The 45,816-nt window shown below is 41.9% G+C and carries 42 protein-coding genes; 10 read left to right on the plus strand and 32 right to left on the minus strand.

What is annotated here, in order from left to right:
• Positions 1-99 precede the first annotated feature (99 nt).
• The gene (locus A5875_RS08770; protein WP_088933236.1) at positions 100-1,299 is read left to right on the plus strand and encodes an enolase C-terminal domain-like protein; all 1,200 of its coding nucleotides are present in this window, start codon (positions 100-102) and stop codon (positions 1,297-1,299) included.
• 55 nt (positions 1,300-1,354) lie between these two features.
• Here the strand turns inward: A5875_RS08770 and A5875_RS08775 are convergent, their stop codons facing one another.
• The 7 genes from A5875_RS08775 to A5875_RS08800 all read right to left on the minus strand — a co-directional run bounded on the left by A5875_RS08775 (position 1,355) and on the right by A5875_RS08800 (position 6,766).
• Positions 1,355-1,900, minus strand: coding sequence for a helix-turn-helix domain-containing protein (locus A5875_RS08775; RefSeq protein ID WP_088933237.1), 546 nt, complete (start codon positions 1,898-1,900; stop codon positions 1,355-1,357).
• A gap of 107 nt (positions 1,901-2,007) precedes the next feature.
• Positions 2,008-2,715: a GntR family transcriptional regulator gene (locus A5875_RS08780; RefSeq protein WP_088933238.1), complete on the minus strand. Its 708-nt coding sequence runs from the start codon at positions 2,713-2,715 to the stop codon at positions 2,008-2,010.
• A 131-nt stretch (positions 2,716-2,846) separates the two neighbouring features.
• A complete protein-coding gene (locus tag A5875_RS08785) occupies positions 2,847-3,854 on the minus strand; it encodes a lipoate--protein ligase (RefSeq protein ID WP_088933239.1) in 1,008 nt (335 codons plus the stop codon).
• Between the two features lie 50 nt (positions 3,855-3,904).
• Positions 3,905-4,642 carry an MBL fold metallo-hydrolase gene (locus tag A5875_RS08790; protein ID WP_088933240.1) on the minus strand — a complete coding sequence of 246 codons (738 nt, stop codon included), beginning with the start codon at positions 4,640-4,642 and terminating at the stop codon, positions 3,905-3,907.
• Complete coding sequence (locus tag A5875_RS08795) at positions 4,639-5,412, minus strand: DUF975 family protein (RefSeq protein ID WP_088933241.1); 774 nt, start codon at positions 5,410-5,412, stop codon at positions 4,639-4,641. Before A5875_RS08795 ends, A5875_RS08790 begins: the two co-directional genes overlap by 4 nt.
• Positions 5,413-5,443: 31 nt before the next feature.
• Positions 5,444-5,614 carry a hypothetical protein gene (locus A5875_RS23620; RefSeq protein WP_171004897.1) on the minus strand — a complete coding sequence of 57 codons (171 nt, stop codon included), beginning with the start codon at positions 5,612-5,614 and terminating at the stop codon, positions 5,444-5,446.
• A 72-nt stretch (positions 5,615-5,686) separates the two neighbouring features.
• On the minus strand, positions 5,687-6,766 hold the full coding sequence (locus tag A5875_RS08800) for a M42 family metallopeptidase (RefSeq protein ID WP_088933242.1): 1,080 nt from the start codon (positions 6,764-6,766) through the stop codon (positions 5,687-5,689).
• A 143-nt stretch (positions 6,767-6,909) separates the two neighbouring features.
• Between A5875_RS08800 and A5875_RS08805 the strand changes: the two genes are divergently transcribed.
• Complete coding sequence (locus A5875_RS08805; RefSeq protein ID WP_088933243.1) at positions 6,910-7,320, plus strand: NUDIX domain-containing protein; 411 nt, start codon at positions 6,910-6,912, stop codon at positions 7,318-7,320.
• 58 nt (positions 7,321-7,378) lie between these two features.
• On the opposite strand, the gene A5875_RS08810 is transcribed toward A5875_RS08805, so the two are convergent.
• From A5875_RS08810 to A5875_RS08820, 3 genes are read right to left on the minus strand one after another with little or no spacing between them, the layout of a single operon-like run.
• Positions 7,379-8,551, minus strand: a complete 1,173-nt coding sequence (locus A5875_RS08810; protein WP_088933244.1) for an ABC transporter permease — start codon at positions 8,549-8,551, stop codon at positions 7,379-7,381.
• On the minus strand, positions 8,538-9,674 hold the full coding sequence (locus tag A5875_RS08815; protein WP_088933245.1) for an ABC transporter permease: 1,137 nt from the start codon (positions 9,672-9,674) through the stop codon (positions 8,538-8,540). The genes A5875_RS08810 and A5875_RS08815 overlap by 14 nt, the downstream gene beginning before the upstream one ends.
• 10 nt (positions 9,675-9,684) lie before the next feature.
• A complete protein-coding gene (locus A5875_RS08820; RefSeq protein ID WP_088933246.1) occupies positions 9,685-10,617 on the minus strand; it encodes an ABC transporter ATP-binding protein in 933 nt (310 codons plus the stop codon).
• Positions 10,618-11,116: 499 nt separating this feature from the next.
• On the opposite strand from A5875_RS08820, the gene A5875_RS08825 reads away from it, so the two are divergent.
• Positions 11,117-12,217 carry a sensor histidine kinase gene (locus tag A5875_RS08825; protein ID WP_088933247.1) on the plus strand — a complete coding sequence of 367 codons (1,101 nt, stop codon included), beginning with the start codon at positions 11,117-11,119 and terminating at the stop codon, positions 12,215-12,217.
• A gap of 62 nt (positions 12,218-12,279) precedes the next feature.
• Positions 12,280-12,912, plus strand: coding sequence for a response regulator transcription factor (locus A5875_RS08830; protein ID WP_088933248.1), 633 nt, complete (start codon positions 12,280-12,282; stop codon positions 12,910-12,912).
• 83 nt (positions 12,913-12,995) lie between these two features.
• On the opposite strand, the gene A5875_RS08835 is transcribed toward A5875_RS08830, so the two are convergent.
• The 8 genes from A5875_RS08835 to A5875_RS08870 all read right to left on the minus strand — a co-directional run bounded on the left by A5875_RS08835 (position 12,996) and on the right by A5875_RS08870 (position 21,933).
• Positions 12,996-13,895, minus strand: a complete 900-nt coding sequence (locus tag A5875_RS08835; RefSeq protein WP_254911863.1) for a hypothetical protein — start codon at positions 13,893-13,895, stop codon at positions 12,996-12,998.
• Between the two features lie 584 nt (positions 13,896-14,479).
• Complete coding sequence (gene dltD / locus A5875_RS08840; RefSeq protein WP_088933250.1) at positions 14,480-15,745, minus strand: D-alanyl-lipoteichoic acid biosynthesis protein DltD; 1,266 nt, start codon at positions 15,743-15,745, stop codon at positions 14,480-14,482.
• On the minus strand, positions 15,745-15,978 hold the full coding sequence (gene dltC / locus A5875_RS08845) for a D-alanine--poly(phosphoribitol) ligase subunit DltC (RefSeq protein WP_088933251.1): 234 nt from the start codon (positions 15,976-15,978) through the stop codon (positions 15,745-15,747). The genes dltD and dltC overlap by 1 nt, the downstream gene beginning before the upstream one ends.
• Before the next feature lie 33 nt (positions 15,979-16,011).
• Positions 16,012-17,232 carry a D-alanyl-lipoteichoic acid biosynthesis protein DltB gene (gene dltB / locus A5875_RS08850; RefSeq protein WP_088933252.1) on the minus strand — a complete coding sequence of 407 codons (1,221 nt, stop codon included), beginning with the start codon at positions 17,230-17,232 and terminating at the stop codon, positions 16,012-16,014.
• Positions 17,232-18,743, minus strand: coding sequence for a D-alanine--poly(phosphoribitol) ligase subunit DltA (dltA, locus tag A5875_RS08855; RefSeq protein WP_088933253.1), 1,512 nt, complete (start codon positions 18,741-18,743; stop codon positions 17,232-17,234). The genes dltB and dltA overlap by 1 nt, the downstream gene beginning before the upstream one ends.
• A 34-nt stretch (positions 18,744-18,777) precedes the next feature.
• Positions 18,778-18,927 carry a teichoic acid D-Ala incorporation-associated protein DltX gene (locus tag A5875_RS08860; RefSeq protein WP_088933254.1) on the minus strand — a complete coding sequence of 50 codons (150 nt, stop codon included), beginning with the start codon at positions 18,925-18,927 and terminating at the stop codon, positions 18,778-18,780.
• 236 nt (positions 18,928-19,163) lie between these two features.
• Entirely contained in the window at positions 19,164-21,176 is a 2,013-nt protein-coding gene (locus A5875_RS08865; RefSeq protein WP_088933255.1) for an FtsX-like permease family protein, read from the minus strand.
• Positions 21,166-21,933 carry an ABC transporter ATP-binding protein gene (locus A5875_RS08870; protein WP_088933256.1) on the minus strand — a complete coding sequence of 256 codons (768 nt, stop codon included), beginning with the start codon at positions 21,931-21,933 and terminating at the stop codon, positions 21,166-21,168. Before A5875_RS08870 ends, A5875_RS08865 begins: the two co-directional genes overlap by 11 nt.
• Positions 21,934-22,443: 510 nt before the next feature.
• Between A5875_RS08870 and nrdD the strand changes: the two genes are divergently transcribed.
• Positions 22,444-24,636: an anaerobic ribonucleoside-triphosphate reductase gene (gene nrdD / locus A5875_RS08875; RefSeq protein WP_088933257.1), complete on the plus strand. Its 2,193-nt coding sequence runs from the start codon at positions 22,444-22,446 to the stop codon at positions 24,634-24,636.
• Positions 24,637-24,720: 84 nt separating this feature from the next.
• Positions 24,721-25,323 carry an anaerobic ribonucleoside-triphosphate reductase activating protein gene (nrdG, locus tag A5875_RS08880; RefSeq protein ID WP_088933258.1) on the plus strand — a complete coding sequence of 201 codons (603 nt, stop codon included), beginning with the start codon at positions 24,721-24,723 and terminating at the stop codon, positions 25,321-25,323.
• Here nrdG and dinB read toward each other — a convergent pair.
• The 8 genes from dinB to A5875_RS08920 all read right to left on the minus strand — a co-directional run bounded on the left by dinB (position 25,315) and on the right by A5875_RS08920 (position 36,162).
• Positions 25,315-26,436 carry a DNA polymerase IV gene (gene dinB / locus A5875_RS08885; RefSeq protein ID WP_088933259.1) on the minus strand — a complete coding sequence of 374 codons (1,122 nt, stop codon included), beginning with the start codon at positions 26,434-26,436 and terminating at the stop codon, positions 25,315-25,317. The genes nrdG and dinB overlap by 9 nt on opposite strands.
• A gap of 392 nt (positions 26,437-26,828) precedes the next feature.
• Positions 26,829-27,359: a prevent-host-death protein gene (locus A5875_RS08890; RefSeq protein ID WP_067623449.1), complete on the minus strand. Its 531-nt coding sequence runs from the start codon at positions 27,357-27,359 to the stop codon at positions 26,829-26,831.
• A gap of 181 nt (positions 27,360-27,540) precedes the next feature.
• On the minus strand, positions 27,541-28,569 hold the full coding sequence (locus A5875_RS08895) for a winged helix-turn-helix domain-containing protein (protein WP_088933260.1): 1,029 nt from the start codon (positions 28,567-28,569) through the stop codon (positions 27,541-27,543).
• A gap of 114 nt (positions 28,570-28,683) precedes the next feature.
• A complete protein-coding gene (locus tag A5875_RS08900; RefSeq protein ID WP_088933261.1) occupies positions 28,684-30,783 on the minus strand; it encodes a heavy metal translocating P-type ATPase in 2,100 nt (699 codons plus the stop codon).
• A gap of 11 nt (positions 30,784-30,794) precedes the next feature.
• Positions 30,795-32,930 carry a heavy metal translocating P-type ATPase gene (locus tag A5875_RS08905; RefSeq protein WP_422851552.1) on the minus strand — a complete coding sequence of 712 codons (2,136 nt, stop codon included), beginning with the start codon at positions 32,928-32,930 and terminating at the stop codon, positions 30,795-30,797.
• Positions 32,931-32,969: 39 nt separating this feature from the next.
• Positions 32,970-33,179, minus strand: a complete 210-nt coding sequence (gene copZ, locus A5875_RS08910; RefSeq protein ID WP_088933263.1) for a copper chaperone CopZ — start codon at positions 33,177-33,179, stop codon at positions 32,970-32,972.
• Positions 33,180-33,208: 29 nt separating this feature from the next.
• Positions 33,209-33,649 (minus strand): CopY/TcrY family copper transport repressor, encoded by a 441-nt coding sequence (locus tag A5875_RS08915; RefSeq protein ID WP_088933264.1) that lies wholly within the window; start codon positions 33,647-33,649, stop codon positions 33,209-33,211.
• A gap of 455 nt (positions 33,650-34,104) precedes the next feature.
• Positions 34,105-36,162, minus strand: coding sequence for a heavy metal translocating P-type ATPase (locus A5875_RS08920; RefSeq protein ID WP_088933265.1), 2,058 nt, complete (start codon positions 36,160-36,162; stop codon positions 34,105-34,107).
• Between the two features lie 248 nt (positions 36,163-36,410).
• Between A5875_RS08920 and A5875_RS08925 the strand changes: the two genes are divergently transcribed.
• From A5875_RS08925 to A5875_RS08940, 4 genes are all read left to right on the plus strand, one after another.
• Positions 36,411-37,049 carry a TetR/AcrR family transcriptional regulator gene (locus A5875_RS08925; protein ID WP_088933266.1) on the plus strand — a complete coding sequence of 213 codons (639 nt, stop codon included), beginning with the start codon at positions 36,411-36,413 and terminating at the stop codon, positions 37,047-37,049.
• Positions 37,050-37,122: 73 nt separating this feature from the next.
• Positions 37,123-37,374, plus strand: a complete 252-nt coding sequence (locus A5875_RS08930; protein WP_088933267.1) for a hypothetical protein — start codon at positions 37,123-37,125, stop codon at positions 37,372-37,374.
• Positions 37,375-37,403: 29 nt separating this feature from the next.
• A complete protein-coding gene (locus tag A5875_RS08935; RefSeq protein ID WP_088933268.1) occupies positions 37,404-37,604 on the plus strand; it encodes a hypothetical protein in 201 nt (66 codons plus the stop codon).
• A 28-nt stretch (positions 37,605-37,632) separates the two neighbouring features.
• A complete protein-coding gene (locus A5875_RS08940) occupies positions 37,633-37,833 on the plus strand; it encodes a hypothetical protein (protein WP_088933269.1) in 201 nt (66 codons plus the stop codon).
• Positions 37,834-37,898: 65 nt separating this feature from the next.
• Here A5875_RS08940 and asnS read toward each other — a convergent pair whose 3' ends face one another.
• The 6 genes from asnS to A5875_RS08970 all read right to left on the minus strand — a co-directional run bounded on the left by asnS (position 37,899) and on the right by A5875_RS08970 (position 45,553).
• Complete coding sequence (gene asnS / locus A5875_RS08945; RefSeq protein WP_088933270.1) at positions 37,899-39,197, minus strand: asparagine--tRNA ligase; 1,299 nt, start codon at positions 39,195-39,197, stop codon at positions 37,899-37,901.
• A 39-nt stretch (positions 39,198-39,236) separates the two neighbouring features.
• Complete coding sequence (locus tag A5875_RS08950; protein ID WP_088933271.1) at positions 39,237-40,424, minus strand: pyridoxal phosphate-dependent aminotransferase; 1,188 nt, start codon at positions 40,422-40,424, stop codon at positions 39,237-39,239.
• 27 nt (positions 40,425-40,451) lie between these two features.
• Positions 40,452-40,955, minus strand: coding sequence for a cell wall elongation regulator TseB-like domain-containing protein (locus tag A5875_RS08955; RefSeq protein ID WP_088933272.1), 504 nt, complete (start codon positions 40,953-40,955; stop codon positions 40,452-40,454).
• 54 nt (positions 40,956-41,009) lie between these two features.
• On the minus strand, positions 41,010-43,763 hold the full coding sequence (locus tag A5875_RS08960; protein WP_088933273.1) for a helicase C-terminal domain-containing protein: 2,754 nt from the start codon (positions 43,761-43,763) through the stop codon (positions 41,010-41,012).
• A gap of 293 nt (positions 43,764-44,056) precedes the next feature.
• Entirely contained in the window at positions 44,057-44,257 is a 201-nt protein-coding gene (locus A5875_RS08965) for a cold-shock protein (RefSeq protein WP_010745638.1), read from the minus strand.
• A gap of 192 nt (positions 44,258-44,449) precedes the next feature.
• Complete coding sequence (locus tag A5875_RS08970; RefSeq protein WP_088933274.1) at positions 44,450-45,553, minus strand: baeRF6 domain-containing protein; 1,104 nt, start codon at positions 45,551-45,553, stop codon at positions 44,450-44,452.
• Positions 45,554-45,816: the final 263 nt, after the last annotated feature.

The following is a 45,816-nucleotide window of genomic DNA, read 5'->3' on the forward strand; positions in this document are numbered from 1 at the left end:
TTTAGCTCCTTTTTTTCAGACCAAATTGACAGCCCTATCATCTACGTGTTTCAATGGGTTTGCAAATGATTCATATTGACAGACATTGGAGTGAAAAAAATGACACCAACTATCATCACTGATATAAAAAGCTTCGCGATCAAACCCGATCGCCATAATTTATTAGTCGTAAAGGTCGAAACGGATAAAGGCGTCTCCGGCGTCGGCTGCGGAACCTTTCAATTCCGGCCTTTAGCGGTTCAAACAGTCGTTGAGGAATACTTGAAACCATTACTGATCGGCAGAGATGCGAATCAAATCGAAGACCTCTGGCAGGTGATGAATGTCAATTCTTATTGGCGCAACGGACCGATCACCAACAATGCGATCGCTGGTGTCGATATGGCGCTTTGGGACATCAAAGGAAAACTTGCCGATATGCCTTTGTATCAATTATTAGGCGGCAAGTCCCGCACAGCGATCCCAGCTTATACTCATGCTGTTGCAGATAACTTGGACGATCTGTATGTCGAAATCGATAAATTTTTAGCTGAAGGCTATCGTTATATCCGCTGTCAATTAGGCTTTTACGGCGGCAATCCAAGTAACTTGGCAACACCTGAAAATCCAATCAACGGCTCGTACTTCGACCAAGAAGATTATATGCAGACAACCTTGAAAATGTTCGCCAGCATCCAAGACAAATACGGCAGCCGTTTCCAAATGCTGCATGATGTCCATGAACGCCTGCATCCGAATCAGGCGATCAACTTCGCAAAAGCAGCGGAACCATACAATCTCTTCTTTTTAGAGGATATCCTGCCGCCGAATCAAAATGAATGGTTGGCTCAATTGCGCAGCCAGTCTACTACGCCGATCGCTACGGGGGAATTGTTCAATAATCCGATGGAATGGAAAGAAATCGTACGCAATCGACAAATCGACTATATGCGGGCACACGTCTCACAAATCGGCGGGATCACACCTGCCTTGAAATTGGCCCACTTCTGTGAAGCGATGGGGATTCGAATCGCTTGGCACACGCCATCGGATATCACGCCGATCGGTTTAGCAGTCAATACGCATTTGAACATTCATCTGCATAACGCCGCTATCCAAGAAAACATTGATGTTCCTGAAAACACGAAGAAGGTCTTTGGCAATATCCCTGCCCCAGAAAAGGGCTTCTTCTATCCGATCGAAGAAAGCGGGATCGGTGTAACCTTCAACGAAGAATTGGCCGCCGAATATCCTGTCGTCTATCGACCTCATGAATGGACACAAAGCCGAACACCTGACGGAACGATCGTCACACCATAATAGAGCTAAAAAAGGTAAAGTCTGATCAGACTTTACCTTTTTTATTCCCAGTTAATTAAGCATCTTCTTCAAAAACCATCTCAAAATCAAAAGTACCTTTCTTTTTGACTGCAATATCATAGCGTAATTCGTAATTAAATTCTCCTTTGGAAAGAGCAGTATAAATAGCTTCAATTTCTTTTTGCGCGTCCTCAAACGTTGCATACCACCCGAGGGCATTTTGTTTGTCTCCCCAAAAAGAATGCGAGTCTACTCCCGTTAGTTGAGCCGCGGGATGATACTCTTTTTTTCCGTATACTTTGTTGATTTGAAATTTATAATAAGAAGACATCTGACCGTCGATCTTACTGATGATGGCGATCCGATGATCCTTTTCCTTGAGCACTAGCTTTTGCGAGTCTTCCCGCTGACTATCTGCCAACAAATAATCATAAGACACTTGAAAAAAATCAGCGATAATAGCCAGCTTCTCAAAATCAGGTTCGGCTGTTCCATTTTCATATTTTGAGATCGACTGTCTGGAAACAGCTAATACCTCAGATAACGCCTCTTGGGAAATGCCTTTGCTTTTTCTCAGCTCTTTTAACTTTTCACTAAACATACTCCTTCACTCCTCTTGTCTATCATCGCCAAAGCCACCCTTTTTCACAAGAAAACATAAGTAGAATGTTGTCAACTTTTGGTTGCATCCTTGTTAAATAGGGATTTCTAGTCAATCCGCGACCGATGAATCTCACGATCAAAGGGGCGAATGTAGGTCACCGAATAATCGATCGCCACGATGCTGCTGTATTCAAAAACCTGACCATCTTCTAAGATAGCCCGATTTGTGATCTGCATTGCGGGTGTGCCGCGTTTGCACAAAAGCAGCTTCGACTGTTCCTTTGAAGTCGTGATTGGATCATAGCTGGTGATGTAGTGAGAGATACGAAAGCCTTTTTGTTCCACGTAGTTCTGGATCGAATGCTCCACAACCTCTTGGGACAAATCGGGAAACATCGAGACTGGCATTTTTGAGATCTCCAGCTGTTCGATTTTATAGTTAACGATTCGTATCCGCTCAAAGGTCCACACCTCATCGCCCTCGTTGATTTGAAAAATCTTTTGTTCATCTAAAGTAGCTGGGGCTTTGTTCAATTCGATCATCTTTGAGTCAATGCGATCGTAAGGCGTGCGGGTCAATGAGTTAAAGATCAACGGGTTCTTCACCCATTTTTCGTGGACAAAAATCCCTGAACCTTGGACAACCCGGACGATGCCGATCTCTTCCAAGTTCTTGACCGCCTGCTGGATCGTAAAACGCGAGACCCCGTAGATTTCCGCTAATTTTCGTTGATTCGGCAGTTTGCCGTTTTTAAATTCTTCCTGATAAATTTTACTTAATAAGTCTTGAACGATGAATTCACGCTTTTTCATGTCAGGCTCCTTTGTCAAACGATTTCTTCATTCTTATCTTAACAAAAGAAACGAGATTTTCCATCCACCTATCTCGTATTAAAGTTTGCTCGACAAAAAAGACCCTTCGAAAATCGAAAGGTCATTGACTATTAATAGATTAGCGTTAAGAAATCTTCTTTGGTGATATTTCCAAAATAATGGGTCAGATCGATTTGATCGATGCTTTCTTCTAAGGCCTTTTTCTCATAACGGGTACCGATCAATTGATTTTCAACATCCTTGATCTCGCCTAGTCCAAAGAAATCACCGAAGACTTTCGCTTTTTCAATCTCACCATTGGCAACATCTAAGCGAACTTCGATCGAGCCGATTGGGAAACGTTTTTGGCGTTCCAAGTTGAACTCTGGTGAACGGCCATAGTTCCAATCCCAATTCTTGTAGTATTCATCAGAAATTTGATTGATAGCTTTCCAGTCTTCCTCATTCAACTCATGAGTCTTAACCTGATCGACACTATCTACCCCAAAAATCTGCAATAGAATTGCTTGACGGAATTCTTCTGTCGTCATATTTTGTTTGTCCGCTGACAGATAATCTTTGATATTCGTCACGCGGGAACGAATCGACTTGATACCTTTTGATTCGATCTTATCCTTTTTCACCTTCAAGGCATTCACGACTTCATCGATATCGCTGTCAAACATCAACGTGCCGTGAGCAAACATCCGTCCATTGGTTGAGTACATCGCATTGCCAGAGAATTTCTTGTCATCAATCACCAGGTCATTACGCCCTTTTAACTGTGCGCCTTCGATCCCTAGTTTATGAAGGGCTTCAACGATCGGTTCGGTTAATTTTTTAAAATCTCTAAAGGAGTTGCCGTCATCCGGCATAATGAAGCTGAAGTTCAAATTTCCAAGATCATGATAAACGGCACCTCCGCCACTTAAACGTCGAACGACATGAATCCCTTTTTCGTCCACATATTCTTTATTGATCTCTTCAATCGTGTTTTGGTTACGACCGATAATGATCGATGGTTCATTGATGTAAAAAAGCAGGATTGGTTCGTCTAATGGCATATTCTTCAATAGATAAGTCTCGATGGCAAGGTTTACTCGTGGATCACGTTCATTGTCATTTGGTACGTATAGCATTTTTCCAACTCCTAACTCCGTTTAAGGAATAGATTATTTTTTCCCGCAGCTTAAATCTCAAAAAACTTATGGGGCTGCGCCAACTCTACGGGAATCCCTTCGCTGGCTGCGGCTGCCTGTTGACGTAGTTCTTCCAAATCACCCTGCTGCGGCAAATGAGTCAAAACTAATTTTTTGACCGCTGCATTTTTCGCAAAAGTACCGGCTTCACCAGCAGTGAAGTGGGCTTTATGACGTTCGTTGCCGTCAAATAAATACGTATCCGCTAAAAACAGATCCGCATCTTTGGCAAATTCATTGAAGGCTTCCAAATAGCCGGAATCACCAGTGAAAACAAAAACTGCACCAGTTTTTTCTTCAACAAAGCGCATCGCATAGCAAGGTACCGGATGAATCGTCTTCATAAACGTAACAAGAAACGGTCCAAGTTTCAATTCTTCTGCTTCAAAATAGGCATGACCTTCTGTAACGCCTTCCATCGTCAGATCATTGAAATGAAATTCATCCTCTGTGTGTCCATAAATTGGTAAGATTGGTTTAGGCGTTTGCGTTGGATAAAGCTGCCAGTAATATTGCAGCACCCCTAGATCGGCAATGTGGTCATGATGGTAATGAGTCAAAAGCACTGCATCCAAATCCAATGGATCAAGTTCCTTTTCCAGCTCTACCAATGTCGAGCTGCCGGCATCTAATAATAAATTAAAGCCGTCAGCCTGCAGCAAGTAGCTGGTGGTCCCTTGACCTTCATAAGGATACGCGCCTAAACAACCTAGGACGGTCAATTTCATGCTAATTCCCCCTGATCAATCTTTTCCTTCAAGGCTTGGTCATAAAAGGCTGCACTGGCTGTATTCACATACACGGCTACAAACAGTAAACCGACAAACAATGCAACGAATCCTAAAATATACCAACCGATAAAGGATAATTGTAATAGAATATATTTGCCCCAGCGATCCTTCAATAATGACCACGCACGCTTGATACAATCGCCGACGCTTAGATCCGGATAATCAAATTTCACCCAAACAGCAAATTTGAAGATGATACTGATGATCGTCGATACAAGCAAGAATGCTAAGGTCAAAATAGCATAAAGGCCAAGTACGCCGATATTTAACAAGGTAGACGCATTTTGAGCACTCGTTACCCCGCCAGATGAAATCAGTGAGATATACACACTGCTGCCGGCTTGTAGCAGCAACGGAATGAAGAAGATTGCTGCCAGTACATATTGCACGACTTGTGCAATGATATTGATTAACAGCAACGGGACATAATACCCTTGCTGAAAGACCACAAAAATTTGGCCTAATTCTGCTCTGCCGCCCCGAACCACATATAAACTGATGTAATATAGGGCATAGCTGAAGGCAAACACCACGAAGATACCCAATAGAAATGATATTCCTAACTGAAGATTTTCATTATTGGGCATCGATGAAATGGTGTTGATCATTCCTGTCAATAGTCCAACGACTACGATTAACCCGACGTTGATTCCCCACTGACCGTTTAAACGATCTTTCGCTCTTTGACGATATTCACTTAGACTCATAGAGACACTCCTTTTACGCGGGAAAACTTCCCTACGTTTCTTTTAATTCGGCTATTTCTTTGGTTAATTTCTGTATTTTTCGCTCGACTCGTTTGGCTTCAAGTGCAACTGGAACATTTGCATAATTGAGCCGTTCGAAGGTTTTCAATTCTTTCTTTAAAAGATCCAGCTCTGTACGTTTTGTATCTATTTTCGTATGCAAATCGCATTTCTCCTTCATACAAAGGCCTAAACAATCAGACATAAATTCAACAACGACTTCTGGCAAAACGATCTAGTAGTGTTTGATTTCTCCGACCGCATCATAATCTAAACGAGCAACAACTTCCGTGACTAATTTAACTGTATTGAAGTAATCATCTTCATGGATAACCGATGTATGGGAATGCAGATAACGAACCGGCACGGTAATAGCCAATGATGGCACACCATCACGGGTCAAGTGCATTTGACCAGCATCCGTTCCGCCGCCAGCAATGACCGTGTATTGGAATGGAATATCCAATTCCTCGGCGACATCGATCACGAAATCCAATAATTTTTTGTGAGGCACCATTGACGCGTCGTAGATCAGGATTTGCGGTCCTTTGCCAAGAACGGAATCTGCTTCCTTCGGTGTCATTCCCGGGGTATCCCCAGCCGTACCAGTATCCAGTGCAAATGCAATGTCAGGATTTACGATATGTGAGCTCGTCCGTGCTCCCCGCAGACCAACTTCTTCTTGGACGTCGCTGCCGGCAAATAATACATTGTGGTGTTCGCGTTTTGATAAGTTTTCTAAAACCCGCAATGCCACAGCTGTACCGATACGGTTATCCCAGGCTTTGGCTAATAAGAATTTTGATTCATTCATTCGTTGGTATTGAATATACGGCGTTACCATGTCGCCGGGACGGATGCCCCATTCTTTCGCTTCCTCTGCGCTGGTGGCACCGATATCGATAAACATATCTTTGATCTCAAAGGGTTTCTTGCGCGCTTCTGGTGTCAACACATGCGGTGGTTTTGAACCGATCACGCCATGGATAAGCTTGCCCTTGCGAGTCTTGATTTCCACTTGCTGAGCCAGCATAACTTGATTCCACCAGCCGCCGATCGTTTGAAATTCAAGGAAGCCTTTTTCCGTGATTTTTGTCACCATAAAGCCGACTTCGTCCAAATGACCAGAGATGAAGACTTTGGGTCCGCCGCCTCCACCGTGCTTTGCAATGACGCTGCCTAAACCGTCAAAGAAAATATCGTCAGCAAATTCCTTTGCGTAATCTTTGAAGACCTCTCTGACCTCGTCTTCATTACCCGCAATACCGCGAGCTGAAGTGAGATCAATCAATAATTGCTCTTCCTTTTTATCCACTCTTATTCCTCCTAAAAAAATCTGTTCTCCACTAAGAATGTCTCACCGTAAAAATAAGCAGACATCCCTTTTACCTACCAATCAGTATACCATTGTCAAAAAAATCTGCGAAGTATGTTGTATAATCACTAGGAGGTGATCAAATGGCGCGTTTATTAGCAATCGAATTAACCATGATGGTAATGATCGAAAATGAGCTGGGGGAAATCTTAGTGCAGGACCGTAAGAAGAAGGATTGGCCCGGCTGGACCTTTCCCGGCGGTCATGTAGAAAAGGATGAAGGCAGCTATGATGCCGCGGTTCGGGAAATCGAAGAAGAAACAGGTTTAGCACTGCAGCCCGTCTTACAAGGTACAGCCGAATGGAACAACCCGACCAAAGAAACTCGTGAACTGGCCTTGCTCTACACCGCAAAAGTCCATAAGCAAGCAGTACCCGACGATCTCTTTTGGGTCACAAAGGCTGAACTAAAAGCTCAGAAATTGGCAGGCACACTAAACGAGCTGCTGCCGATCTTTTTTGGTGAAAAGCAGCAGATATATTTCGAGGTATGAAAAAACCTGTAGACTAGGTCCAATTTAGGAATCTAGTCTACAGGTTTAAACGTATTTTTTATGCTCGTACTTTTTTCAATGACCACGTGCCTCTTTCCCGCATCGTGATCAAATGGATCACCCAAAATGCCGCCGCGAAGGCTAACAGCACACCTGAGTTGAATAGAAACTTATCTGTGAAGCTTTGATTGAAATCAACAGTTTTGCCGATCAGCTCATTATTCTGCGCAAACCAATAAGTTGGTGTGAAGGCCGCGATTTTATTCACCGCATTCGGTAAAAACTCACTTGGTACAAAGACCCCGCCGACAAAACAACTCCCCATAATGAAAATATTGTTGATGCCGGAGATCGCATCCTCGTTTTGCAGAATACTGGTAATCAGGATCGAGAAGCTGACGATTGCCGCAAAGAACGCTACCGTATTTAATACGAAATAGCCTAATATTTGGTCAAAACTGCCTTTGGTGATAAATAGGACAAACGCTAAGAAGATAATCCAGCAAAAGACTGCGAAAGCTAAATTGCCAGTCGAAATTTTGCGCGACAGCTTCCGCCGAGAAACTGGCGAACAGCTATTCCGCCGCTGAATTTCCTCGCGGTTGAAGGCTAAGTTCACGGCCGCATAACCGCTGAAGATCGATAAGAACATTCCGTAAGCCAGTAGATTATAAATCTGGCCAGTCACATTTTGTTTTTTCTTCTTATGATAACTCGTATCAAAATGAACCTTTCCAGCCTTGCCTAAGGTTGTCTTGGTTTTCTGCAACAATTCTTTTTGAGACAGATTCGGCAGTTGCTTTTGATACGTCAAATAAGTATTCAAATAGTTATTGATGGTCGTATCAACCAGCGATTGAGAAAACGTCGCAGGACGTGTTTTACTCGCCAGCTTCACAGCTTCGCTCTTAGATAATTTCGCCGAGAAATCTTTCGGGATTTCAAGAATATATTCCACTTCACCAAAATACAGTGCATCGTCCAAGCTTTTTTGCGAAGTATCTTTCAGCTTTACGATTGTATGCTGCTTTCCTAAATAATCGACAAAGTCTTTTTCAATGGCAGAGTCGTCTTCTGAAAGAACCGCGATCTTCGCTCCAGTCAATTCCTCTGCATCTTGCGTCAGCTGTCCGGCATAAAAGATCGTAATTACCACCATAATAATGATCCCCAAAAGAAGGCTGCCTTTATTCTTTTTTAGAATTTGCAGGATTGCTCTATAAGTGGTCATATTGCACCTTCCTTTCGAATGAATAATTTAATAGGATAAACAAAACGCCAAAACCAGCTAACCAGAGTAGATTGAGATAGAACGTCTTCAGCGATTGATAATAGAAAAGCTGGTACAAACTTTCACTGATCAAATTCACGATATTGATTCGGCCCAACAAAGGCACATGCACATCGATCCAATACTTGATTGATTGCGACCCCATCATTCCCGCTAAAAAACTCATGATCATGGAAATCGAGATCCCGATCGAGATTTTTTGCTGGAAATCCACCTTAGACAACGCATTACCGATCAGTGTTCCAAAGGAGATCGTGGTAAAGGCACCCAGAGCGCAGACGAGTAAAATATAATTCCAGTGATCGCCAAACTCGACTTGATAAACAAAGCGATAGAACATTAAGATAAAGGTTACTTGCACAAAGAACAGAACGAGACTCGCTAACATATTGGCAAATGACACCAGCAGTTTATTCCGCGGGATCAAACATAGCCGCATCCCTTCCGGTGATTGATTGGCCTGCTGATCGTTGGCATTGCGTAATCCCCACATAAAGCCATACATCACTGTCATCCCAACTAGGGTAAAGAAGTAGAAGGATTTTAAGTTGAAATTCCCCGTACCATTACCATCTTTGACATAATTTTTTTGCACCAGCGCCTGAGTGATCGCTTGGGGCTGGACTGCACCTGAAGCCATCAACGTTTCAACTTTATCCGTGTTTTGCAGGTATTGATTCAACAGCTCTTTTAACACCGTTTGCTGCGTGCCGCTTTTACTGACGAACAGCTCGATATTTTTCGCATCGATCTCAAAATAGCCAGAGATTTTGTCATCGGATAATTGCTTTTGTGCTTCTTTTTTCGTTAATTCTTTGCTTTTGAAAATCACTTCGTCATCATTTTTGATTTCCTTTAAAACTGCTTCAAACTGTTTTGATTTTTCCTGATCGGTAGAAACGATCCCGACGTTCGATGTTTCTAGTGCGGTAATTTCATCAAGATTGCCAAAGGCCAAATTGAACAGCAAGCCCAAAACAACGGGAAAAGCAAAGGTCCAAAAAAGCAGGCTGCGATTTCTTAACAGGACACGCAAACGATAAATAAATAAACGAACAAACATATTCTCACCCCTAATCCCTTAATTCTTTTCCGGTGATCTCCAAGAACACATCATTCAACGTTGCTTCTTGGGTATGGATATTGGCATACATGATCTTTTCTGCTTCAAAGTAGCTTAAGATCGGCAGCAAAGTTTTCTTCAAGTCCTTGGTCGTTATCTGCAAATAGCTTTCATCGTAGCTCACTTCCAAAATCGATGGAAAGGCACCGACTTCTGCGACTTGCTCTTTGGTCAATCCAGGTACTTCAATAATCAGTTTTTCATTTTCACGAACCATATTTTTTAATTGCTCTTTACTGCCTTCTGCAATTACTTGACCTTGGTCGATGATCACGATGTGGTTGCACAAAATTTCGACCTCTTCCATATAGTGAGTCGTGTATACAATCGTCGCACCTTGGCGATTCAATTCTTTGATGCTGTCTAAGATCTTGTTTCGACTTTGCGGGTCAACGGCGACTGTCGGCTCATCCAAGAAAATCAATTCCGGCTTGTGCACGATTCCACAGGCAATATTCAGACGACGCTTCAACCCGCCGCTTAATTGCTTAGGATAGAACTTGCGAAATTCTTCTAACCCAACCAATTGGATCACTTCTTCCACATATTGTTCCCGCTTCGCTTTTTCCTGAACATACAGACCGCAGAAATAATTGATATTATCCGTCACGTTCAATTCTTCAAATAATGCGATTTCCTGTGGTACGACACCGATTTTTTGTTTGATGCCATATTTTTCCGGCCCCATCTCTTCGCCAAAGATCTTGATTGATCCGCGATCATAGGTCAATAATGAAAGCACACAATTGATTGTTGTAGACTTCCCACTCCCGTTAGGTCCCAATAGTCCTAATATCTCACCCTTTTTAACTGATAGATTCAAATGATTCAATGCGGTGAAATCACCGTAACGTTTAACTAAATTTTCGATTTCGATCAACATTTGCAAAACCCCTTTTCCTTTTCTTCTTACATTTACTATAATGAAATCAGTACCTTTGTTGTAGTGAGTTTCCGCCAATCATAGAATGACAAATGTCATTTTATGCGTTTCATTTTGCATTTTAAGACAATTAGCGACATCGGGTGTGTACGAAAAATGAATACATTAATACGAATTAGGATGCCAGTCCAGCTTTTCGCAGTTTGCCATAGCTCAAAAGCAATTCACTGGATAAACACAAGCTTAGTAGAAAAATGTTTAGCTGGATGGTATACGTGATGAAAATCAAACTCATTTTTCGCTTTTTGAAAAATGATTACTTTATTATGAATTAGGATGCCAGTCCAGCTTTTCACAGTTTGTTATAGCTCAAAAGCAATTCACTGGATAAACACAAGCTTAGTAGAAAAATGTTTAGCTGGATGGTATACGTGATGAGAATCGGACTCATTTTTCGCTTTTTGAAAAATGAATACATAAATACGAATTAGGAGCCGCCATGAAAAATTTAAATAATTATTGGGTTGATTTTTTCTTTTTAGAATTGATTGGTATTTTGCTGCTGTTTCAACAGGGGTTCAAGCCGCAAATGGTGGTGTATTTGCTGGCAGCTATCCTGCTGGCCGGCCCAGCGTTGCTGCTGGAAAAATCTTTAGGACAAACCATGGGTGTTTTTCCATTATTGATTTTAAGCTTTTTCTGGCCGATGCTGCTGGTTTTTCTGCCAGCAAATTTACGGATTGCTTGGCGAGAAGAGCTGATTTGGAGTTGGGTCGTTATTGTATTGTTCATCCCGTTATTTCAGGAGGCCTACTCTTTTCCGGAGCGGCTGCTCATTCTTGGTTTAAACTGCTTTGCTATTTTATTGGCTTGGCGTGGGAAGAAACAAGAAGACGTTACCGAGGCGTTGTTGCAGCTGAAGGATGACAGTTGGGAAAAACAAGAGCTGTTAAAACAAAAGAATCAAGAATTGATCCAATCACAGGAAACCTTCATTGACTTAGAGATTTCTGAGGAACGTAACCGGATCGCCCGCGATATCCATGACAATGTCGGACATTTATTATCCAGCGCCATCATTCAGCTTGGTGCGATCGAAGCCATTAATCAAAGTTCACAATTAAAAAAACCGTTGACTCAACTGAAGTCGACGATTCACACGGGAATGGATAATATTCGCGAAAGCGTTCATGATCTGCATGAGACCTCGCTAACCTTTGAAAAAGGCTTGGAGCTGTTGATCGCTGATTTTCAATATTGTGAAATAGAGCTTCGCGGGAATGTTCCGCAAAACTTGCCGCAGGAGCAAGGGAGAACGTTGTTGATGGTCATGAAGGAAGCCTTCTCTAATGTGATGAAACATAGCAATGCGACTAACATCATCCTTTCTTTCAATGAACTGCCTGCTTTTTACCGCCTGCAAATTCTTGATAACGGGACTCTCGCAAAAAAAAGCGGTGATGGCATTGGTTTAAAAAGTATGCGTCAGCGGGTCGAACAGATTGGCGGACAGCTCCATATCTCGCAAACACCAACTAACTTTATGATCAATGTCATTTTGCCAAAGGATGCGCGTTCTTCATTTCGCAAAAAAAGTTGATGATAGGAATAGACAAAATTCGGCCGCTAGGGATCGAAAATGAAGACTCAAGGAGGAACACTATGATTCGTGTTGTTGTGGTAGATGATGATCCGTTAGTGACGGAATCGTTAAAAACTATTTTAGAAATATCTGAAGAGATCCAAGTTCTTGGCACAGGAAATTCAGCCTCGGATGCAGTGACGCTGTACTTGCAGGAACGCCCCGACGTTTTATTAACCGATATTCGAATGGGCGAAAGCACCGGAATCGAAGCGGCAAAAGAGATTTTTAAGCAAATTCCTGATGCAGTCATTTTACTGCTGACAACTTTTTCTGATGATGAGTACATTCGCGAAGCTTTGCAGATTGGTGTGAAAGGCTATCTAATCAAACAAGATCTTGCCAGTATCGTGCCCGCCATCAAGGCTGTTTATAACGGACAAACTGTTTTCGGCACAGAGATTGTAGGCAAATTGGCCTCGATCTTGACTGATCAAACACCGCAAAAGCGCTCCCAGATTGAATTATCAGAACGCGAAGAAAGCATCTTGATCGCTGTCGCCAATGGAAAAAATAATAAAGAAATTGCCGAAGAGCTTTTCCTAAGTGAAGGAACAGTCCGGAACAACATCAGTCAGCTGCTGGAAAAATTGGAAGTGCGCGACCGCACCCAATTGGCAATCTTCTATTATAAAAATTATCAGCAGAAATAGCCTAGGGAATGTTTTTCCTTAGGTTTTTTTATTGTGCCAACCTCCCCATAGCAAATAAGCAGGTTCCAGCAGTAATACTCCAGCTACCTTTTTTTCTTCTTATTATTGCCTTTTTTCTTATTCTTTTTATTGCTGCTCTTCTTGGTATTCGTTTGTCTATTTGCGATCAAGGATTGAACATAAGCAGCCTTTGGTGTGAGCAGTTTCGGCTTTTTAGTTTTCTGCAAATCAGCTTCTGGCGGGTTCGTTACCGCGATCGCGGATGAGTCTTTCACCAAAGAATAGTCATTCGGCTCTAGTTGCGGAGATGGGGATTCCAGCAGCGGATCAAGGACCGGCTCTTGTACTTCTGCTGATTCCTCTGGCTCTTCTGCAACAAACAGGACTTGGAGATTCTCCAAACTTGTCACCTCTGGATGACCCACCCGGACTAAGGTCAATACTTCCGCTTCACTCAAACTGGTTACATCAAAATCTTGCGGAACAATGATCTCGACAGTCTTCACTTCGGTTTCTTCGGCTGCTGAAGCTTGAACAGACTCCTCCCGCAGTTCATCATACATTTCCTCCTCTTCAAGGGTTTCTTTCACTCCAGGTCGATTGAGTTTGACGAATTCAGCAAAGCGTTTTACTCCAGAGGCTGTTTTAAAAATACTCAAAGTCGTCAATACTTTCAGCATTCTGATTGCTTCGATCCCTGATCGTCTTTCATTCGCATTTTGGATCGTCAACGTATGTCTTTTTCCCGCCGCATCTTTGAAAACAGAAACAAAACGTAGATTCAAATCTGGATTCGCATTCTCCCTAGTCGCTGGGGTATTCAAAATATTTTTATAGAAACATGCTTCCTTGGAAAAGCGGTCATACTCCTGTTGACTGCTAAACAAGCGGGCTTTCACTTGATTCCACTCGCTGCCCGCTGCAAAATAATCTTTGAAATAAGCGCAATACTTCCGTAGCAGATCGCTCGGTTCAGCGTTCAAGAACAAGTCTCGGACTAAATCACGACACAAAAAGGAAAAATCGCTACAACTAAGTGCGTCCCGCAACATAACAACAATAAGATATTCAATGACAGAGGCTATATCACGTGTGTGTTGAAAATACATATTGATTCTGGATTCTAGACGATCTCGTTTCATAACAAATAGAGTTCTTTGAGTTAGTGGTTTTGATTGTTGGTTTGATTTCATATCATTCTCTCCCTTGGCTTTTGTTTACGCTTTCTTATCTTCAAAAAACATCATAACTCTAAGTAAATAAAAATACGAGTTTGAATTTTTTAATTGGAAATAAAGAATTTCACCTGTATCCAAAAAAAGTGTTTTCTTATTAAGTTTTTGGATTAATTAAGATAACTAAAAAAAATCGCTTACGGAGATTCCATTTAACCTTTATTAAGTTGTCTTTATTATTAAAAAAAACAGTATTTGACTGCTAATAGTCAGAATACTGTTAAAAACTTTGTTTGTGCATTTTACTTTTTGACCGTCAAAATTCTGAAAAAAAATTTTCTGATCCAAATAAACAGCGGCAAACACCTCAAAATTTGGTGTTTGCCGCTGCTTTATTTGATCTCGGCTGGATTCATTTCCTGCCATTCCTTACTCAAAAAGTATGGATTATTGATTTGATAGCTCTCAGCTTGCGACTTGCGATCTTGCAAGAATGGAGCGATTTGTTTATCCGCTGCCAACCAGCCCTTCCAGCCTAAGTGAATCGTATCTTGCATGAAATACGGTGTGTTGTCTTGGTCGGTATAATCAGCGATATTGTTGAATCCTTGCGAAGTCAATTGATATTTGATTTTATCGGAGAACTGCTGCAGCATCTCTTTTGAAAGTCCAGTGAATCTTGCCCAGCGGCCATTGACCGGCGGAATAATAAAGAGAGCGTCCGCATGTTCTTTTGCCAATTGATCCAATGCCAATTGAAAATCCGAGAATTCAGGTGAAAAACGATAATCCCAGTTCTTTTGCGAGTCCGCAAAACGATTCATATGTGGTTTGATCCGTTTGTGATAAAAACGTCGTTGAATACCGAATTCATTTCCTTGGGTCGCCCGTTCGCCTAAACGATCGGCTAAAGTAGCCAGTTCATCAGGATTATAGTTTGCAGGCAATGCTTTTACACTTTTATCGATCTCAGCCTGCTTGCTAAGCATCCCGATGGTACTGAACAGCTCATCTTCTCGTTCCAGCATGTTCAATTTTAACTTACTGAAAGTCACATCGGTTTGATCAGGCAGTTTGCCATCCCGCACAGCATCCAGCATTCGTTCTAAACGTTCATCTTTTCTTACCCCTCCATAATGAGTCAAACGCTGGGCTAAATATTTATCGCTGGCTTGGACTTTTTTCAGACTTAACAGCCAATTCAAGGTTTGCTCTGGGGAATAGTAGGCATCAAAGTAATCTCGTTTGATCCCATTTTTAACAAACCATTGCGGAGAAATGATGAATACGACTTTTCGATCCTTCAAATCATTTCCCAACGACTGCATCATCATAAACTGAGTCAATGACTGCGTTCCGGGTGCCCCCATCAAAAAGGGGGTGTAGCCTCTATCGTATTTTTCGGCTAAGACCGATGGATGAAAGGGACTGATCCGGCTCAATTCGGACGAACCGAAAAACGGTACATAATTATCGGTACTTAGAGCTTCTTTTGTGATACTGTTCCCCCGTAAAACATTTCCCGCCATCGAACTTGAAGCTGCTTTGATCAGCTTCGGGTCATTGCTGTTGATTTTGAATGGTGAAAAAAACAGAAGAACCAATAACGCTGCCGCTAAAAGAATCGGCCCAAAGATACCGAAGAGTTTCTTTTTCATTAAGCTTGCAAGGCTTTCACTTGTTCAATGATTTTGTTTGGTGTGTTCCATTGAGCGCGGTCAAACTCTGAAACAGGAACCTGTACGCCTAATTGTCCTTCGATTTCCACTAATAATTGAACCGTTGCTAAAGAGTCCATCAACCCTTCTTCAAACAGATCCACCTCGGGATTATCTCTCACTTCATCTGTTCCTGTAATATCTTCTAAAATACTGAATAATGTGTCTTCCATATTAATCGCTCCATTTCGTTTTTAGTTAATTGTTTAGTGCATTAGAAAAATAGTATGAACCCATAATTTATCCAAAAAGCCTGAGAAGATTAAAAAGCTCAAGCAGACAGCGTTAAAGGTTAAGAAAATCGCCAACGCATGGGTAAATTTGTTAGATGGGAGCTGTTTCTTATGTTTCTTTTTAAAGCGCAGCCACGCATCGGTCAAGCAAATCAAGGCAGCGTGGTAGAAACCGTATAAAATGTAATACCAAGTCAAACCGTGCCAGACGCCCATGATCAAAAACAAAGCAAAGTAGCCAACATTTGAGGCCACGATCCGGCTCTTGAAGGTTTTCTTTTTAAGCAAAGTGAACATCAAGCGCATATAGATGTAATCACGGAACCAGAAGGACAAGGTCATGTGCCAACGATTCCAGAATTCCTTGATGTTCCAAGCTAAGAACGGTTTGTTGAAGTTAGGCGGTGTTTCGTAGCCCATCAACTTGCTGGTACCCACTGCGAACAAGCTGTAACCGGCAAAGTCAAAGAATAAATACATACTATAAACGTACATATACCCGACTAAGCCCCATGAAATACCGCCATGGTGCATCGCCATCCGATCAACGATTGGCAGCAGCACTTGACCGAAGTAATAACCGATCACGAATTTATATAAAAATCCGACGAAAATATCATGGACGCCCGCACCTAATAGATCGACGTATTTTTCCGGTGCCGGCGGTTCCTTCAAGTCCTTTTCAAACCGACGATAACGGTCGATTGGACCTGAGGATATCGTTGGGAAGAACAGCAAGAACTTAATATAGTTCAACGGGCTGTATTCCTTGATCATGCCGTCGCGCATTTCCATGATGATCTGGACCGACTTAAAGGTCAGGTACGAGATCCCTAGAAAACCGAAGATAGAATTTTGGCCATCCATAAAAGGGGTTACTTTGACCAGAATCAAGGGCAAGATACTTAAAAATACTGCGAAGTAAAAAACGCCGGCTTGATTCTTGTTTTTGCGATAGTGGTTGTAGCACCAAACTAATATACTTTGAAAGATTACGTAGCCAATCAACGCCAGTCCTTGGCGATAATCATTTCCGCCAAAGGAGATGTAGAGAAAGAACAGTGTGATCAATGACTGATACCAGCCGATCCGCTTGCCGCGAATCAATAAGCTCAAAATCAGCGGCAGCAGGGTCACAATCAAGATAATAAAATAAATCGGTGAAGCATAAGGCACCATGTGAGGAATCAACATCAGCTATTCACCTCGTTGATCAGTCTCTTGCGGTCGATCTTGCCGTTTGCTGTCAGCGGTAACTGCTCCACATAGACAAATTTTTGCGGAATCATGTACTCCATGACCCCTTCCGCCAATTCTTCTTTGACTGCCTTAGTTAATTGGTAAGCTTTCTCAAAATCATTATCGTTAGCGACTACATAAGCGACTAATTGTTGAACCTTGTGATCTTGATATTTTGGAACGACCGTCGCCTGCTTCACGTAGGAGACTTTTTCCAGATGATGATCGATATCTTCCAATTCGATTCGGAAGCCATGCAATTTCACTTGAAAATCAATCCGACCTTCATACAGCAGCAAGCCATCTTCCTGCAGTCGGCCAGCATCCCCTGTATGATAAGCAGGAACGCCATCAATCTCGAAAAAGGCCGCCGCTGTTTTTTCAGGATTGTTCATATACCCTTTCGAAACACTTGGCCCTTTGATGATGATCTCGCCTGCTTCGCCAGCGGCTGCTTGTCGATCTTCATCGTAAATCAAGACTTCAGTATCTTCTTTGACATAGCCGATCGGCACACGATCGTAAGTGGCTAACACTTCTGCTGTCACTTCGATTTGCGTCATTGCAACCGTTGCTTCTGTCGGCCCGTAAGTATTGAAGACTTTCGCATTTGGGAAGCGCCGCAGCAATTCCTCCGCGGTTTTACGCGGCAGCTCCTCGCCGCAGAATTGAAAAATCTTCAATGATGGTACGCGTTCGCCATCGAAGGTCTTTTCCATCAAACAAATATCCATGAATGACGGTGTCGAGACCCACACTTCCAAAGCCAATTTGGGCAGAAAGCTGAATAATTTTTTAAAGTCGTTGATTACGGCTTTTTCCATCGGAATCAAAGTACCCCCGCTGCAAAGTGCGGGATACACGCTCATAACGGACAAATCAAAAGAATAAGGTGCCTGTGATAAAAAACGCATTCCTGACTCGATTCCAAAATCCTTCAGATCCCAATTCGTGAAGCTTAATAGATTTTTGTGACTGATTTGGACTCCCTTAGGCACACCTGTCGTTCCAGAGGTGAAGATAATATAAAAAGTCTCATCACCTGTGACTGGCTGCAACGCTGCTTGTCCTTGCTCTGTCGTAAAAATCTCAGCAAGTTCTTTCGGTGTCACAATTGGAACCTCCGCTGCGATTTCCTCTGGCCAAGGCAGGACACTTAAGACCATTGCCGGCTGCGCCACCTCAAGAATCAATTGGATTCGATCTAATGGCGTATTCGATTCGATGGGAATGTAGGCATGCCCGCTTTTGACCGCGCCTAGGAAACTAGCGATCATTTCAAATTCCAGCTCGCCAAACACAACGATCGGTGTTTGAGCCGCTGTTGTACGATTTAAATATTGTGCTAAATTGTCTGACCATTGCCGCAAGGTTTGATAGCTGAAGGCTGTTGTTTCTGATTGATAAGCGATGGCCTCAGGTTTTTCACTGGCCCATTGGTCAATGGTTGTAATGATATTTTCCATGAATGTCCCTCCGTTCGGTTCAAGAACGAACTTTCTAAAATTCGTTATAGATAAAATTACCGCCTTGAATACTCTTGTAATGGTATAAGTAAACGAGAATCAAAAGGACGGCAAAGTAGAAAATCGTCTTTCCAGCAAAACTTAACCAGTACCGAGTAGCGGGGCGTTTAAAAAATTCTTTCATCTGATCGCCCTCTCCTTTTTACTTTTGTCATCATTATAGAACGTTGATAAAAATCTACCATTTGTTCCCCTTACATATACCGCTTCCAAACGAACAGTTTTGTCACATGCTTGACAATATATTTTACAGCGCAGTCAAAAGGTTGTTTCCCCGAGGTTCGTACCAGACCAATTTAAAAATAGAGCACCAAAAAAAGGAGCTGCTAAAACCAATTAGCAGCTCCCATTAAGATATTCCTAAAGCATTTTTTTCTGATAGACACAAGATATCCCGTAAAACAACGCATAAACGACGAGCATCAATCCGCAAAACAGGTAAACAAATCCATAATCTGCATTTTGCGCAATATGGGAGATCACCGAAAGAGCCAACACACTGTGAATCAACGCTAAGATTGCCGGGATGAAAAAGACTACACGATTTTCTCTTTTGATTTCTTGATAGATCGTTTTATTTGGAATCCCCAGCTGCCGCAGCAGTGCATACTTCTTTTTCTTCTGCTTAAACTCTGAGAGCTGGCGCAAACTTACCATGCTGGCCGTCGAAATAATGAAGGTCGCCGTGACAAATGTAGCCACGAATAAAACCAAACCCATACTGCTGCGAGTTCGCCGATAAATTTCTTGGTGTGAGGTATATTCTGAACGATAAATCGTGGAACCGTCCTTTTTCGGACCTTCTCCTTCATTGATTTCACCGATGACCCGTTGATGTTTCCAAGCCAATGTGTAGTGGATCGGAAAATCCCAATCCCCCTTCAAGTTTTGGCGAATCAGCCGATTAAGCTTTTCTTCATTTTTATTCTTTACATCGATCGCCTCAACGGTATATGCCAAGCCGGGAGTCTCATTGAACAACTCATCCGAAACCACAATCATTCCAGTGCCGTAACGCAGGTTCGTATCACCAAAAAAGTTCGGATAAATCTTTTGAACATCCAACTTCCGATCCTTCAAGTAAATGATCTTGCTGTAATGAGTATATTCCTTCAAGTAACGTTGATAAGAACTTAAGACCACGGTCGAATTTGCTGTCTTTAAATGGATGTCCTGCAAGGTTGGATTGAGCTTTTGAAACGCCTGATAGTCAGACAGAGAAATCATGTCCATGATCTCTGGTTGCGAATCAATCCCCTCACCAGAAATTTCAACACTTTGCTTCGCCGGAAGAGCTTTAAAGTTTAAGGATTGCCGTTGATAGGGTGCCACACTTTGCAGCTTCGGCGCAATTTTTTGATAGCTTTCTCGAGTAATCATCAAAGAAGCTGGGGCGATCTCTTTGACAGAGCGCATTTCCAATGAAGCAATCGCCGCCATTCCGCCTAAAATTGCCAACGCCAAGCCCAACGCAACCGTGATAGAACCTAAGAAACGCCACTCCGTAAACAAACGCAGCTGCCATTCACTGCGAGACAGCATACCGAGGTTTTTATTCAAGCGCTTTGGGCGATAGGAATTATACCAGCGTAAGGTAAAGGCAAAAAACAAGTAGCTGCCCAGCACACATAAAAGAAAAATCGTTCCCATCAGTAAGCCGTTTCCTTGAATCAAACCAAAATAATTACTTGCTTTGCGGGATAACACGATATAAGCCAAGGCCATCCCCCAGCCCCCAAGCAAAAACAAGGCACCGATCAGCCCAACAATTTTTTTCCAAGTCGGCACCTGCATCGCCCGTATCTTACGCAGCTGAAGTTTTTTCAGATGAGAGAACTTATATCCCGATACCAGCCAAAGAATCTGCAATGAGACGACTCCTAGGATAAACAGCACCACTAAACCCGTGTCAACGATCGCATCACTTGAAAAAAAGAAATGCACTTGCAGCGGCAGATCCATCGCCTTCACCAGGATCATACTGAAGAGCTTGGACAATAAGACCCCTAGTCCAATCCCGATCACAAAGGAAAAAAGTCCGATAAAGAATATCTCTAAAATGAACCAGAGACAGATTTGATAGTAATTCAAACCGTATAGATGAAAAATACTAATATCCTTGCGACGATTTTCAATGAAGAAACGATTGGTATTCGCCATAAAAAAGAGCAGAATCAAGACAACCGCGAAGCTGCCAAAGCCCAGCATTCCCACAAGCTGAGTATTTTTCCCGGCACCGCGGATCAATGGCTGCTCGTAGGTCATCGCAGTAAAGGAATAATAAACCATAACCGCAAAAATCAGACTGAAGAAAAAGATCAAATAATTCGATAATTGTTTTTTGAAGCCCCGCCAAATGATTCTAATCAGCATTGGCTTTGCCTCCCCCGCCGATCGTCGCCTGCATATCGATCACCTTTTCAAAAAAATCCTTGCGGGAAGAACGCCGAACGATCTCTGAAAAGAAACGGCCATCTTTAATAAACAAAACCCGATTGCAATAGCTAGCCGTGTAAGGATCATGAGTCACCATTAAAATTGTCGTATCCTCATGAAGATTAACATCATCCAAATAATTTAAAAATTCCGTCGCAGCTTTGGAATCCAAAGATCCGGTCGGCTCGTCAGCGAATAAGACCAGCGGCTTGCTGATCAGCGCACGGGCCGCCGCTGTCCGCTGTTGCTGTCCCACCGAGATTTCTTCCGGATAGCGCGATAAAATATGTTCAATCTTTAAGATTCTCGTCAAACGAAGCACCCGTTCTTCGATCTCTTCATTCGACAATTTACTGACAGTCAGCGGCAAGATAATATTGTCCTTGACTGTCAAACTGTCGATCAAATTAAAATCTTGAAAAATAAAGCCCAGCTTTTCCCGTCGAAAATCCGTCAAACGACTCTCCCGCATCTGGGTAATGTCTGCTCCTGCGATTTTAACCGAGCCCATCGTCGGCAATAAAATCGTTGAAAGAATATTCATTAAAGTAGTTTTTCCCGCTCCGCTCGGTCCCATAATGCCGACAAATTCCCCTTTTTCGACGGTGAAGTTAAGGTCATTCAAGACATTTACTTTATTATTTCGCGTGCCGTAACTTTTACTAAGATGCTGCACATTGATAATTGTTCCCATTTGTTTCCTCCTGCATCGGCTTAAATTACTTATTTTTAACCAAAAATAATCAGATTTTCCTCTTGCATCACCGGTTAACTGATTGTCATCAGCAAAAAGCCTGATAAAAACTTAGAATGAAATCTATTTGTAACATCTAAATTTTTTCTTTTATGGTATCATATTTGAGGTGGTTTCCTATGTGAAACGACCTTCAATAACCTTACAAATTTTTCACTTTTTAGAAAAAATATTTTTCAGTTATTTTATTTTATCTGGAAGCTTGTCCTTATCAGCTTTCTTTTATCTTTCAGTAAACAAACACACTATATATGGCTGTCTCTTATACACATCTAGATGTGTATAAGAGACAGGTCCTTATCAGCTTTCTTTTATCTTTCAGTAAACAAACACACTATATATGGTGTGTTTTTCTTTTTTACCGGAAAAATAATACTATATATCGTTGCAACCACATCAAAAATACTATATGATTGATAATGAACTTTAAAGGAAATGGAGCTGCTTGCAATGATGGAAATCCACACAAAAGACTCGTTGATCAACGAATATCAACCGTCGCTAAAAAATATTAAGGTCGTAAAACGTGATGGTCGTCACACAGCATTTGATGACCAAAAAATTTATGATGCCTTGATCAAAGCCGAAACAAAAATCAAAGGATCAGTTGACCCATTGACTCATGAACGTATCCAGTCAATTGTTGAACGCGTAGATGCAGAAATTTCAGAACGTTTTACTAGCGATATCAAAATCTATGAAATCCAAAACATCGTGGAGCATATATTATTAGAACATAACGAGTATGAATTAGCGGAAGAATATATCAATTACCGGACGCGCCGCGACTTCCAACGCAGCAAAGCAACTGATATCAACTTTACGATCGGCAAACTGATCAATAAGGATCAAACGGTCGTGAACGAAAATGCTAATAAAGATAGTGATGTTTTTAACACACAGCGTGATTTGACTGCTGGGATCGTCGGCAAATCGATCGGTTTAAAAATGTTGCCGCCTCACGTAGCGAACGCTCACCAAAAAGGCGACATCCATTATCATGATTTGGACTACCATCCATATACTCCAATGACTAACTGCTGTTTGATTGACTTCAAAGGCATGTTAAATAACGGCTTTAAAATCGGTAATGCGGAGGTCGAAAGTCCTAAATCGATCCAAACGGCGACTGCCCAAATTTCTCAAATCATCGCCAACGTGGCTTCAAGCCAATACGGCGGCTGTTCGGCGGACCGTACTGACGAGCTGTTAGCTCCTTTTGCGCGCCTAAATTACGATAAACACTTAAAAGATGCGGAAGAATGGATCGATGATCCTGCAAAACAAAAAGCTTTTGCCAAACAAAAAACCCGTAAAGACATTTACGATGCGATGCAAAGCTTAGAATATGAGATCAATACCCTATTTACTTCAAACGGACAAACACCATTCACATCACTAGGCTTCGGTCTGGGGACAGATTGGTTCGAACGCGAGATCCAAAAAGCGATCTTACAAATCCGGATCGAAGGTTTAGGCAGTGAAAAACGTACAGCGATCTTCCCTAAATTGATCTTTACTTTACGTCGCGGCACGAACTTAGAACCAAACGATCCAAACTACGATATCAAAGAATTGGCGTTAGAATGTGCAACAAAACGGATGTATCCAGATATCTTGAACTACGATAAATTGATTGAACTCACTGGCAGCTTCAAAGTGCCAATGGGCTGCCGCTCATTCCTGCAAGGCTGGAAAAATGAACAAGGTGAAGAAATCAACGCTGGCCGGATGAACCTTGGGGTTGTTACTTTGAACTTGCCGCGTATCGCTTTAGAATCTGGCGGCAACAAAGAAAAATTCTGGACATTATTAGAAGAACGTCTGCAAATCGCCAAAGATGCGCTAGTCTTTAGAATTGATCGTTGTAAAGAAGCAACACCTGCAAATGCACCGATTCTTTATCAATACGGCGCTTTCGGCAAACGCTTGAAACGGACTGACGCAGTCAATGAATTATTCAAAAACAAACGCGCAACTATCTCTTTAGGCTATATCGGTCTTTACGAAGTCGCTAGCGTCTTTTACGGCGGCGAATGGGAAGACAACGCAGAAGCGAAAGACTTCACGTTAGACATCATGAAGGACTTGAAAGAACACGCGGATGCTTGGGGAAACGAATACGGCTATCACTTCAGTGTTTACTCAACACCAAGTGAAAGCTTGACCGACCGTTTCTGCCGTTTAGATACTGAACGTTTCGGTGTCGTTGAGAACATTACGGACAAAGACTACTATACAAATAGTTTCCATTACGACGTTCGTAAAAATCCAACCCCATTTGAAAAATTAGACTTTGAAAAAGATTATCCTAAATATTGTTCCGGTGGCTTTATCCACTACTGTGAATACCCTGTCTTGCAGCAAAATCCAAAATCATTGGAAGCTGTTTGGGACTACGGCTATGATCGGATCGCTTATCTAGGAACGAATACTCCAATCGATCACTGCTACGAATGTGGTTTCGAAGGCGACTTCAAACCAACCAAGCGCGGTTTTGAATGCCCGCAATGCGGCAATCACGATCCAAAATCTTGCGACGTAGTGAAACGAACTTGCGGCTATCTTGGAAATCCTCAAGCACGCCCAATGGTTCACGGTCGTCATGAAGAAATCGCTTCACGTGTAAAACACATGAAATAGAAAGCTTACTCATCTAAGCGAAGAATAAAAAAGACAGGGACGGCGCTCTTTGCCGCTCCCTGTTTTACTTGAAAGGTGAAAAATATGCGTAATCCTAAACCAAAAGAATGGCTGGCGAGGGAATTAAGCCAACATTATATCGCTGATTACAAAGCCTTCAACTTTGTCGATGGTGAAGGCGTCCGCAACAGTCTTTACGTCAGCGGCTGTCCCTTTGCCTGCGAAGGCTGCTTCAACGCTGCTTCGCAAAATTTCCGTTACGGCAAACCCTTCACCCAAGAAATCGAAGATCAGCTGATTAACGACACAGCTCATGACTATGTGCAGGGTGTGACCTTCTTAGGCGGCGAACCTTTCTTAAATACGCAAGTCTGCTTGAAGGTGATCGATCGGATTCGAGCTGTATTTGGCAACACGAAGGATATTTGGTCTTGGAGCGGTTATACCTTTGAGGAGCTGCTGTTAGACAGCGAAGACAAATTAGAAATGTTAAGCAAGATCGATATTCTAGTGGATGGCCGCTTTGAGCTTTCCAAGAAAAACCTGATGCTGCAATTTCGCGGCAGCTCAAATCAGCGGATCATCGATGTTCAAAAATCACTGGCTAAAGGTGAAGTTGTCATCTGGGAAAAGCTTCATGACTCAGAAAAAGCCTTTGAACAAATCAAAAAGAGCGACCTAATTTGATCGCTCCTCCCATAATGGCAACACAATATTTTCAAACGCAACGGGATCTAGATTAGTCACGGTAATACCGACTAATCGGATTCCTTTTTCTATACCGCCGATTTCTTCCCAAATCAAGCTCGCTTGAGAAAACAAATCTTCCTTCTTTTCTATGTAATACGGAAATGTCACACGCCGCGTGATTGTCGTATAGTCGGCGTAGCGAATCTTAACCACCACTGTTTTGCCATGACGCTGGACCCGCTTCAATGAGTTTTCAACCTTTTCCGCTAACTGCCGCAATTGACTCAACACCTCATCATCAGTTGCTAACGGACGACCATAAGTATGCTCCTTGCCAACCGATTTGCGTTCGCGAGTAATGTTTACCGGCGAGTCATGAATCCCCCGCACCTTCCGATATAACGAATAGCCCATCTTACCAAACTGCTGAATCAAAAACATTTCGCTTTTTTCATAAAGATCCGCGCCTGTAAAAATACCCAAGTCATTCATCTTCGGCACCGTCTTTTTGCCCACGCCATGAAACTTTTCGATCGGCAGCCGCTTCAAAAAGACCACCGCCGCTTCAGGTGAAATCACGGTCATCCCTCTAGGCTTTTGGTAGTCAGAAGCCAGCTTGGCCAAAAATTTGTTATAGCTGACACCAGCAGAGCACGTCAGCTGCAGCTCCTGCCAGATATCCTGTTGGATCATCCGAGCAATCTTGATAGCAGAGCGAGCCTCGATTTTATTTTCCGTAACATCAAGATACGCTTCATCGATTGAGACCGGCTCAATGATATCGGTGTACCGATGAAAAATCTCCCGTACCTGTTTTGAGACCGCGCTGTATTTTTCATGATCCCCAGGTTTAAAAATAGCCTGCGGGCACAGCTCATAGGCCTTCTGGGCGCTCATCGCCGAGTGGATGCCGTAGACCCGCGCCTTGTAATTAGCCGTCGTCACGACCCCTTTTCCGCCCGTATCAGAAGGATGGCGAGCAATCACCAGCGGATGCTTCGCTAATTCAGGATCGTCCCGCTCTTCCACGGAGGCAAAAAAGGCATCCATATCGATATGAATAATTTTTCGCGACGTATCATTTTTCAATGGAAACACTAACTCAGCCATCCAACTCGCCTCCTCTCCTATGAGTCATTCTCTATTTATTATAACCGAACATCTGTTCATAGACAATTAATCATGCTGAATGTAAAAGGAATTTAAGAAGGCAGATTTAATTTGTTGTAAAACGACAGCTGCTTATTTTCAAAAAAAATTTTTTCATCACGCAAAATAGAACTAGCAGCTGATAGCTAGTTCCTGTTTAAGTATTCATTCTCACTGCGCATACGATTCCATTTATCGTACTGATGCTTTGACTAATCATCAGGCCAGCTAGCTCATAGGAAAGGAAACTTTTTTCAAAAAACGAAAAAAGCCTGATCTTCGTACGCATACCATTTTACTAACCTGCTAAAGCAGGAAGTAAAACTGGCAAAAAAATAGACAGCACACGCTGTCTATCGTTCAATCAGATTTACTTTGCGGATCATCAATTTATCAGCTGAGCCTCGTTGGAATTCTTGGGGTTCGCCGAAAATCTCAGCATAGATCACTTTGTTGTGCTCGCGACGACGCAATTGATAAATGATTTTTCCGCTATCTTCTAATTCTTTCATCATTTCCGTCACACCGCCAAAGCCGGTTTTCTTGGTAATGAATCCGGTCGCCACCATTCGTTCATCCAAATAGCGGGCGGAAATAACTGACCCTTTTGCTAAGGTAGTTCTCAATGCGGTTGCCAGCTCTTCTAATTCTTCTGGAACTGGTAATTCCCGTTCCACTGGTTGATATAAGGTATCGCGTAAAGTATTCAATTCCTCCACCAAGGCTTCATACTGTTCTTTCGTCAGCATCACACCAGCAATTTTTTCACGGTTAAAGATATAAACACCGGTCTCTGCTTTACGAGCTTGAGCAAAAACATCCATTGGTGATTTTTTTACTTCAGTAATCGAAGATGTCGGAACATCTAATTTTCGTAATCCCACTCTGCTCTCCTCCTATTTAATAGCCTCTCAAACGAAAGAGCCAAATTCTATTTTCTTCTGTATGTCATTTTTCTAAGTACGCGAAAGTACCGTAAACGCGCGAACGTGAACGGCAGCCTCTACGTAGTCTTCATCATTATAGCATAACCTTTCTTGAAGAAAAATCTTGATCTTATTTTCCTTATTTAGATGCTATAAATTTTTCATACCGTTCCTGAATCAAGAAAGTAGAGTCCAAATTAGGTGTCATCGTCAACGTTACCTGATAACTCGTAAAAATAATATTTTTCAAAGCCAGCGCCAATTCATCTATTCGGCAATTACTTAATATTGGAATCTCCCGCTTTAATTCCTTACTAAGTCGATAATAAATCTCCGCGACGACTCCTTGCTCCCATTTTAGATTAAAAACTATTAACGGAAGCCCTTGATGAATCCCAAAAAGCAGATCGAAAAGCTTAACCGTCACAGTGAATCTCAACACTTCGCTCTCCCAAGCAAGCATCTCTTTAATAATTTTACTCGCTTGCTTTACTTCCAGATATAAATCCGTTCGATGCTCTCGGTGACACTGATAAAAATCAGCAAAGAGCTGAAAATGATAGCGCAGATGATCGAAGAAGAAAAATTTGGCAAACTTCGGTTGGATACCGAATTCGTCAATAAAGTTTTTGATCATCGTCTCATCTGGAAACAGTGCCTTATCAATTAGAGTCCCCGGATAATTTCGATAATAATCATCCATCTGCTGATAAATCTCTCGTTCTTCAAAAAAATAGAAATCCCTCAAATAGCGCAGCTGCAATAAGAAAATTAAGCCAATCTCTCCCAATAAGCTGCCGGTTTGACGATTTGCCACAAGATTCAGGCTAGTCAAATGATAATTCAGTCTTTTAAACTTTGCATAATTGATTTTCTCAGAAGCCTGTCCCCACAGGTATTTTCGAAAAAGTTGAAAGCGCGGATCAGACATCAAAACTTTTCGATACAGTTCTGGATACCTTGCTTGGTATTGCCAGGCGATCTGGTAATATTTTCCTTTTGAAATGTATCCTGCCTGCTCCAGTTCATCAATATAGCGCAAAACCGTTCTTCGACTAGTTTTTATGTGCTTGGTCAATTCAGTCGCTGTATATTTATCTTCCTTTAATAAGCTAATTATTTGTAACTGTCGTTGATTTTTCTTCCTTGTTATAAATTGCCAAATCATGCCCTATGCCCTCTTTTCTGTTCTTTATAATTCCTCTTATTTAAAAATAACACAAATTATCGGCATTTTTATCTAATATTTTCCTGAATAATAAAGAAAAAACGCCTGAATTACTCAGACGTTTAGTGTCATGGCATTGATTGCCACAATAATGGTGCTTAGGGACATTAAAATCGCGCCAACCGCAGGACTCAAAAGAATGCCCAGCGGAGCTAGAACTCCGGCAGCTAGTGGGATCGCTAAAATATTATAGCCAGCTCCCCACCAAAGATTTTGGATCATTTTGCTATGGGTCTTTTTCGCCAAACGGACGAATTTTAAAATGTCCGGCAAATTACTGTTGGTCAAGACCACATCAGCCGAATCAATCGCAATGTCGGTTCCTGCTCCGATCGCCATTCCGATAGAAGCTCTGGCTAAAGCAGGAGCATCGTTGATTCCGTCGCCTACCATCATGACTTTTTTACCTTTATCGGTATACTCTTTGATGATTTTTTCCTTATCATCCGGCAGCAGCTCGCTATAAAACTCTTTGATCCCTAAATAGTCAGCAACAGCTTTGGCGGCAGCTTGATTATCCCCAGTCAGCATGACCGGTTCGATCCCAACATCCCTTAGCTCCTTGATGAAGTCTTGCGCTTGAGCCTTTAAGGTGTCACCCATTGCGAAGAAAGCGATCAGCTGATCATCGATCAACAAGAAAGAAATCGTATTTCCCTGAGCTTGATAATCCTTCAATTTCTCTTGATCAAAGTTTAATTGACGTTTTTCAACTTCCTTCTGATTAGCAAGGATGACTTGATGGCCTTCTACCGTTCCGCTTACTCCGATGCCCTTCAAGGTCGAAACATCTTGCGCTTGATAAGACTCGATGCTTTCAGATTTCAAATAATTCATGACACCAACAGCTAATGGATGGTTGGTCTGACTTTCCAAAGCACCGATATATTTCAGCACTTCGGTCTTATCCATCTCAGCCAATGCTTCCACGCCAGTCACGGTGAACTTGCCTTCTGTTAAGGTTCCGGTTTTATCTAAAAAGACATAATCCAATTGATTTCCTTGTTCCAAGGCTTGACGGCTTTTTAACAGCAAACCGTTTTTAGCCGCTAAAGAAGTGGAACGAGCGATAACTAACGGAATCGCCAGCCCTAAGGCATGAGGACAAGCAATCACGAAAACTGTTACCATCCGGTCCAGCGCCTGCGGCAGATCTGCTACGATCAGCCAAGCGATAAACGTCAAGATCCCAGCAGCTAAAGCAATATAGAACAACCATTTAGCCACCTTATCAGAAATCGATTCTAATTTCGATTTTTCTTGTTGGGCTTGCTGCACCATCGTCATAACTTTTGCTAAGTAGCCGTCTTCACCTGTACCGGTTACTTTTACTCGGATCGTACCGTCGCCATTGACTGAACCGCCGATGACCGTATCACCGACATTTTTCTGAACACCTTTTGATTCACCAGTAACAGCTGATTCATCAACAATGGTAGAACCTTTAATGATCTCGCCATCCGTCGGCATCTTATCTCCCGCACGGACAAGCAAAAGATCGCCGGAATGAATATCTTGCAGCTTCACTTTACTTGTCGAACCGTCCGCGTCAATCTTATTCACTTCATCCGGCAGCAATTCCGCCAATTTCTTCAACGCATTGCTGGCATTGGAAACAGCACTCATTTCTACCCAGTGCCCTAAAAGCATGATCACGATCAACGTCGCCAGTTCCCAGAAGAAATCCATCACATGCTCATGAGGGTTGACCTTGTTGGCAATAAACGAGTACAAACTATAAATATACGCTACTGAAATCCCCATGGCGATCAACGTCATCATAGCAGGACTCTTCATTTTCAATTCCATTTTAGCGCCGCTTAAGAAGGGCTCTCCACCATAAATGAAAAGAATGGTCGCTAAAACTAAGACGACCCATTCAGAGCCGGGAAAGGTAAATTGGAACGGCAGCTGCATCCCCATCATGGGTGAGAAAATGATGATTGGGAGCGACAAAACAAGTGAGAGCCAAAACTTCTGTTTGAAATTTCCCATATGCATCGAATGATCCATTCCCCCATGATCCATCTCGTGATGATCATGCCCGTTCATTCCATGGTTCATATCGTGATGGTCGTGTCCGCTCATTTCATGCTGTTCATGTTTAGAGTGGTCCATGTCCATCGATTCATCCATTTGATCTCCTTGTTTCATACTAAATCCCCCTACAATTTTTTCTGATTCAAACTGAGCGAGTTCAACAACACGCTGACCGAACTAAAGGCCATCGCGCCGCCGGCAATGATTGGATTCAAGAAGCCCAGTGCCGCAAATGGAATCCCCACCACGTTATAACAAAACGCCCAGAATAAATTTTGTTTGATCTTTCTTAATGTCAATTTTGATAAACGGATACTTTTTTCAACCGACAAAAGATCACTGTTCATCAAGGTAATATCTGCAGTCTCCATCGCAATGTCCGTTCCGCTGCCCATAGCGATACCGATATCCGCTAAAGCTAGAGCAGGCGCATCATTGATTCCATCGCCAACCATACCGACAGATTCACCGTTGCCTTGCAATTCCTTTACAACCTGCGCTTTATCCTCAGGCAAGACTTCTGCAACGATATCTGCTGCGTCCAACCCAACTTGGGCACCGATATAACGCGCTGTCTGCGGATTATCACCGGTCAGCATTTTCACCTTGATACCTGATTGGTGCAGCGCTTCGATCGCAGCTTTAGAAGACTGTTTGACTTGATCCGTTACCGAGATCATCGCCAATACCTTGGCTTGATCGGTTAAAAACATCACCGTTTTTCCTTCTTCTTCTAACGCTATCACACGTTCTTCAGCAAATGAAATATTCCGCTCATTCAAGCCGCGCTTGGAGCCAACAAAGTATTGCTTTCCATTAATTACACCGGTCACACCTTGACCAGTCAAACTCTCAAAATTTTCAACCGGTAAGATGTCGGCTTGATCTTTGCCATAGTGATAAATCGCTTTTGCCAAAGGATGCTCCGATTGATATTCCAAACTCGTTAAGTAAGCCAAAGCCTGCGGATCAAAAGATTCAAAATCTGCGACTACTGGTTTTCCTTCGGTGATGGTGCCGGTCTTATCTAAAACAATCGTCGTCAAATGAGCGATCTTTTCTAAAGCACCGCCGCCTTTGATCAAGATACCGGACTTCGCCCCTAAACCAGTTCCTACCATAATAGCTGTTGGTGTCGCCAAACCTAAGGCACACGGACAAGCGATGACTAAAACAGAGACACTATGCACGATCGCCTGCTGCCAATCTCCAGTCAACAATCCCGTTGCGATCAAGGTGATCAAAGCGATGACTAAAACTGTCGGTACAAAGACCTTTGAGATTTTATCAGCGATTTGCTGAATCGGCGCTTTTTCGCCCTGCGCATCTTCCACCATCCGAATGATCCGGGAAAGGACCGTCATACTGCCAACTTGCGTCGCACTGAATTGAATACTTCCAGTTGTGTTAACCGTTCCGCCAAAAACCTGATCCTCGACATTTTTATCGACTGGCAAGCTTTCGCCTGTCAGCATACTTTCGTCGATCGTCGTTTGTCCGGCAACAATCTTTCCATCTACCGGAATCTGTTCTCCTGGTCGAACCCGTAAAAGATCCCCAACCTGAACATCTTCGATTGGTACTTGTCTTTCTGCACCATCAATGATGATCGTAGCGGTTTTAGCTTGCAAACTCATCAGCTGCTTGATGGCATCACTCGTTTTTGTTTTCGCCTTTTGCTCTAAATACTTTCCTAGCAAAATCAAGGTGATGATCATCCCGCTGCTTTCAAAATACAAATCTGAACTGTAAGGATTAAAAAAGCCATTGTATACACTCAAGGCGAAAGCGGCCGTCGTTCCCATCGCCACCAAAACATCCATATTAGGTGCTTTAGTTTTCAAGGCATGATAAGCTCCGCGGTAAAAACGCTGGCCTACTCCAAATTGAACCGGTGTTACTAAAACCAGCTGAACAAGCGGCAAATGCAGAAAATGTACCCAGCTCGCATGACTGCCCAACAGCATGGCGATCATCGCTATCATTAATGGTGCTGTCAACACGGCACTCAATACCAAATCGCGTTTCATTTTTTTTAAATAGGCAGCCTTTTCTTGCTCGATTTTCTGCTTATGGGCATCATCGAAAAGAATTGCGCCATACCCGATCCCTTCGACCCGTTGAATCAGCTTTTCTGTCGTCAGGCTATCGTCAAACTGGACGGTTGCCTTTTCTGTAGCTAAATTGACATTTGCCTCAAGCACACCTTCTGTCGCCTTCAATTCCTTTTCCACTCGTGCAGAACAGTTGGCACAGGTCATGCCGGTAATCGCAAATGTTTCTACCGTTGCATCTGCCAATTAGATCACCTCAGTTTCATACCCTGCCTCAGTCACTGCTGCGGCAATTTGATCTGCTGAAACTTGTGCTTCGTCGAATTTCACGACTCCTTGGTTTTTCTTTAGATTGATTTTTACTTTGTCGATCCCAGCCAATTCGTTGATCGCTTTTTCTACATTAGCCACACAGTGATTACAAGTCATTCCGTTGATTGCAAATTGTTTTTTCATTTTATTCGTCTCCATTCGATTTTTTATAGTTATTTGTGATGATTGCATTCGCATTGTCCGGGAATACAGTTGCATTCGATTTTTTCAACTGTCTGCTTTCGGACTAACTGTTCTTTGATCATTTCAACATCTGCGTCAGTCAATTCGGCTTCTGCTACCAAGTCGGCGATCGTTTCTCCGATTCGTTTCGCACAGATATGAGAAAATAAATTCTCTGTCGCACTTTTGACTGTCTCACCTTCGCTGATGGCAGGATAATAAATATATTTTTTTCCTGACTGCTCTGTTCGGACTGCTTCTTTTTTTACCAAACGTCCCAACAATGTTTTGATCGTCGCCGGCTTCCACTCCATCGTTTGTCCAAGAATATCAATGATTTCCTGTGCGGTAGTAGACTCCTGCGTCCAAATCACTCGCATGACCTCCCACTCTGAATCACTGATCTTGATCGGTGTTATCGTCATAGTCATAAATTTCACCTCTTTCGTTTACATTTGTAATCTACATTTATTAGTTTACATTTGTAATCGCAATTCGTCAACCGATAAGGTGAAACTTTTTATTTAATTTTTGACAAGCATAAAAAAAGGCTTCGCGAACTCGTTCAGCTTTTGAGCACCAAGTAGGTACTGTTCCACATCAGCTCCAAAAACCGATCGCTGTGTCTCACAGCAATAAGACCAAAATATTTCTAAATTGCTTCTCAAATTTCGGAATATTTTTGCTTATTGCCGATATGCTAGTTCTGCTTAATGATAATTTAGCAGCAACTGGCTGGGTCACACCGTTGTGTAGAAAAGCTAGTTCGTGAAGCCAGACATGGATATACCTGCTACAAAGCGATTTATTCATGTAAAAATTTCATACTTCCCTTAATGTCAAAAAAAGCTTTGTGACAAGATTCGCCACAAAGCCTTTTCATCGATTATTTTATTCTTAAACAACGCATCGCATTCAAAACTGCGATCACTGTTACACCGACATCCGCAAAGACAGCTGCGTACATCGTAGCAAATCCTAATGCTCCTAAGATCAACACTAGAACTTTCACTCCGATCGCAAATACGATGTTTTGTTTGACGATCCCCATCGTCTTGCGAGCGATTCGAATCGCTACTGGGATTTTAGCTGGTTGATCGTCCATGATTACGACGTCGGCAGCTTCAATCGCGGCATCTGACCCAAGACCGCCCATTGCGATCCCGACATCCGCCCGCGCTAGTACCGGCGCGTCATTCATTCCATCGCCAACAAAGGCAGTTTTTTGTTCACTTTTTAGTTCTGCCTCTAAATGATTGACCTTGTCTGCTGGAAGCAGCTCGCTATACACTTGATCAATGCCGATCTTCTTACCGATCGCATCGGCAATTCCACGATTATCTCCTGTCAACATGACGGTCCGCTTCACACCCAGATTTTTCACTTCAGTCAAAGCTTCCGTAACATTGTCCTTCAACTCATCAGCGATCACTAAATGACCAATGTATTTTCCATCCATCGCTACATAAACGATCGTTCCGATGTCATTGACTGCTTGGAATGGAATGTCGTATTTGGCTAACAACTTTTCATTTCCTACTAAGAAATGATGTCCTTCGATCTCAACCGAAATCCCAAAACCAGCAATTTCTTCTAGCTGACTAACTGGTGACAACGGTTGGTCCACATAGTTAACGATCGATTGCGCAATCGGATGACTCGAACTTTGTTCCGCACTGGCAACATACCGCAGAAAATCTTTTTGATCAATCGTCGTCTCCACCGTTTGAACTTCAAAGACACCTTTTGTCAACGTGCCTGTTTTATCGAAAACTAACGTCTCAACGTTGGCTAAGGTTTCGATGTAATTGCTGCCTTTGATCAACACACCGGCTTTACTTGCACCACCGATCCCGCCAAAGAAGCTCAATGGTACAGAAATAACCAAGGCACAAGGACATGAGATAACTAAGAAGGTCAGCGCCCGATACACCCAATCATAAAATGGCTCGCCGGTAACAAGGGGCGGAACGACAGCCAATAAGACAGCTAGACCGACAACGATCGGTGTATAGTAGCGCGCAAAGCTCGTAATAAAGTTCTCAGCCGGCGCTTTTTTACTGCTGGCATTTTCCACTAAGTCCAAAATCTTGCTGACAGTCGATTCACCGAATGTCGTAGTGACTTCTACCGTTAATTGCCCGCTTTGATTAATGAAGCCGCTAAGAATTTGTTCATCTGGATGGACGCTGCGGGGAACAGATTCTCCGGTCAAGGCTGAAGTATCCAGCATTGAGTTCCCTTCCTTAACGATCCCATCTAATGGAACCTTCTCGCCTGGCTTGATCAAAATGCGATCGCCAACTTTGATTGTTTCCGGTGCAACTTTTTTGACCTCGCCATTTTGGATCAAATTCGCTGAATCCGGCCGAATCGCTAACAAGGAGCTGATCGATTTTCTTGATTTCGCAACAGCGTAATCTTGGAAAAACTCTCCTACTTGATAAAACAGCATGACTGCTACAGCTTCTGGATATTCACCGATAGCAATTGCCCCGACTGTCGCGATCGCCATCAAGAAGTTTTCATCGAAAATCTCACCATGAAAAATGTTCGTGATAGCCGTTTTTAATACATCGTAACCGATCCATAGGTATAAAATCAGATAGGCAGCCAGTTTCCACGGCATAGCTGGTGTAAAGAGAGCCAGCAATGCTAAAGCGATGATTGCAGCTACAATCTGAATGATTTTTCCTTTCGAACTTTCTTCTGCCTTTTCCGTCTGAACACTGTTGACCTCGACATCTGGTTCTAATTTATTCACAATTTCCTTCGCTTCATCACTGATCCGTTCGATGTCCTTTTCTGGTGCAACGATCGTCAGCTTCGTGCTCATAAAGTCGACTTGCGCCTGCTCCACACCTTTGATTTGTTGAACGGAACGTTCGATTTTGGCTGCGCAGTTCGCGCAATCTAATCCATCTAACCGATATACTTTTTCCATGAGATACCCTTCTCTCTATAACATATGAATGATTCTTCATGTATATTATATATGAATACATCTTCATGTGTCAAGGATTAAAAGAAAGCTTTTTCAAAAAAATATTTCGTCGATAAACGTTGATATATCGGTGTTTTTCGATTATTCATAAAAAAAATTTCAAAAAAGTGTTGACAGATAGACCGCTGGTCGGTATTATAAAGGTACAGGAAGTGACCGACAGTCGGTTTAGTAAAGGAGTGGAAAAAATGCGAATTGTAAAAGAGCATGATGAACGAAGAAACGAAATCATCACTACCGCCGAAGAGTTCTTCTTAACAAAGGGGTTCAACAAGACCACAGTCAACGACATTTTGAAGCGCATCGGCATCGCCAAAGGAACCTTCTATCATTACTTTGTTTCTAAAGAAGAAGTGTTAGACGCCGTTATCGGTCAGATTATCGATCAAGAAATAATGAGAGCAAAAGAAATTCAAGAGTTAGATGGCACAGCACTAGAAAAGCTGATCACCTTCCTATCACCAAATACTTCCGAAAGCACCCACAAGGAAGAGATCGTTGATAAGTTCCAATTGCCAGAAAATGCTTTAATGAAGCAACGAGCACTTGAAGGTACGATCAATCAGGTCTGCCCCGTTTTAGCAGAGATCATTGCAGAAGGAAAGCAGCAGCAGGAATTTAGAACCGCTTATCCTCTTGAAAGTATCCAGTTTTTGGTAGCAGGACTTCAAACAATGTTCGATAGTATTGAAAACCTATCACCTGAGACCATTCAAAAACGTGTTATCGCTGCTGCGGATTTATTTTTTAAGGCATTAGCTATTAATCCTGAAATTCATCCCTACGAAGAAACAGTCGCAAAATTGCAAAAAATCTTTCTATCATAACTCAACGCACCTGTTGAGTTTAACTATTAAAACAAAAATGACCGACAGTCGGTCAAGAAAAGAGGAAATCATTATGAACAACACACAAACAATCAAAGCAGTCGCAGGACAAACAAACGAATCCATTCAAACAGTCGAAAGTATCTTAAGCAGTTACGAAAACTATTGCAACAAAAACATTACTTGTTACTCAAGAAAGCACCTAACAGCAATCGTTGAATTTATTGCTAACGAAACACAGTTACCAGAAGCAATCTGTTCAAAAGTCATGATCCAATTCTTCGACCTCGTTAAAAACGAAATCAAAGGCAAATTCTTTAAATAAACCAACCAATAAAAAAGGAGAAAATTAAAATGAAAAAACTAATTATTATCGCATTGGCATTGATCACACTGGGAGGTGCTTCCCAAATCGTCGAAAAAAATATCGACAAGGAAGAAGTGAAAACAGTTGTGACCACGAACCTTAAAGAACAAGATGAAAAAAACGACACGATTGATTATGGACATGACGACAACGAGGAATATAAATTAGCAGAGAAAATCGGCTTTTAAGCCCACTTACGAAAAGGAGAAAATTAAAATGAAAAAACTAACAATAATTGCATTGGCACTGATTACTCTAGGAGCGACTTCGCAGATTGTAGAAAAAAACATTGATAAAGAAGAAGTGAAAACAGTTGTGACTACGAAGCTTAAAGAACAAGATGATAAACTTGATCCCATTTATTTCCAGCATGACGATGACAAAAATGCCTCATTTATCGGAAAAATCGGCTTCTAGTTCCATGCAAAAGTACAGCAAAAAAACCGCCGAGAATCGTCTCGGCGGTTTTAGCTTGTTTTCTATTAAGGATAAATACGATTTAACAAACGTGGGAATGGAATGGCCTCACGGACATGATCGATCCCAGCAATAAAGGTGATCGTCCGTTCCAATCCTAGTCCAAAGCCTGAATGCGGCACAGTACCATATTTACGCAAATCTAAATACCATGAATATTCTTCTTCATTCAAACCAGCTTCACGAATTTGTTCTAACAAATAATCATAATCCGTTGCCCGTTCTGAACCGCCGATGATTTCACCATAACCTTCAGGTGCAATCAAGTCAGCACAGATTACGACATCCTCACGTGTTGGATGTGGTTTCATGTAGAATGGTTTGATCGCTTTTGGATAATTCAAAATAAAGACTGGACGATCAAATGAATTAGCGATAAAGGTTTCATGCGGTGAACCAAAATCTTCGCCCCATTCGATATCGTCAAAGCCATTTTTCTTCAATAGTTCAATCGCATCATCGTAAGAGATTCGTGGATAAGGAAGTTTTGTATAGTTTTTCAAAATTTCTTTATCACGACCTAAAACATCTAACGCGTAGTCGCAGTTATCTAGCACATTTTGGACCAAGTAGGCCACGTATTGTTCTTGAACTTCTAAACTGTCTTCTTGATGCATGAAGGCCATTTCCGGTTCGATCATCCAAAACTCGATCAAGTGACGACGAGTCTTTGATTTTTCTGCCCGGAATGTTGGACCGAATGAGAAGACTTTGCCTAATGCCATCGCAGCTGCTTCCATGTATAATTGACCGCTTTGAGATAGATAGGCTTTGTGATCAAAGTAGTTCGTTTCAAATAAGTCGCTGGTACCTTCAGGCGCTGAGCCGGTTAAAATCGGCGGATCAACTTTTACAAACCCATTATTATTGAAGAATTCGTAAGTCGCACGGATCACTTCGTTACGGATCAGCATAATCGCGTGTTGTTGTGATGAACGCAACCATAAATGACGATGATCCATCAAGAAATCTACACCATGTTCTTTTGGTGTAATTGGGTAATCATGGCTTTCGCCGATTACTTCGATTTCTTTCACACCTAACTCATAACCAAATTTCGAACGCGTATCTTCACGAATCTCTCCAGTGACGATGATTGACGTTTCTTGGGTCAATTCTTTGGCTAAATGAAAGACCTCTTCTGATACTTCGCTTTTTACAACAACAGCTTGGAAATAAGCAGTCCCATCACGCAATTGCAAAAAAGAGATTTTTCCGCTTGAACGTTTATTAGCGACCCAAGCACCGATTTTTACTGTTTCGCCAACATGATTCTTGGCATCAATGATTTGAATTTGTTCCACAAATGTCTCTCCTATCATATTTATCCCGAAATGATGATTTTACTTCTTACTGTTTTCAATAAAACGGCGAATCCGCACGACAGCTTCTTCTAAGTCCTTCAGGCTGGCTGAATAACTCATCCGTACACTATCCGCTGATCCGAAACCTTCACCTGTTACCAACGCAACCTGTTCTTGTTCCAACAAATCGTTGACCCAAGTCGTTACATTATCATATCCGCCCATCTCCATTGCTTCTTTGATATTTGGAAACAGATAAAACGCACCTTGCGGTTTTTTAAGCTTAAAGCCTGGTAAATCAGCAACCTTAGGATAGATAGTGTTCAAGCGTTCTTCAAAGGCTTGTCGCATTTTTTCCGCAGTCTCTTGTTCACCAGCCAAAGCTTCGACGGCCGCTACTTGACTGACGGACGTTGGATTGCTTGTCGCTTGAGAAGCGATCGAAGTCATTCCGCCAATGATCTCAGCATTCCCGATCGCATAACCAATTCGCCAACCGGTCATGGAATAGGTTTTTGATACCCCGTTGATAATCACTGTATGATGGAAAATCTCGTCAGATAAAGAAGCAATGTGCGGCGCTTCGTTCCCATTATAAACAAGATGATCATAAATATCATCTGAGACAATCAACAATTCATGACGAACTGCCCATTCACCAATTTCCCGCAGCTCCTCCTCGGTATAAATCATCCCCGTAGGATTCGATGGCGAATTAATGATGATCGCTTTCGTCTTTTCTGTCCGAACATCCTCCAGCTGATCAACCGTGATTTTATAATCATTGCCTTGATCTCCCGTAACAAAAACTGGATTTCCTTGAGCTAGCTTAACTTGTTCTCCATAGCTGACCCAGTAAGGAACAGGAATAATTACTTCATCGCCTGCATCTAAAATTGTTTGGAACAATGTATACAAGGCAAATTTTGCCCCGCTGGTCACGATGATGTTTTTCGGCTCGATCGTTAAATCATAATTCTTCTTTGTAAAATCAACAATCGCAGATTTCAATTCCGGTGTTCCACCAGAAGCGGTATAAAAACTAACTTTGCCGCTCTTGATTCCATCAATCGCAGCCTGCTCGATATTTTCCGGCGTAGTAAAATCTGGTTCTCCAACAGTCAAACTAATGACATCTAATCCTTGGGCTTTCAACTCTTTGGCTTTGGCGGTCGCTGCTAAAGTGACGGACGGTTCTAAGTTTGTTACACGCTGTGATAATTTCATAACTGATAACTCCCCTACCAAGTTTTTTTAGATTTTTTTGATGACTTTGATCGTCTTGCCGTCATTAAATGCCAGCAAGTAATAATAAATCGCGCCTTGATCGTCTTTTGCAGTGATCTCCCAAGCAGTTTGATCACGGTAGATTCCTAGATTTGCCTTTTCAAAAATCAAATCCGGGTTATCACTCTCAAAACGTTTTTCCACTTGTTGCTCCGTCAGTCCATCCTTTTGATTGAGAACACGAACCTTTTCCCCCGATTTCGGTACGATCACAATGATCGATTCGCCAGTGTTGTTTTCACCGGTGACGGTAAAATAAGTTTTTTCACGATTGAACCAATAAAACTGATCCACCGTTTCTAAGTCGGCATATTTTTCTGCCATTTGAACAGCTTCTCTTTTGGCTTGCTGCATCGGACGATTTGAACGAATAAAAATCATGGTCGCCGCCACGATGATGATCAATAAAAAAGTCACGATTCCTAACAGCCAACGATTGAGCTTCTGTTGTCCTGCACTATTCGTATCCAAAATCATACTCCTCTCAGACAAGCTACATTATACCAAAAGAAGGGCTCTCCCTCATTAATTCTCTTCACTTTTGTCAGAATTTAAAAATTGATCTGTTTCTGCCAAAATGTCTTCCAGCGGTAATTGTTTGATCGGCAATTCTTTTGGCAGTGCCTTACGTAGTTTTTCTCCATATTTAGCGGTGATAAAGCGTTGATCTAATAACAGCATCACTCCTTTATCCTGATCCGATCGAATCAGACGTCCTAACGCTTGCCGCAATCGCAGCGCCGTGTTAGGAACGGACTCTTGGAAAAATGGATTGATCCCTTCTGATGCCAAAAAGTCATTACGGGCTTTCACTTGGAGCCGCTGCGGATTTTCAAATGGCAAACGTGTGACGATCAAGATTTGCAGGATCTCGCCTGGCAAATCAATCCCTTCCCAAAAACTATCAGCACCAAAAAGCAATGCATCTTTTGAAAGCAAGAAGCGTTTCAATAATTTTTCGCGACTGCCGCCGATTCCCTGCGCCAAAACTTCTCTTCCTTCATTCAACAAAGGAACGCGCACACGCTGATAAACACGATTCAAAATATCGTGAGAGGTAAACAATACCAATATCGGTCGTTTCTGATTCTCCGCTATTTTATGAACCACACCAGCTACATAGTTCGCGTATTGATCTGGTGACGTCGACTGAATACTGATACTGTTCGTCGGCAGATACAAACGAGCTTGCTTGGCGTAATCATAGGGACTGCTGATAATCTTCAAAGCGGTCTCTGGAATTCCCCAACGTTTAGCAAAGTAATGACGATCACTACCGATTTTTAAGGTCCCACCTAAGTAAAAAATCTGCTGATATCGTTCATACCATTTTGTGTGACTGATCAGTGAAGCCTCCAAATCCTGAACCTGGAAGGTTTTACGCTTTGCATTGAACCAATGGATATAACGAGCATCCCATTTTTCGCTGAAGGTTTCAAAAGCGGTTTGCTGCTGCGTTAAGCTATCCAGCAAAGCTTGGAGATCATTCCATTCCGCCTGCTCCTTGATTCCAAAGGTCTCTTTATAGGTATTGAAATATGCCTGCATCTGTTCGCCTAGTGTTAGAGCATCCTGATACAAACGACCGATCCGTTGCAATACTTGCTCGCCGGCCAAGGATAATTGATCAATCATATCTTTAGTAATCAGACGCTCATCTTCTGTAGGATACTCGTCCTTGAAAATCTGATAAAGATCGGTCAAATCCTCATTTAGCTCCTGCAACACGTCTTGAAAGATTTCAAGTGCATGCTGTGTCTGACGATCTTTTTCGACTAATGCCTGCCAAACAGCAAACTTTTGTGTATCAAACAAACGATGAAAAGCACGCTGGATCGCCAAAAGATTAAGCTGCTGACTGCTGATTTTTTCTAATACACGATTTAAATGATGCGCCTCATCAATAATCAAATAAGGACTTTTAGGAAGCTGGGGCTCCTTACGCTGATCCTCTTGCGCCAAAAACGCGTGATTCGTAACGATCAAATTGCTTTGCGCTAATTTTTCCTGACGATGACGAATGAAGTCGGCTTGATAAAACGGGCTGCTAGGATTTAAACTATGAGGACCCATATGAGCTACTTCTTGCCAGAATGGATGCTTCAAGCTTGTCATATTCAGTTCATCAAAATCCCCAGTCTCAGTCTGAGTCAGCCAAACAAGCAAAGCCATTTGATAAAAGGTATATTGCTTTTGTTCCGATTTCTTTTGAAAGCTTTGATAAAAACGTTCCAAGTCGATATAATGTCGGCTGCTTTTCATTACAACTGCCTGTAACGGCTGATCTAATAAGCGATTGATCAGCGGCAGATCGTGATTCAAAATCTGTTCTTGTAGTAATAAAGACACAGTGCTGACAACTATTGGATTTTCCGGCGTTGCCAAAAAGCTCATTGGCAGCAAGTAACCCAGCGTTTTGCCAATTCCAGTCGCCGCTTCGACCAAAACATTTTTATCTTCCTTCTTATTAAAGAAATCATAAACCAAATTCATCAAACGAGCCTGTTCTTTTCGGAAATCCAATTCGCCCTGATACACTTTTTCCTTCGCCTTGCGTGAACGAGGATAAGCCTTCCTCCCAAAATAATTCTCAGAAAAAAGCGGAACACTTTTTTTTCGCAAAGCCAAACCATGAATAATAGCTAAATCATTTGATAAAGGTTTAGGGTTTGCTTGCATATCCATCAAACAATCTTCCAAATAGTCCTTCGTTTGAAACGCCATCTGATCAGCAGTAGCAATAATTTTTTCTACAGTAATGATCGGCAGAGCCTTTATTTCCGACTCTAAATATAATAATAATTGTGCCGTTACATCCGCGTCGCTATCAGCCTGATGAGGGTTTTCATGCACCAAATCCAGTTCTTCTGCCAAATCCTTTAATCGAAAGCTTAATGAAGTTGGCATAAACACTTGTGCCAGCTCTACTGTGTCGATTCCAGGAATTGTTAACGGCGGCATACCGCAGCGTTCCAACTCATTGCTTAAAAAAGGATAATCAAAATGAATATTGTGGGCTACAAAAACAGTATCTGCTAATAAATTACTGATCGTTTCAGCCACATCTTCAAAGTAAGGGGCTTTTCGAACTCGCTGGTTCGTGATCCCCGTCAGCTTCTGAATCTGCGGAGGAATATTTTGATCTGGATTGATATCCGTTGAAAAATGAGTAACGATCTTACCTTCTTCAATCAGTACACAGCCAAATTGAATGATCCGATCTGTTTTGGGGTCAGTTCCCGTCGTTTCGATATCAACGACCGCATAATTTTTCTTCACACTCACCCCTCCTTCCTCGAATTCGTGTGTTACTTTTATAAAACCTCACTAATATGAGCCTAACTGTTCTCGCCTCTAACTAATAACTTGTTAGAACCCGAAAAAAATGATTGATCACAGTAAAGCCTTCCTCACGCATTATATCTGAATACTACCACTTTCTACAAGAAAGTTCTTTAGTTAAAACGATTCCAATCAAATTTAAACCTGCTGTTATCTTCTAAAATGCAAAATAGAAGATAAACGAAAAAAAGCCAGATGCTTTCGCATCTGGCATAAAAGTCTACTATTAATTAAGCTTTGTTAACGTTTGTAGCTTGAGGTCCACGTTGGCCTTCTTCAACGTCGAAAGTCACTGCTTGACCTTCTTCTAAAGTTTTGAAGCCGTCGCCTTGGATAGCTGAGAAATGTACAAATACGTCATTTCCGTTTTCAGCAGTGATAAATCCGTAGCCTTTTTCTGAGTTGAACCATTTTACTGTACCTTGTTCCATGTTAAACATCCTCCTAGGATAAAAATTAATTTTGTAATTACTTGAATGGTGAAATAGGAAAGATGTTGTCTGAAACAAACTTGCCAATATTACCGTACAAAAACTACAATTAGAAGTATAACACACATAAAGCGATAACACTAGGTTATCGCTCAAAAAGTTTTTACTTAATATATTTGAAATATTTAAAGACTAATACCGTAAAATCGCCAATAAGCTTTTCTCATCCGGTGCATCCTTTTGGTCTAGAACAAAGACCTGTCCACCATTTTTGATAACATTGTCGGCAATTTCATTAAGCACTTGTCGACGATCATATTCGACATCCGGATCTTCTCCGAATCCATCTACAAGATTTGAAGTTGCGATAAACAAATGAGAGACCTTACCTTCTTTTGCAGCTGGTACAATATCGACTAATTGATCAACGAATTTCCGATTAATCAATTTTTGATACGTTTGCGTCTCTACTTCCGCAAGTTGATCAGAGAGCTTTTGCGCCTCTTGTTTAATTTCATTGATATTCGCTTGAGCCGGTGATCCGCTGATTGCTGCCTTATCTGAGTAATACGGATTCTTCGCAATTTTTTTAAATTGTGTCTGATTTTCTGGCAAAGCAAAAAGATACAACGGCAACTGATCTGGATTATCTAATTCCTTTAAGAAATTATCGACAGCCTGGTAATAATTGACCCAATCGATTTCAACTTCTTCGTCCTTCGTATTTACACCATGATAACTTCCAACTTCTCCGCCGCGAGCCGAAACGTTTAAATTACCGCCAGTCAACTCGTCGCCTAGTGCCGTCACGATATCCCTCGGTGCATCTTCTGGAAGTTCGATCATTTTAACTTCTTTGTTGCGAACAAAATAAAGTTTCATGGAATCCCTATTTAAAGCCATCAAATAATAAGCATAGTTGAATTGAGCATTTTTTATGATTGCCAATAAATATGGCAAGTCACTCACATAGTATTGGTCATCGACAGAAATACTTAATCGATGAATATAGGTTTCATCTGATGTTAAGATCACCGCGACACCTTTTGTTCCGTTTCGCCAGAAATCCCCATCTGCGAGTAATTGATCGATTTTTACTTGGAATGGTTCAAAGCTGTGATCAGTGTATTTCTTTTCGAAGCGTTTTTTTGCTTCTTTAGCAAAGTTCTTAAACATGATTTGATCTTTTTCAACATCTTGATGTGCATGGTGAGTGTTTAGCATAAATGTGATAAACGGACCGGTTGCTTCTTCTGAAGTCAATTCAGTTAGTAACTTTTTACTGATATTTGCCATAAATGTACCCTCCTATTTAATCTTCCAATCCAAGTGTAACATAGCTGCTAAATTCCTAAAAATGAAACGCAACCCTTACATTATGAAATTAATCGAAAAATTTTACTGGAATTTGCATAAGTTTTTTCTAATACATTTCTTAGCGATTAACAAACGACTATTCATGATTTCATTGATTGTTTGCTTTATCATAAAAAGATGTGTATAAGAGACAGGTGTAACATAGCTGCTAAATTCCTAAAAATGAAACGCAACCCTTACAT

The sequence above is a fragment of the Enterococcus sp. 3H8_DIV0648 genome, assembly GCF_002140655.1.
Lineage (GTDB): Bacteria > Bacillota > Bacilli > Lactobacillales > Enterococcaceae > Enterococcus_A > Enterococcus_A hulanensis.

Excerpts from the sequence above, each read along its gene's own strand:
- nrdG (WP_088933258.1), top strand. The coding sequence starts at position 24,721 with ATGCGTAATCCTAAACCAAAAGAATGGCTGGCGAGGGAATTAAGCCAA.
- dinB (WP_088933259.1), bottom strand. The coding sequence starts at position 26,436 with ATGGCTGAGTTAGTGTTTCCATTGAAAAATGATACGTCGCGAAAAATT.
- A5875_RS08915 (WP_088933264.1), bottom strand. The coding sequence starts at position 33,649 with ATGACTATGACGATAACACCGATCAAGATCAGTGATTCAGAGTGGGAG.
- A5875_RS08810 (WP_088933244.1), bottom strand. The coding sequence starts at position 8,551 with ATGACCACTTATAGAGCAATCCTGCAAATTCTAAAAAAGAATAAAGGC.
- A5875_RS08770 (WP_088933236.1), top strand. The coding sequence starts at position 100 with ATGACACCAACTATCATCACTGATATAAAAAGCTTCGCGATCAAACCC.
- A5875_RS08860 (WP_088933254.1), bottom strand. The coding sequence starts at position 18,927 with ATGAAAGAATTTTTTAAACGCCCCGCTACTCGGTACTGGTTAAGTTTT.
- dltD (WP_088933250.1), bottom strand. The coding sequence starts at position 15,745 with ATGAAAAAGAAACTCTTCGGTATCTTTGGGCCGATTCTTTTAGCGGCA.
- A5875_RS08775 (WP_088933237.1), bottom strand. The coding sequence starts at position 1,900 with ATGTTTAGTGAAAAGTTAAAAGAGCTGAGAAAAAGCAAAGGCATTTCC.
- A5875_RS08925 (WP_088933266.1), top strand. The coding sequence starts at position 36,411 with ATGCGAATTGTAAAAGAGCATGATGAACGAAGAAACGAAATCATCACT.
- A5875_RS08965 (WP_010745638.1), bottom strand. The coding sequence starts at position 44,257 with ATGGAACAAGGTACAGTAAAATGGTTCAACTCAGAAAAAGGCTACGGA.
- A5875_RS08970 (WP_088933274.1), bottom strand. The coding sequence starts at position 45,553 with ATGGCAAATATCAGTAAAAAGTTACTAACTGAATTGACTTCAGAAGAA.
- A5875_RS08795 (WP_088933241.1), bottom strand. The coding sequence starts at position 5,412 with ATGAGTCTAAGTGAATATCGTCAAAGAGCGAAAGATCGTTTAAACGGT.
- copZ (WP_088933263.1), bottom strand. The coding sequence starts at position 33,179 with ATGAAAAAACAATTTGCAATCAACGGAATGACTTGTAATCACTGTGTG.
- A5875_RS08820 (WP_088933246.1), bottom strand. The coding sequence starts at position 10,617 with ATGTTGATCGAAATCGAAAATTTAGTTAAACGTTACGGTGATTTCACC.
- A5875_RS08935 (WP_088933268.1), top strand. The coding sequence starts at position 37,404 with ATGAAAAAACTAATTATTATCGCATTGGCATTGATCACACTGGGAGGT.
- A5875_RS08865 (WP_088933255.1), bottom strand. The coding sequence starts at position 21,176 with ATGCTGATTAGAATCATTTGGCGGGGCTTCAAAAAACAATTATCGAAT.
- A5875_RS08830 (WP_088933248.1), top strand. The coding sequence starts at position 12,280 with ATGATTCGTGTTGTTGTGGTAGATGATGATCCGTTAGTGACGGAATCG.
- A5875_RS08905 (WP_422851552.1), bottom strand. The coding sequence starts at position 32,930 with ATGACCTGTGCCAACTGTTCTGCACGAGTGGAAAAGGAATTGAAGGCG.
- A5875_RS08900 (WP_088933261.1), bottom strand. The coding sequence starts at position 30,783 with ATGAAACAAGGAGATCAAATGGATGAATCGATGGACATGGACCACTCT.
- A5875_RS08825 (WP_088933247.1), top strand. The coding sequence starts at position 11,117 with ATGAAAAATTTAAATAATTATTGGGTTGATTTTTTCTTTTTAGAATTG.
- A5875_RS08930 (WP_088933267.1), top strand. The coding sequence starts at position 37,123 with ATGAACAACACACAAACAATCAAAGCAGTCGCAGGACAAACAAACGAA.
- A5875_RS08920 (WP_088933265.1), bottom strand. The coding sequence starts at position 36,162 with ATGGAAAAAGTATATCGGTTAGATGGATTAGATTGCGCGAACTGCGCA.
- A5875_RS08950 (WP_088933271.1), bottom strand. The coding sequence starts at position 40,424 with ATGAAATTATCACAGCGTGTAACAAACTTAGAACCGTCCGTCACTTTA.
- A5875_RS08790 (WP_088933240.1), bottom strand. The coding sequence starts at position 4,642 with ATGAAATTGACCGTCCTAGGTTGTTTAGGCGCGTATCCTTATGAAGGT.
- dltA (WP_088933253.1), bottom strand. The coding sequence starts at position 18,743 with ATGGAAAATATCATTACAACCATTGACCAATGGGCCAGTGAAAAACCT.
- A5875_RS08805 (WP_088933243.1), top strand. The coding sequence starts at position 6,910 with ATGGCGCGTTTATTAGCAATCGAATTAACCATGATGGTAATGATCGAA.
- A5875_RS08785 (WP_088933239.1), bottom strand. The coding sequence starts at position 3,854 with ATGCTATACGTACCAAATGACAATGAACGTGATCCACGAGTAAACCTT.
- nrdD (WP_088933257.1), top strand. The coding sequence starts at position 22,444 with ATGATGGAAATCCACACAAAAGACTCGTTGATCAACGAATATCAACCG.
- A5875_RS08940 (WP_088933269.1), top strand. The coding sequence starts at position 37,633 with ATGAAAAAACTAACAATAATTGCATTGGCACTGATTACTCTAGGAGCG.
- A5875_RS08870 (WP_088933256.1), bottom strand. The coding sequence starts at position 21,933 with ATGGGAACAATTATCAATGTGCAGCATCTTAGTAAAAGTTACGGCACG.
- A5875_RS08780 (WP_088933238.1), bottom strand. The coding sequence starts at position 2,715 with ATGAAAAAGCGTGAATTCATCGTTCAAGACTTATTAAGTAAAATTTAT.
- dltB (WP_088933252.1), bottom strand. The coding sequence starts at position 17,232 with ATGTTGATTCCTCACATGGTGCCTTATGCTTCACCGATTTATTTTATT.
- A5875_RS08815 (WP_088933245.1), bottom strand. The coding sequence starts at position 9,674 with ATGTTTGTTCGTTTATTTATTTATCGTTTGCGTGTCCTGTTAAGAAAT.
- A5875_RS08895 (WP_088933260.1), bottom strand. The coding sequence starts at position 28,569 with ATGATTTGGCAATTTATAACAAGGAAGAAAAATCAACGACAGTTACAA.
- dltC (WP_088933251.1), bottom strand. The coding sequence starts at position 15,978 with ATGGAAGACACATTATTCAGTATTTTAGAAGATATTACAGGAACAGAT.